At 71.0% G+C, this 57,671-nt stretch carries 49 protein-coding genes and 1 riboswitch (1 of these 50 running past the window's edge); of the genes, 22 read left to right on the top strand and 27 right to left on the bottom strand.

What is annotated here, in order from left to right; all coding sequences use genetic code 11:
- From Pka01_RS18040 to Pka01_RS17995, 10 genes are all read right to left on the bottom strand, one after another.
- A protein-coding gene (locus Pka01_RS18040) for a hypothetical protein (protein WP_203883935.1) crosses the window boundary here: on the bottom strand, positions 1–353 show its 5' portion. The gene continues 193 nt to the left of window position 1, outside the view; 353 of the gene's 546 nt are visible here — the first part of the coding sequence; it begins with the start codon at positions 351–353; its stop codon lies off the left edge, out of view.
- Positions 354–485: 132 nt separating this feature from the next.
- The gene (gcvP, locus tag Pka01_RS18035; RefSeq protein ID WP_203883934.1) at positions 486–3,311 is read right to left on the bottom strand and encodes an aminomethyl-transferring glycine dehydrogenase; all 2,826 of its coding nucleotides are present in this window, start codon (positions 3,309–3,311) and stop codon (positions 486–488) included.
- Positions 3,312–3,487: 176 nt separating this feature from the next.
- Positions 3,488–3,578: riboswitch (glycine riboswitch) on the bottom strand.
- A 73-nt stretch (positions 3,579–3,651) separates the two neighbouring features.
- Positions 3,652–4,269 (bottom strand): MerR family transcriptional regulator, encoded by a 618-nt coding sequence (locus Pka01_RS18030; protein ID WP_203883933.1) that lies wholly within the window; start codon positions 4,267–4,269, stop codon positions 3,652–3,654.
- A 143-nt stretch (positions 4,270–4,412) separates the two neighbouring features.
- Positions 4,413–4,883 (bottom strand): bifunctional nuclease family protein, encoded by a 471-nt coding sequence (locus tag Pka01_RS18025; protein WP_203883932.1) that lies wholly within the window; start codon positions 4,881–4,883, stop codon positions 4,413–4,415.
- A 76-nt stretch (positions 4,884–4,959) separates the two neighbouring features.
- On the bottom strand, positions 4,960–5,616 hold the full coding sequence (gene ftsR, locus Pka01_RS18020; protein WP_203883931.1) for a transcriptional regulator FtsR: 657 nt from the start codon (positions 5,614–5,616) through the stop codon (positions 4,960–4,962).
- Between the two features lie 19 nt (positions 5,617–5,635).
- Positions 5,636–6,139: an FHA domain-containing protein gene (locus Pka01_RS18015; RefSeq protein ID WP_203883930.1), complete on the bottom strand. Its 504-nt coding sequence runs from the start codon at positions 6,137–6,139 to the stop codon at positions 5,636–5,638.
- A 548-nt stretch (positions 6,140–6,687) separates the two neighbouring features.
- On the bottom strand, positions 6,688–9,192 hold the full coding sequence (locus Pka01_RS18010; RefSeq protein WP_203883929.1) for a mannose-1-phosphate guanyltransferase: 2,505 nt from the start codon (positions 9,190–9,192) through the stop codon (positions 6,688–6,690).
- Positions 9,193–9,194: 2 nt separating this feature from the next.
- Positions 9,195–9,761, bottom strand: a complete 567-nt coding sequence (clsA, locus tag Pka01_RS18005) for a cardiolipin synthase ClsA (protein WP_239115087.1) — start codon at positions 9,759–9,761, stop codon at positions 9,195–9,197.
- Between the two features lie 10 nt (positions 9,762–9,771).
- A complete protein-coding gene (locus Pka01_RS18000; RefSeq protein ID WP_373318162.1) occupies positions 9,772–10,461 on the bottom strand; it encodes a response regulator in 690 nt (229 codons plus the stop codon).
- Entirely contained in the window at positions 10,458–12,119 is a 1,662-nt protein-coding gene (locus Pka01_RS17995; RefSeq protein WP_203883927.1) for a sensor histidine kinase, read from the bottom strand. Before Pka01_RS17995 ends, Pka01_RS18000 begins: the two co-directional genes overlap by 4 nt.
- Positions 12,120–12,316: 197 nt before the next feature.
- On the opposite strand from Pka01_RS17995, the gene Pka01_RS17990 reads away from it, so the two are divergent.
- The 3 genes from Pka01_RS17990 to Pka01_RS17980 all read left to right on the top strand — a co-directional run bounded on the left by Pka01_RS17990 (position 12,317) and on the right by Pka01_RS17980 (position 14,665).
- Entirely contained in the window at positions 12,317–12,907 is a 591-nt protein-coding gene (locus Pka01_RS17990) for a class I SAM-dependent methyltransferase (RefSeq protein ID WP_203883926.1), read from the top strand.
- Between the two features lie 76 nt (positions 12,908–12,983).
- Positions 12,984–14,165 (top strand): acyl-CoA dehydrogenase family protein, encoded by a 1,182-nt coding sequence (locus Pka01_RS17985; protein ID WP_203883925.1) that lies wholly within the window; start codon positions 12,984–12,986, stop codon positions 14,163–14,165.
- 77 nt (positions 14,166–14,242) lie between these two features.
- Complete coding sequence (locus Pka01_RS17980) at positions 14,243–14,665, top strand: SRPBCC family protein (RefSeq protein ID WP_203883924.1); 423 nt, start codon at positions 14,243–14,245, stop codon at positions 14,663–14,665.
- Positions 14,666–14,688: 23 nt separating this feature from the next.
- On the opposite strand, the gene Pka01_RS17975 is transcribed toward Pka01_RS17980, so the two are convergent.
- Together Pka01_RS17975 and Pka01_RS17970 are read right to left on the bottom strand one after the other, a co-directional pair.
- A complete protein-coding gene (locus Pka01_RS17975; RefSeq protein ID WP_203883923.1) occupies positions 14,689–15,471 on the bottom strand; it encodes an enoyl-CoA hydratase/isomerase family protein in 783 nt (260 codons plus the stop codon).
- 40 nt (positions 15,472–15,511) lie between these two features.
- On the bottom strand, positions 15,512–16,195 hold the full coding sequence (locus Pka01_RS17970; protein WP_203883922.1) for a gamma-glutamyl-gamma-aminobutyrate hydrolase family protein: 684 nt from the start codon (positions 16,193–16,195) through the stop codon (positions 15,512–15,514).
- A 312-nt stretch (positions 16,196–16,507) separates the two neighbouring features.
- Here Pka01_RS17970 and Pka01_RS17965 point away from each other — a divergent pair, with 312 nt between their 5' ends.
- From Pka01_RS17965 to Pka01_RS17955, 3 genes are all read left to right on the top strand, one after another.
- Entirely contained in the window at positions 16,508–17,623 is a 1,116-nt protein-coding gene (locus tag Pka01_RS17965) for a globin domain-containing protein (protein WP_203883921.1), read from the top strand.
- Between the two features lie 68 nt (positions 17,624–17,691).
- Positions 17,692–18,795 carry a WD40/YVTN/BNR-like repeat-containing protein gene (locus Pka01_RS17960; protein ID WP_239115086.1) on the top strand — a complete coding sequence of 368 codons (1,104 nt, stop codon included), beginning with the start codon at positions 17,692–17,694 and terminating at the stop codon, positions 18,793–18,795.
- A gap of 1 nt (position 18,796) precedes the next feature.
- Positions 18,797–19,105 carry a ubiquitin family protein gene (locus Pka01_RS17955; RefSeq protein WP_203883919.1) on the top strand — a complete coding sequence of 103 codons (309 nt, stop codon included), beginning with the start codon at positions 18,797–18,799 and terminating at the stop codon, positions 19,103–19,105.
- Positions 19,106–19,114: 9 nt separating this feature from the next.
- Here Pka01_RS17955 and thyX read toward each other — a convergent pair whose 3' ends face one another.
- The 5 genes from thyX to Pka01_RS17930 all read right to left on the bottom strand — a co-directional run bounded on the left by thyX (position 19,115) and on the right by Pka01_RS17930 (position 25,196).
- A complete protein-coding gene (gene thyX, locus Pka01_RS17950; protein ID WP_203883918.1) occupies positions 19,115–19,897 on the bottom strand; it encodes an FAD-dependent thymidylate synthase in 783 nt (260 codons plus the stop codon).
- A gap of 128 nt (positions 19,898–20,025) precedes the next feature.
- Positions 20,026–20,814: an ABC transporter permease gene (locus Pka01_RS17945; RefSeq protein WP_203883917.1), complete on the bottom strand. Its 789-nt coding sequence runs from the start codon at positions 20,812–20,814 to the stop codon at positions 20,026–20,028.
- A complete protein-coding gene (locus Pka01_RS17940; RefSeq protein ID WP_203883916.1) occupies positions 20,811–21,701 on the bottom strand; it encodes an ABC transporter ATP-binding protein in 891 nt (296 codons plus the stop codon). The genes Pka01_RS17945 and Pka01_RS17940 overlap by 4 nt, the downstream gene beginning before the upstream one ends.
- A gap of 121 nt (positions 21,702–21,822) precedes the next feature.
- Positions 21,823–22,992, bottom strand: coding sequence for an amidohydrolase family protein (locus tag Pka01_RS17935; RefSeq protein WP_239115085.1), 1,170 nt, complete (start codon positions 22,990–22,992; stop codon positions 21,823–21,825).
- 77 nt (positions 22,993–23,069) lie between these two features.
- Positions 23,070–25,196, bottom strand: a complete 2,127-nt coding sequence (locus Pka01_RS17930) for an anthranilate synthase component I (protein ID WP_203883915.1) — start codon at positions 25,194–25,196, stop codon at positions 23,070–23,072.
- 274 nt (positions 25,197–25,470) lie between these two features.
- Here Pka01_RS17930 and Pka01_RS17925 point away from each other — a divergent pair, with 274 nt between their 5' ends.
- The 7 genes from Pka01_RS17925 to Pka01_RS17895 all read left to right on the top strand — a co-directional run bounded on the left by Pka01_RS17925 (position 25,471) and on the right by Pka01_RS17895 (position 34,392).
- Positions 25,471–27,117: a CocE/NonD family hydrolase gene (locus Pka01_RS17925; RefSeq protein ID WP_308442249.1), complete on the top strand. Its 1,647-nt coding sequence runs from the start codon at positions 25,471–25,473 to the stop codon at positions 27,115–27,117.
- A 671-nt stretch (positions 27,118–27,788) separates the two neighbouring features.
- Positions 27,789–27,992 (top strand): DUF3311 domain-containing protein, encoded by a 204-nt coding sequence (locus Pka01_RS17920; protein ID WP_203883914.1) that lies wholly within the window; start codon positions 27,789–27,791, stop codon positions 27,990–27,992.
- On the top strand, positions 27,989–29,575 hold the full coding sequence (gene mctP / locus Pka01_RS17915) for a monocarboxylate uptake permease MctP (RefSeq protein WP_275414474.1): 1,587 nt from the start codon (positions 27,989–27,991) through the stop codon (positions 29,573–29,575). The genes Pka01_RS17920 and mctP overlap by 4 nt, the downstream gene beginning before the upstream one ends.
- An 88-nt stretch (positions 29,576–29,663) precedes the next feature.
- Positions 29,664–30,383 (top strand): ABC transporter ATP-binding protein, encoded by a 720-nt coding sequence (locus tag Pka01_RS17910; RefSeq protein WP_203883913.1) that lies wholly within the window; start codon positions 29,664–29,666, stop codon positions 30,381–30,383.
- A gap of 43 nt (positions 30,384–30,426) precedes the next feature.
- A complete protein-coding gene (locus tag Pka01_RS17905; RefSeq protein ID WP_203883912.1) occupies positions 30,427–31,248 on the top strand; it encodes an ABC transporter permease in 822 nt (273 codons plus the stop codon).
- Between the two features lie 115 nt (positions 31,249–31,363).
- Positions 31,364–32,674, top strand: a complete 1,311-nt coding sequence (locus Pka01_RS17900; RefSeq protein ID WP_203883911.1) for an NAD(P)/FAD-dependent oxidoreductase — start codon at positions 31,364–31,366, stop codon at positions 32,672–32,674.
- Positions 32,675–32,763: 89 nt separating this feature from the next.
- Entirely contained in the window at positions 32,764–34,392 is a 1,629-nt protein-coding gene (locus Pka01_RS17895) for a serine/threonine-protein kinase (RefSeq protein ID WP_203883910.1), read from the top strand.
- 79 nt (positions 34,393–34,471) lie between these two features.
- Here Pka01_RS17895 and Pka01_RS17890 read toward each other — a convergent pair whose 3' ends face one another.
- From Pka01_RS17890 to Pka01_RS17870, 5 genes are all read right to left on the bottom strand, one after another.
- Positions 34,472–35,935 (bottom strand): WS/DGAT/MGAT family O-acyltransferase, encoded by a 1,464-nt coding sequence (locus Pka01_RS17890; protein WP_203883909.1) that lies wholly within the window; start codon positions 35,933–35,935, stop codon positions 34,472–34,474.
- A gap of 128 nt (positions 35,936–36,063) precedes the next feature.
- On the bottom strand, positions 36,064–38,523 hold the full coding sequence (locus tag Pka01_RS17885) for a CehA/McbA family metallohydrolase (RefSeq protein ID WP_203883908.1): 2,460 nt from the start codon (positions 38,521–38,523) through the stop codon (positions 36,064–36,066).
- Positions 38,524–38,703: 180 nt separating this feature from the next.
- Positions 38,704–39,129, bottom strand: a complete 426-nt coding sequence (locus Pka01_RS17880; RefSeq protein WP_203883907.1) for a DUF3592 domain-containing protein — start codon at positions 39,127–39,129, stop codon at positions 38,704–38,706.
- A gap of 79 nt (positions 39,130–39,208) precedes the next feature.
- Positions 39,209–39,622 (bottom strand): PH domain-containing protein, encoded by a 414-nt coding sequence (locus tag Pka01_RS17875; protein WP_203883906.1) that lies wholly within the window; start codon positions 39,620–39,622, stop codon positions 39,209–39,211.
- Positions 39,623–39,699: 77 nt separating this feature from the next.
- A complete protein-coding gene (locus Pka01_RS17870; RefSeq protein ID WP_203883905.1) occupies positions 39,700–40,191 on the bottom strand; it encodes a metallophosphoesterase family protein in 492 nt (163 codons plus the stop codon).
- A 167-nt stretch (positions 40,192–40,358) separates the two neighbouring features.
- Here Pka01_RS17870 and Pka01_RS17865 point away from each other — a divergent pair, with 167 nt between their 5' ends.
- Positions 40,359–40,496: a hypothetical protein gene (locus Pka01_RS17865; protein ID WP_203883904.1), complete on the top strand. Its 138-nt coding sequence runs from the start codon at positions 40,359–40,361 to the stop codon at positions 40,494–40,496.
- Positions 40,497–40,569: 73 nt separating this feature from the next.
- Here Pka01_RS17865 and Pka01_RS17860 read toward each other — a convergent pair whose 3' ends face one another.
- Together Pka01_RS17860 and Pka01_RS17855 are read right to left on the bottom strand one after the other, a co-directional pair.
- Positions 40,570–40,896, bottom strand: a complete 327-nt coding sequence (locus Pka01_RS17860) for a hypothetical protein (RefSeq protein WP_203883903.1) — start codon at positions 40,894–40,896, stop codon at positions 40,570–40,572.
- 78 nt (positions 40,897–40,974) lie between these two features.
- The gene (locus tag Pka01_RS17855; RefSeq protein ID WP_203883902.1) at positions 40,975–41,970 is read right to left on the bottom strand and encodes a Ppx/GppA family phosphatase; all 996 of its coding nucleotides are present in this window, start codon (positions 41,968–41,970) and stop codon (positions 40,975–40,977) included.
- Between the two features lie 229 nt (positions 41,971–42,199).
- Here Pka01_RS17855 and Pka01_RS17850 point away from each other — a divergent pair, with 229 nt between their 5' ends.
- Together Pka01_RS17850 and Pka01_RS17845 are read left to right on the top strand one after the other, a co-directional pair.
- Positions 42,200–42,631: a hypothetical protein gene (locus tag Pka01_RS17850; protein WP_203883901.1), complete on the top strand. Its 432-nt coding sequence runs from the start codon at positions 42,200–42,202 to the stop codon at positions 42,629–42,631.
- A 335-nt stretch (positions 42,632–42,966) separates the two neighbouring features.
- Complete coding sequence (locus Pka01_RS17845; RefSeq protein ID WP_239115084.1) at positions 42,967–44,916, top strand: glycosyl hydrolase family 18 protein; 1,950 nt, start codon at positions 42,967–42,969, stop codon at positions 44,914–44,916.
- 66 nt (positions 44,917–44,982) lie between these two features.
- Here the strand turns inward: Pka01_RS17845 and Pka01_RS17840 are convergent, their stop codons facing one another.
- Positions 44,983–46,899, bottom strand: a complete 1,917-nt coding sequence (locus Pka01_RS17840) for an APC family permease (RefSeq protein WP_203883899.1) — start codon at positions 46,897–46,899, stop codon at positions 44,983–44,985.
- Positions 46,900–47,082: 183 nt separating this feature from the next.
- Here Pka01_RS17840 and Pka01_RS17835 point away from each other — a divergent pair, with 183 nt between their 5' ends.
- The 4 genes from Pka01_RS17835 to Pka01_RS17820 all read left to right on the top strand — a co-directional run bounded on the left by Pka01_RS17835 (position 47,083) and on the right by Pka01_RS17820 (position 54,183).
- Positions 47,083–49,515, top strand: a complete 2,433-nt coding sequence (locus Pka01_RS17835; RefSeq protein WP_203883898.1) for a Tex family protein — start codon at positions 47,083–47,085, stop codon at positions 49,513–49,515.
- 259 nt (positions 49,516–49,774) lie between these two features.
- A complete protein-coding gene (locus tag Pka01_RS17830) occupies positions 49,775–51,805 on the top strand; it encodes a glycosyltransferase family 2 protein (RefSeq protein WP_203883897.1) in 2,031 nt (676 codons plus the stop codon).
- 191 nt (positions 51,806–51,996) lie between these two features.
- A complete protein-coding gene (locus tag Pka01_RS17825; protein ID WP_239115089.1) occupies positions 51,997–52,887 on the top strand; it encodes an alpha/beta fold hydrolase in 891 nt (296 codons plus the stop codon).
- A gap of 189 nt (positions 52,888–53,076) precedes the next feature.
- Entirely contained in the window at positions 53,077–54,183 is a 1,107-nt protein-coding gene (locus tag Pka01_RS17820) for an MBL fold metallo-hydrolase (protein WP_203883895.1), read from the top strand.
- Between the two features lie 66 nt (positions 54,184–54,249).
- Here Pka01_RS17820 and Pka01_RS17815 read toward each other — a convergent pair whose 3' ends face one another.
- Positions 54,250–55,197, bottom strand: a complete 948-nt coding sequence (locus Pka01_RS17815; protein WP_203883894.1) for an endonuclease/exonuclease/phosphatase family protein — start codon at positions 55,195–55,197, stop codon at positions 54,250–54,252.
- A gap of 240 nt (positions 55,198–55,437) precedes the next feature.
- On the opposite strand from Pka01_RS17815, the gene Pka01_RS17810 reads away from it, so the two are divergent.
- Together Pka01_RS17810 and Pka01_RS17805 are read left to right on the top strand one after the other, a co-directional pair.
- Positions 55,438–56,466, top strand: coding sequence for an ROK family protein (locus tag Pka01_RS17810; protein ID WP_203883893.1), 1,029 nt, complete (start codon positions 55,438–55,440; stop codon positions 56,464–56,466).
- Between the two features lie 115 nt (positions 56,467–56,581).
- A complete protein-coding gene (locus Pka01_RS17805; protein WP_239115083.1) occupies positions 56,582–56,929 on the top strand; it encodes an avidin-fold protein in 348 nt (115 codons plus the stop codon).
- 7 nt (positions 56,930–56,936) lie between these two features.
- On the opposite strand, the gene Pka01_RS17800 is transcribed toward Pka01_RS17805, so the two are convergent.
- Positions 56,937–57,572, bottom strand: a complete 636-nt coding sequence (locus tag Pka01_RS17800) for an Lrp/AsnC family transcriptional regulator (protein WP_203883892.1) — start codon at positions 57,570–57,572, stop codon at positions 56,937–56,939.
- Positions 57,573–57,671: the final 99 nt, after the last annotated feature.

Here is a 57,671-nt window from a genome sequence, read left to right as displayed (position 1 = left end):
TCGGCCTCGCCGTCCTCCCAGCGGCCCTCCTCCACCGCTCCGGCGAACTGCCCGCAGGCCATCTCCAGGTGCGCGATGCCGAGCAGCACCCGCAGGCGCGCCACATCGGTCACGGCGGTGACGGACAGCGCCTCCAGCAGGACGTCGGCCGCCTGCTCCGGCTCCCCGTCCGCCAGCAGGTCGGCCGCCATGCGCTCGGCGACGACCGACAGCCCCCGCGCCGCGTCGGCCTGATCGGGCCCGTCGGCGTCCGAGGCGAGCTCCGCGAAGATCGCCGCCGCGGCGTCGAGATCGCCGGTCTCGGCTAACCGCCGGGCCTGGTCGATCGGCCGTCCGGGGTCGATGGCCGTCATGAGGGGGGCCTCACAGGGATGAGGAGGGGCGGGGAACGATCAGCAAGATCTTAACGACCTGTGCCCCGGCGCGGGAGCGACATGCGCAACTGGTCCGCCACCCTGCCGTGACCCCGCCCCTCCTTCCGCGGGTCAGTCCTCGTACGCCTCGAGCGGCGGGCACGAGCAGACCAGGTTGCGGTCGCCGTACGCCTGGTCGATCCGGCGGACCGGGGACCAGTACTTGTTGTCGCGCAGCGAGGGCAGCGGGTAGGCCGCCTCGGCCCGCGAGTACGGGTGCGACCACTCGCCGGACAGCAGCGAGTCCGCCGTGTGCGGCGCGTTCCGCAGCGGGTTGTCCACCCGGTCGTACTCGCCCGAGGCCACCCGGGCGATCTCCGCGCGGATGGCGATCATGGCCTCGACGAAACGGTCGAGTTCGGCGAGGTCCTCGCTCTCCGTCGGCTCGATCATCAGGGTGCCCGCCACGGGGAAGGACATCGTCGGCGCGTGGAAGCCGTAGTCGATCAGGCGCTTGGCCACGTCGTCCACGGTGACCCCGGTCTCCTTGGTGATCTGCCGCAGGTCGACGATGCACTCGTGCGCCACCAGGCCGTCGCGGCCGGTGTAGAGGACCGGGTAGTGCGGCGCGAGCCGCCTGGCCAGGTAGTTGGCCGACAGGATCGCCTGCTCCGTGGCCTGCCTGAGCCCGTCGCCGCCCATCATCCGCACGTACGCCCAGGAGATCGGCAGGATGCCCGCCGAGCCGTACGGCGCGGCCGAGACGTGCGCGGGCAGGTGGTCGGCGAGGTGGGCCTTGACGGCCACGGGGCCGACGCCGGGGCCTCCGCCGCCGTGCGGGATGCAGAAGGTCTTGTGCAGGTTGAGGTGGGACACGTCCGAGCCGAACTCGCCGAGCTTGGCCAGGCCGACCAGTGCGTTGAGGTTGGCGCCGTCGACGTAGACCTGCCCGCCGGCCGCGTGGACCCGCTCGCAGATCTCGATGATGGTCTCCTCGTACACCCCGTGGGTCGAGGGGTACGTCACCATGATCGCGGCCAGCGCGTCCCGGTGCTTGTCGATCTTGGCGGCGAGGTCGTCCAGGTCGACGTTGCCGTCGTCGTCGCACGCCACCACGACGACCCGCATGCCGGCCATGACGGCGCTGGCGGCGTTGGTGCCGTGGGCGGACGACGGGATGAGGCAGACGGTCCTGCCGAGGTCCCCGCGTGAGCGGTGGTAGGACCGGATCGCGAGCAGCCCGGCGAACTCCCCCTGCGATCCCGCGTTCGGCTGGATCGACACCCGGGCGTAGCCGGTGATCTCCGCCAGCCAGCCCTCGAGGTTCCCGATCAGCTCCAGGTATCCCCCGGCCTGCGCGTCCGGCACGAAGGGGTGGATGCCGGCGAACTCCGGCCAGGTGATCGGCTCCATCTCGGTGGTCGCGTTGAGCTTCATCGTGCAGGAGCCCAGCGGGATCATCGAACGGTCGAGCGCGATGTCCTTGTCCTGGAGCCTGCGCAGGTAGCGCAGCATCGCGGTCTCCGACCGGTAGGAGTGGAAGACCGGGTGGGTCATGAAGTCGGAGGTCCTGACCAGGTCGCCCGGCAGGGCGTCTGCCGTGGCCCGGTCGAGGTCGTCCACCACGACGCCGTCGCAGCCGAAGGCCTTCCACACGACGGCCAGGTGGGCCGTGGTCGTCTTCTCGTCGCACGCGACGGCGACGTGGTCGCCGTCCACCCGGCGGAGGTTGATCCCTCCGGAGGCCGCGGCCGTGACGATCTCGTCCGCCCGGCCGGGCACCTTCGCCAGCACGGTGTCGAAGAACTCGTCGTGCACCACCTCGACGCCGTTGTCCCGCAGACCGGCGGCGAGGATGGCCGCGTGCCTGTGGGCGCGCTGCGCGATCCGCCGCAGCCCGTCGGGACCGTGGTAGACGGCGTACATCGAGGCCATGACGGCGAGCAGGACCTGGGCGGTGCAGATGTTGCTCGTCGCCTTCTCGCGGCGGATGTGCTGCTCACGGGTCTGCAGGGCCAGCCGGTAGGCGGGCCGCCCGTCGGCGTCCACGGACACCCCCACGAGGCGGCCGGGCATCTGGCGCTGCAGCCCCTCGCGGACGGACATGTAGGCGGCGTGCGGGCCGCCGAAGCCGAACGGCACGCCGAACCGCTGGGTTGAGCCCACGGCGATGTCGGCACCGAGCTCGCCCGGGGAGGCAAGCAGCGTCAGGGCCAGCAGGTCGGCGGCCGCCACCACCTGGGCCCCCTGCGCGTGGGCCCGCTCGGCCAGCTCACGGAACCCGGCGACGCGGCCGTTCGCACCCGGGTACTGCACGAGCACCCCGAAACACTCGGGCAGGTCGCCCGTGAGGTCCGACTCGACGAGCGTGATCCCGAGGGGCTCGGCGCGGGTCGCGAGCACGGCCTTGGTCTGGGGCAGCGCCTCGGCGTCGACCACGAACACGTCGGCCTTGACCTTGCTCGCCCGGCGGGCCAGCGTCATGGCCTCCGCCGCGGCCGTCGCCTCGTCGAGCAGGGAGGCGCCCGCGACGTCGAGGCCGGTCAGGTCGGTCACCACGGTCTGGAAGTTGAGCAGCGCCTCGAGCCGCCCCTGCGAGATCTCCGGCTGGTACGGGGTGTACGCGGTGTACCAGCCCGGGTTCTCCAGCACGTTGCGCAGGACGACGCCCGGGGTGATCGTGTCGTGGTAGCCCAGGCCGATCATCGAGGTGAGCACCTGGTTCTTGCCGGCGAGGGCGCGCAGTTCGGCGAGGGCCTCCTGCTCGTTCACCGCCTCGGGCAGGGCCGTCGCGGTCGTCGTCCGGATGGCCCCGGGGACGGCCATCGCCACCAGGTCGGCCACGGACTCGTATCCGACGGCCTGCAACATCCGCGCCTGTTCGGCGTCGGACGGGCCGATGTGACGGGTCGCGAAGGGCGGGGCGGAAAGGTCGCGGAGCGGTGACCGATCGGTCATGACAGGGGCCTCCTGGGCGGGTCGAGACCAGCGCGCGCCGTGTCTGGCACGGCCCGTCGTCTTGCGGTCTCCCCCTCTGTCATCGGACCTGAGAGCTTCACCGGGCAGAAGATCGTGCCCGGCTTTCCCCTTCGGTGAGGCTCCACCTGGCGGGTGCGCCTGCTTTTCAGAGTCGCCTCGTCCGTGCGGTACCGGTTGCCTGAGAGATTCCGGGGAGGTTGCTCCTTCGGCGCCCCTGGTCAGAGGGGACTCTCCCGCACGAGGTCATCGGCCAGACCAACTCTACCGGGTGCCGGGATGGGCGGTGACGCCCCTGTGGCCCGGACCGGCGGACCGGGTGTCAGCCGGTCTTGCGGGCCTTCCTGCGGCGGGCCAGTTCATCCGCCGGATGATCGCCCTCCGCATCGGAGGCGCTTTCCGCGCGCTCACCCGGCAGTTCGGCGAGCGATCCCTCCACCTCGCGCCAGACCCGGCCCAGCGCGATGCCGAAGACGCCCTGACCGCCCTGGAGCAGGTCGATCACCTCGTCGGCCGACGTGCACTCGTAGACGCTGACACCGTCGCTCATGAGCGTGATCTGGGCCAGGTCGCGCACCCCGCGGTCACGCAGGTGCTGCACGGCGGTGCGGATCTGCTGGAGGGAGACGCCGGTGTCGAGGAGCCGCTTGACCACCTTCAGGACGAGGATGTCCCGGAAGCTGTACAGGCGCTGGGATCCCGAGCCCTGGGCGGCTCTTATCGTGGGCAGCACCAGTTCGGTGCGTGCCCAGTAGTCCAACTGACGGTAGGTGATGCCGGCCGCCGCGCAGGCCGTGGGACCGCGGTAACCGACGTCCTCGGGCAGAGCCGCCGGCTGCTCGTCGAACAGCAGACCCTGCTCACCGGCACGCTCGCGTGCCGCCTGCCGAACCGGATCATGTTGCCCGGCCGACTTACCCTCGCCGCTGCTGACCGCCACTGCGGACCTCCGGCTTTCTCTCATCCCACGGTCTGATCTGGGGGTTCGTGAATTACAACCGTGGTTTCCCTTGCACCGTAGGACCGGGGCCATCCTCAGTCAACGACCCCGTCCGGCGCGTCGTGAAGCGCAATATCCCGAAATCAACCCGCACGGCCGAAGTCTTCCGGGGTGATGTTGTCCAGGAACTGGCGGAACTTCTCCACCTCGTCCTCTTGGTCGTCCGGCATGCTGACGCCCGCCTCCTGGACCACGTCCTCGCTCGCGTAGATCGTCGCGCCCGTGCGCAGGGCCAGCGCGATCGAGTCCGACGGCCGGGCGCTCACCTCCACGCCGTTGGAGAACACCAGGTCGGCGAAGAAGATCCCGTCACGGAGAGCGACGATGTTGACGGTGCGCAGACGCACCCCCAGCGCGTCCAGCACGTCTCTGAACAGGTCGTGAGTCAGCGGCCGGGGCGGCGGTTCCTCCGCCTGCGCCAGCGCGATGGCGGTCGCCTCGGTCATGCCAATCCAGATCGGCAGGTACCGATCACCGCTCGCCTCCTTGAGGAGGACGATCGGCTGGTTGGAGGGCATCTCGACGCGTACCCCCACGACCTCCATCTGCAACACGGGCGACTCCGTCTCAAAGCGTCGCGGTATATCACCAGGCATTCAACGTAACACCGCGACGGAGCGAATGAGCCGGTCACCGTCCCAGAACGCCGCGAACACTGCCACGAAGTAATGCACTGTGCAATTTCTGGAGAAGTCCGGAGATCTCCCGGCCCGTCTCGCCCGCCTGGTCGAGCGCCCCCGGTGCCCGGCGCCGCAGCAACGGCGCCACGGCCTGCTCCACGAGGCCGGCCTCCCGCTCCACGGCCGCCTTCACGGCCCGCAGATGCCGGGGATGCAGGCCGAAACGCGCCAGCTCGGCGACGTTCCGCGCCACGTCCAGGGCCTCCGCGTCGTAGCGGCGCGCGACCGGCACGACCAGCCCGAAGCTCTCCATCTCGGCGAGCGTGTCCTCGTCGATGCCGGCGGCCTCGAGCAGTTCCTCCCTGCTCAACCGTACGGCCGGCACCTGGGAGGACACGTCGCGGGGGCGGGTCGCCTGCTCGTCCAGGTGATCCTTGATCACGCGCAGCGGGAGATAATGATCACGCTGCGCGGTCAGGATGTAACGAAGGCGCTCCACGTCGTTGTGCGTGAACTTGCGGTAGCCCGAGGGGCTCCGCTGGGGCTCGATGAGCCCCTCGCCTTCCAAGAACCGGATCTTGGAGATCGTGACGTCGGGGAATTCGCCCTGCAACTGGGCGAGCACCTCCCCGATGCTCATGAACGCCCTGACGGCCTGCGCGCTCATGACTCCACCTCCTCACCGATCACGGTCCTCCAGGGCCACGTGTGAGGAACACCAGCCGGAACTTCCCGATCTGCACCTCGTCGCCTCCGGCGAGCGGGAACTCCTCGATCCGCTCACGGTTGACATAGGTGCCGTTCAGGCTCCCGACATCACGTACGGTGAACTGCCCGCCACGCCGATAGAACTCCACGTGCCTCCTGGACACGGTCACATCGTCCAGGAAGATGTCGCTTTCCGGGTGGCGACCCGCCGTAGTGAGGTCACTGTCGAGCAGAAAACGACTGCCGGCGTTCGGCCCGCGCATCACGACCAGCAGCGCGGTCCCCGGTGGCAGCTGCTCGAGAGCCGCCCGGTCCGGCAGCAGCGTCTGCCCGAGCTCCGCCTCGATCGCGTCAAGCGAGATCGTCGAGGTGGTGTCGGGTGCGACGGGCGCCGGAGCGCTCAGCGGCGAACCGCATCGTGAACAGAAACGGGCATCCTCGGGGTTGGCATGACCGCACTGCGTGCAGTAGACGCTGGGCATCGATCGGCTCGGCCTCTCTCACGACTTGCTCAGACTGCGAATGCCGCAACTTACGCTGATCAGGGACAAAGGTCAAGAAGCGTCGCTGGGCGTGGACTGCCCAACGCTACAGCCCCCAGCCGTCCATGGTCCATCCCGCCACACGTGCCTATGGCCGTGCCTCCGGCACGGCGGGCTGTGTTTGATTGCGCTCGCTCCGCTCGCGCGGGCTCGGGGCGCCGAGAGGCCGGGTCTTCCCTCGTCACGTCCTCGCTCGTTCCTCGCTGCGGGCGTTCCTCAGTCCAGATCCCGGCCGCGCCCCTCGCGTTCCACGCCGCCCATCTGCAAAGGCAATGGCGCTTACCTGGCCGTTCTCGGCCGTCAGGGGCATGTGAGGGGCGCGGCGGTGCCTGGACTGAGGAGTGAGCGGGGAGCGAGGAACGAGCGACCCCGAACGACGAGGGAAGGCTCCGCCTCAGGGGCGCCCCGAACCCGCCGCGCCGGAGGCGCGGCAAGGGAACACAGCGCACGCGCGAGCGGAGCGAGCGCCATGAACACTGTGATCAATCTCATTGGGATCCGGCGGCCTGTTCGACGACTCGGGCCCACCTTTCGAGGATGGTCTGGGCGCTGTCGACGTCATGGCCCTCGGCCCACAGGTGGGTGACGGCGTCGGACGGGTCGGGCAGGACGAGTGCCCAGGTGCCGTCGTCCTCGACGACCCGGACCCCGTCGGTGGTGTCGATCCGGTGGCCCTCGGCCGCCTCGACGACCGACCGCATCACCGCCCCCTTGTGCGCCCATGGGGTGGGCACGGTCCGTTTGAGCAGTTTCGCCTCCGGGATGCGGGCGTCGATCTGGCTGAGGGACAGCCGGGTCCGCGCGACCAGGCCGAGCAGCCGGAGGAACACCGCGAGGCCGTCCACCGTGGGGGCGAACTCGGGCACGATGAAGCCGCCGCGCCCGTCGCAGGCGAAGATCATGTCGGGATGCCGCGCGGCCGTCGCGAGCGTGTCCACGCTCGTGGCCGTCCACTCGACCTGGACTCCGTGGAACCGGCACACCATCTCGGCGACGCGGGTCGTCGTGACCGGGAGCGCGACCCTGCCTCCCCTGCTCTCGGCCGCGACCAGGTCGAGCACCACGAGGAGGGCCCGCTCCTCGCTGATGAGCTGGCCCATCTCGTCGACGAGGGACACCCGTTCGCCCACCGGGTCGAACCGCACGCCGAAGGCGGCCCGGGAGGAGGCCACGAGCTCGGCGAGCCGCTGGAGGTCGCGGCGGCGCTCGGCGAGGCTCTCCGTGGGCGAGACGTCGTCGAGGCGGTTGTTGACGGTCAGCACGTCGACGCCGGCGCGGCCGAGGAGGCTGGGCAGCACGAGTGACGACGTGCCTCCGGCGCAGTCGACCACGACCTTCATCTCGGCGTCCTTCACGCCGCTCATGTCGATGCAGCTCAGGAGTTCCCGCGCGTAGGTGTCCACGGCCCTCGCGGGGAAGGTCAGCTCGGCGATCTCGCCGGGGAAGGCCCGGCGGTACTCCTGCCGCGAGAACACCCGCTCCAGCTTCCGCTGGGCCGCCTGGGACAGATCGGCCCCGGACTCGTCCATGAACACGATGTCGACGCTCTGAGGGTCGCCTGCGGTGGTCCGGAGGGCGATGCCTCCCCGCACGTTCTCCCTGGAGGTGTTGAACCGGGTCACGGGGAGCGCGGCGGCCTCCAGGTCGACGACGTTGATGGCGCTGGAGTTCAGTGCGCTGATGACGGCACGCTTGAGCGCCCTGGCGGCCCGGGAGGCGTCGCGGGAGGTGACGACCGTGTCGCCCTTCCGCAGCGTCGTGGCGTACGCGCTGGCCAGCCGTACGCACAGCTCGGGGGTGATCTCCACGTTGACGAGGCCGGAGACGCCGCGCGGCCCGAACAGGCTGCGCTGGCCGCGCGACTCCCAGATGACGCTGGTGTTGACGACCGCGCCGGCCTCGATGGTCTTGAACGGATAGATCTTCACGCCGGAGGAGACGTAGGCCTCGGCCTCGATGACGCATTCGTCGCCGACGACGGCGTTCTCCTCGATCCTGGCGCCGGTCATGACGTCGGTGTTCTTGCCGATCACGCATCCGCGCAGATGGGCCGCGGGGCCGACGTAGACGTTGTCGCTGACCACCGCCCGGTGCAGGAAGGCGCCTTCCTTGACGACCGCGTTGCTGCCCAGCACGGTGTACTCGCGCAGCTCGGCCCCGGCCTCGACCTTGGCGTAGTCGCCGATGTAGAGCGGCCCCTTCAGCACGGCGTCCGGGTCGACGGAGGCGCCTTCTGCCGCCCAGACGCCCGGCGCGAGCTCGAACGCGTCGAAGTCGACCTTGACCTTGCCCTCGAGGACGTCGGCCTGGGCCTTCAGGTAGCTCTCGTGGGTGCCGACGTCCTCCCAGTAGCCGTCCGCGACGTACCCGAAGAGCCGTTCGCCGCCGTCGAGCAGCCGGGGGAAGACGTCGGACGACCAGTCGACGGACTGTCCCGGCTCGATTCCGTCGAGGACGGACGGCTCCATGATGTAGATGCCGGTGTTGACGGTGTCGGAGAACACCTGCCCCCAGGTGGGCTTCTCCAGGAACCGCTGGATCCGCCCGTTCTCGTCGACGATGATGATCCCGAACTCGAGCGGGTTCGGGACGCGTTTGAGGCCGATGGTGACCAGTGCCCGGTTCTCCCGGTGGAAGCGGAGCATGTCCGTCAGGTCGATGTCGGTCAGCGCGTCGCCGGAGATGACGAGGAAGCGGTCCTCGCGGAGCTTGTCCGCCGCGTTCTTGACGCTGCCGGCCGTGCCGAGCGGAACCTCCTCGGTGGCGTAGTGGAGGCTCATGCCGAGCTCGTCGCCGTCGCCGAAGTAGTTGCGGATCAGGGCGGCAAGGAACTGGACCGTGACGACGGTCTCGGTGTACCCGTGGCGCTTCAGCAGCCGGAGCACGTGCTCCATGATCGGCCGGTTGATGATCGGCAGCAGGGGCTTGGGCTGGTTGGCGGTCATCGGCCGCAGCCGTGTCCCCTCCCCGCCCGCCATGACGACGGCCTTCACGGTCACCCCTTCGTTAGGTGGCGCACCTGTACGACATACAACACCCCCGCCCACCAATACAGACCAGTTCCCCAGATGGCGAAGGCCCATCCGAAGATCGTGGAGATCTCCGCGTACCAGCCGTCGTGGGAGGCGAGGAAGAGCAGCGGGAAGGCGTACATCAGGGCCGCCGTCGCCGCCTTTCCGAGGAAGTGGACCGGCAGGGCCGGGCCGTACCCGTGGCGGCGCAGGACCGGGGGCATCCACAACAACATGACGTCGCGCAGCGGCACGACCAGCGCCAGCCACAGCGGGATGGCGTCGCGGAGCACCAGCCCCACCAGGGTGGCCAGGATGTAGAGCCGGTCGGCCAGCGGGTCGATCAGGCGGCCCAGCCTGCTGGTCTGCCCCCAGGCCCGGGCGATCTTGCCGTCGAGCCAGTCCGAGAACCCGGCGAGCGCGAGCAGGAGGATGGCCCAGCCGTCCTCATGGGGTCCCAGAACGAGCCAGAGGAAGACCGGGACGCCGAGCAGACGGAGCATGCTCAGCAGGTTGGGAACCGTGAATATCCGGTCTTCCGAGGCGTTCACGCCCCAGACCCTACATGGCGCTTTCCCGGCCGCCGCGAGGCGGTTCCAAGGCGTTGAACTCCGCGTCGACCAAGCCGAATCGGTGGGCCACGACCGCGGCCTGCGTCCGGTTGCGCAACTCGAGCTTCTCCATGATCGCCGCGACGTGGCTCTTGACGGTCGTCACCCCCACGTGGAGGCGGTCGCCGATCTCGGCGTTGGACAGGCCCATGCCGACCAGGGTGAGGACCTGCAGTTCGCGTTCGGTGAGGCTGTCGGGGACGCGGGCCGTCTGCCGTTCGGCCGCCAGGGCCCGGTCGACCAGGCGCCGCAGGACCGACGGGGCGAGCAGCGGCTCCCCGAGGGCGGCCCGGCGCACGGCCTCGACCATCCGGTCCGGGGGGTCGTCCTTCACCAGGAAGCCGAGCGCCCCGGCGCGCAGGGCGGAGTAGACGTTCACGTCGTCGGAGAACGTGGTCAGCACCACGATCCTGGCGGCGGGGTCGGCGGCCAGGATGCGCCGGGTGGCCTCGAGCCCGTCCACTCGCGGCATCCGCAGGTCCATGAGCAGCACGTCGGGCCGGTGACGGTCGGCCAGGCGCACCGCCTCGGCCCCGTCGGCGGCCTCGCCACAGACCTCCATGTCCCCCGCGGCCTCCAGCATCATCCGCACGCCCGCCCGGACCAGCGCCTGGTCGTCGGCGACCACGACGCGGATCACGGCGCGCTCCGCGAGGTCCACCGGCATTCCGAACCGGCCTCCGGCCCGTCCGCGGGTTCGGGCAGTGGCAGCGACGCGGCCAGGCGCCAGCCGCCGTCCTCCACGGGCCCGGCGGTGAGCCTGCCGCCGAGCGCGCGGGCCCGTTCCCGCATGCCCGCGATCCCCTGCCCGGTGGACGGCAGCGTCTCGCCCGGCCCCGCCGTCCCCGGCCCGTTGCGGACCACCACGGTCATCGCTCCGTTCTCCATCCCGACGGTGATCTCGGCCGTCGCCTCGGGTCCCGCGTGCTTCAGCACGTTCGTCAGTCCCTCCTGGATGATCCTGGCCGCGGACGCCCGGACGACCAGCGGCGCCGCCACGGCCTCGGCGGTGATGTCCAGTTCCACCCGAAGCCCGGCGGCCGCCATCCGGGCGACGGCGTCGCGCATGATGTCGTCCGGGTCGGCCAGCGTCAGGCCGAGGCTGACGTCACCGGGCCCGGCTCGCGCGAGTTCGTCGCGTTCCGGGTCGCGGAGGACGGTGAGCAGCCCGCGGAGGTCCTCAAGGACGCGGTGGCCGGTCTCCCTGATGTCGGCCAGCGCCTCGGCCGCCGGGCCGGTCGCCCCGGCGTACTGGGCCGCGCTCGCCCGCAGCACCATCGCGCCGACGTGGTGCGCCACGATGTCGTGGACGTCGCGGGCGATCCGTTCCCGTTCGGCGAGGCGGTCGGCGCGCAGGCGTTCCGCGCTCAGTTCCCTCGCCTGGCGTCCCTCGGCCTGGCGGGCCCGGACGTACCGGCCGATCGCGACGGGGGCGGTCACGATGGCCATGAGGGTGACCACACGGACGAACGTGATGTCGGCCGGCTCGTCGACGATCACGATGGCGGTGACGGCGCAGGTGAGCAGATATCCGGCGCCCACCCACGACCAGCTCGCCCGGGTGGCGAACACGCCCAGCGCGACCAGGGCGAGCAGTTGCAGGCTGCTCCCCGTCCGCGGGGCGTACTGGTCGGCGACGACCAGGATCACGCTCTCGAGCAGCAGCACCGCGCCGGGGTGCTTGCGGACCACGCCGAGGGCGAAGCCCGCCACCACGACCACGAGGCCGACCACCCACACCGGCGGCTTCCCGCTGTCCCAGAACGGCCAGGTGCCGAGGACGGCGAACGCCACCCCGCCGCCGGCGAGCAGCAGATCGAGCAGGGGCGCCGGATCCTCCTTGCCCTGGCCCTTCTCGCTGCGCAGATATCGGCCGACCAGCACCGGGAAGGCGATGATGCCGACCGAGTAGAACCACGAGTTCTGGGTGAAGGCGATCCCCGGGTCGGCCAGGTTGACGGCCGTCGCCGCACCGGCGAGGACCGCCACCGGAGCCGTCCAGTGCCACCCCCGCTCCCGGGCCACCACGCCGACGGCGATGGGGAGCAGGATCTGCAGCGTGTCCGTGGTGGACGCGCCGAGCTGGTCGCAGACGACGAGGAAGCCGGCGAAGTAGATCGCGACCAGGCCCGGCCACCGGCGCACCAGTCCCAGCGGAAGGCCGGCGAGCAGGCCGAACAGGGCCCTGATCCACCAGGGCGCCGCCGGCCCACTCCAGTGGCCCCAGCTGACGAGCACGTCGAGGACGACCCCGCACACCGCGAGGAAGACGTCCAGCACCACGCCGCGCCACCGCATACCGGAACGGTATCCGCAGTCAGGGCCGGGGCTGCTTCCTCCCAGGGGACGAGACCGTCTCCTCCTTCTGGCCGCACGGCCCCGGCCAGGTGGCCGTGGGCACGGGTCCGTCCGGCCGCGGCCGCGGGTCCTTGTGGCCGCGGGCCGGGGCCGGTCGGCGGACGCCGCGGCCGGGTACGCGGCCCTAGCTTCGGGGCATGGCGAACGAGTCAGCGATCTTCTTCAATCAGTTCCTCCGGGCGCCCGCCGTCACCGGCGCGATCGCCCCCAGTTCCCGGCGGCTGTCCTCGGCGGTCTGCGTCCCCGTGCCGGAACGCGGCGACCCCGTCGTGGTGGAGCTCGGGCCGGGCACCGGTCCTTTCACCGGCGAGATCCAGCGCCGCCTGGGCGGTCGCGGACGGCATCTCGCCGTCGAGATCAACCCGCAGCTCGCCGGGGTCCTCGCCGCCGCCCACCCCGGTGCGGAGATCGTGGTGGACACCGCCGCGCGGCTTCCCGAGCTGCTCGCCGAGCGGGGCCTGCCCGAGGCCGACGTGATCGTGAGCGGGCTGCCGTGGGCGGCGTTCTCCTACGGCCGACAGTCCGAGGTCCTGCGAGCTGTCGTCCGCGCCCTCGCGCCGGGCGGGGCGTTCACCACGTTCTCCTACGTGCACGCCCGGGCGCTTCCCCCCGCGCTTCGTTTCCGCAGAAGGCTGTCGGAGTCGTTCGAGGAGGTGGTGCCGGGCCGCACCGTGTGGCGCAATCTCCCGCCCGCCTTCGTCTACCACGCGCGGCGCCCGCGCCGCTGACCGCGCGCCGGTGGAGGGGCTGATACGGAGATCGCTTCGTTCTACTATTGCGCGCGACCAGGAAATGGAGACGGTTATGGACTTCTCACTGCCGGAGAGCGCGCAAGCCGTACAACGGGGTGTCGCGGATATCTGCTCCCGTTACGACATGGCTTACTGGGAGCGCTGCGAATCGGAGAAGCGGTGGCCTGAAGAAGTCTGGCAGGACCTCGCCAAGGGCGGCTGGCTCGGCCTGGCCGTACCCGAGGAGTACGGCGGCTCCGGGCAGGGCCTGCTCGAGCTCGCGGTGGCCACCGAGACCTTGTCGGCGTCGGGCTCCGCGGGCGGTTCCGCGTTCACCTACGTCCTGACGCCGGGGTTCGGCGCGATGACCCTCAGCCGGCACGGCAGCGCGGAGCAGAAGGCCGCGTTGCTCCCCGGACTGGCGACCGGCGAGATCGAGACCTGCTTCGCGCTCACCGAGCCCGACGCCGGGTCCAACTCGCTGGCGATCTCCACCTTCGCCCGGCAGGACGGCTCCGACTTCGTCGTCAACGGGCAGAAGATCTGGATCACCGGCGTGCAGCGCGCCACCTGGATGTTGCTCGTCGCGCGGACCATCCCGGCCGCCGAGGCCAGGCCCCGGACCAACGGCATGACGGTCTTCCTGGTCAACGTGCCCGAGGCGGTCGCCGCCGGGCAGCTGTCCTACCGGCCGATCCCGAAGATGGGCGCCAACACGACGCCGTCGAACATGGTGTTCATCGACGATCTGCGCGTCCCCGCGTCGAACGTGCTCGGCGAACTCCACGGCGGCGCCGTGGTGCTGTGGGACGTGCTCAACCCGGAACGCATCCTGCTGGGCGCAAGCGCGCTCGGCGGGGCCGAGGTCGCGCTGCGGACCGGGGTGAACTACGCGAAGGAGCGCGAGGTCTTCGGCCGGCCGATCGGGGCGAACCAGGCCATCGCGTTCCCGCTGGCGCAGGTCAAGGCGAAGATCGAGCTGGCCAGGCTCATGCTGTACAAGGCGGCCTGGTCCTTCGACAACGGGCTGCCCTGCGGCACCGAGGCCAACATCGCGAAGCTGACCGCGTCGCAGGCGGCGTGGGAGGCGGCCGACGCGGCCTTCCAGACCCACGGGGGCATGGCCTATTCGCTCGAGTACCCCGTGGCCCGCCTGCTCACGGACGCGCGGATCGGCAAGATCGCCCCGGTGACCGAGGAACTGCTGCTGAACTACCTCGCCACCCAGGTTCTGGGACTGCCCCGGAGCTTCTGATCGCCGGATCGCCCTTTGCGCACGCGGCTTCCTGGGAAGGTAAAGGCGTACGTCAGGCAGCGGTGAAGGGACATCGGATGGACAAGCCGTACGCGAGCACGGTGATCAAGGCGGACGCCGACGAGGTCTGGGCCTTCCTCCGGGACTTCGGCAACCTGGAGCAGTGGCTTCCCGGCATCACGACCTGCGAGATCGAGGACGGCGGGGCGCTCGCCCCCGGGGCGGTCCGCCGGATCGACGGCGCCGGAGGGGTGTTCCGCGAACGCCTGCTGTCGCTCGACGACGCCGGGCGGTCGCTGACGTACGAGATCATCGAGTGCCCGTTGCCGGTCAGGGACTACCGGGCCACCTGCCGGGTGGCCCCGGTGACCGACACCGGCGAGGCGTTCGTGGAGTGGCACGCGTCGTTCGAGGCCGACGACCCGGGCCGGGTGGCCAAGATCTTCGCACGCGGAGTCTTCGCCCCCGGCCTCGACTCCCTGCGCAAACGGTTCGGCTGACCGGCCGCCGAGCGCGGGCCCCCTCAGGAGAAGCGTGGAGGCCGCTTGTCCCGTACGGCCCGGACCCCTTCGGCGACGTCGGGACCGGTGAAGCCGAGGAACTCCATGGCCAGTGACGCGTCGAACGACGGGCCCGCGAGCCTGAGCCAGTTGTTCAGCGCGTACTTGGTCAGCCGGATGGCCTCGGCGGAGCCGTTCGCCAGCCGGACGGCGACCTCCAGCGCCCTCTCGTGGACCCGGTCGTCGTCCACGCACAGGCTGACCAGGCCCATGGCCTCCGCCTGCTCCCCCGTCACCGGCTCGCACAGCAACAGGTGGTACTTGGCCTTCGCCAGGCCGCACAGCAGTGGCCAGACGATGGCCGCGTGGTCGCCCGCCGCCACCCCGAGGCGGGTGTGGCCGTCGATCACGCGTGCCGTACGGCCGGCCACCGAGACGTCGGCCAGCAGCGCCACCGCGAGCCCCGCGCCGACGGCGGGTCCCTGGATGGCCGACACCACGGGCTTGGGGCAGTTGATCACGTTGTAGACGATGTCGCGGGCCTCGGCGAAGACGCGCATGCGGACGTCGTGGTCGCGCGTCATCTCCTCGATCATCGACAGGTCGCCGCCCGCCGAGAACGCCTCGCCCTCGCCCCGGATGAGGACGGCGCGGACCGCGTCGTCGGCGCCGGCGTCGCGCCACACCTCGGCGAGCTCGCGATGTCCCGTGCGGTCGACCGCGTTCAGCCTGCCGGGCTCGCTGATGACGATCCGCAGCACGCCGTCGGCCGGCCAGTCGATCTTCAGCTTCTCGTAGTCCCTCACGCCTGGGCACAGTAACCGCGCCGCGCCGCCGAGGGAACGGTCACGGCCGTGCGGCCTCCATGAGGGATTCGATGAGCCGGTTGTCGGTGCCGCGCTCGGGGTGCCACTGGACCCCGACGGCGAACCGGTGGCCGGGAATCTCGATCGCCTCCACGATCTGGTCGTCGGCCCACGCGACCGCCTGGAACCCGGACCCGAGCCGCCTGATGCCCTGGCGGTGCGCGCCCGCGACCTCGGCGTGGTCGCCGATCGCCTTGCCGACCTTGCTGGAGACGCTCACGACGATCTCATGCTTGGCCGTCTCGTGGCGCGTGTGGGCGACGACGTCGGGCAGCCAGGGGATCAGCGACCCGCCCTGGGAGACGTTGAGAACGTGCATGCCGCGGGAGATCGCGAGCACGGGAAGGTCCGCCTCCACCGCCGCCCGGGCGAGGGCCAGTTCGAAGCGGTCCCGTTGGACCTGCGGCTCCTCCACCCGCGGCTCGGGCTCCTCGCCGTACAGGGAGGGGGAGATCTCCACGCCGCCGGCGAGGATCAGCCCGTCGAGCCCGCGCACGTAGTCGTCCACGGAGGCGGGGCCGACCGGGGGCAGCAGCAGCGGCGCACCACCCGCCTTGTCCACCGCCGCGGCGTAGGCCTGGGGCGAGACCGCGGCCTCCCTCACCCAGACGCTCCATCGCGCGGCCTCGAGGTAAGTGGTGATACCGACGATCGGACGCGCCATTGCAGTCTCCCGGGTGCCTTGCAATTCGGTACACCCAATAATGGCGCAGCGGGAATTCACTTTGTCCCACTTACCTCACTATTACCGCAGGTAACGGCAAGCGTCCCTGATTACAGTCCATTACGGCTCAATCACAGTGGGTGGGTTTTCGCACCACCTTGTGAAGAATCGGTTGTGGCGTCCGACTGCGAGTGCGAGACTTCCGAATGAGCGCTGTTGGGCCGGGGCCTGCGGCGTTCATCACCCGGAGCCGTCAGGGAGGTGGATCGACAAGACCGGAGCTCGTCCGGTCCCAAGGGTGGGACACAGTAGATGACGCTTAATCCGCGCCTCGTCAAAGAGAGCTTCTCCGTCATCGAACCCGTCGCGGGTAAGGCCGCGGCGTTTTTCTACGGGCGCCTGTTCGCGGAGAACCCACGACTGCGGGCGATGTTCCCGCCCGCGATGGACATGCAGCGTGACCGCCTCTTCAGCGCGCTCACGCGGATCGTGTGGTTGCTCGACAGCCCCGACGGCCTCGCGGCCTACCTCGGCCAGCTCGGGCGCGACCACCGCAAGTACGGGGTCGTCGACGAGCACTACGCCGCCGTGGGCGCCGCCCTCGTGGCCACGATCAAGCACTTCGCCGCCGACATGTGGAACGAGGAGATCGAGGCCGCCTGGGTCGAGGCGTACGGTCTGGCCTCCTCCGCGATGATCGAGGCGGCGGCCGCCGACGCCGGAGTCGCTCCCCCCTGGTGGCTGGGCGAGGTCGTCGACCACGAGCTGCGAACCCGCGACATCGCCGTCCTCACCGTACGGCCGACGCAGCCGCTGGAGTTCACGCCCGGCCAGTACCTCACCGTGCAGACCGCCCGGTGGCCGCGTGTCTGGCGGACGTTCTCGATCGCCAACGCCCCGCGCGCCGACAACACCATCCGCCTGCACGTGCGCGCCGTACCTGGCGGATGGGTCAGCGGAACGCTTGTCCAGCACACCCGGATCGGCGACCAGATCCTGCTCGGGCCGCCCGTGGGCACGATGGCGCCCGTCGACTCGGACCGGGACGTGCTGCTCGTCGCGGGCGGCACGGGGCTGGCCCCGCTGAAGGCCATCCTCGAGCACGTCATCGCGTCCGGCCGCAGGCCCAACATCCACCTGATCTTCGGCGCCCGGAGCTCGTCCGAGCTCTACGACATGCACGACCTCATCCGGATGGAGTCGAGTTTCCCGTGGTTACGTGTGCTGCCCGTGGTGTCCGACGAGCACGCCTACGACGGGATGCGCGGGCGGCTGCCCGACGTCATCGACCGCTTCCACTCGTGGGCCGAGCACGAGGTGTACGTCTGCGGCCCGGGGTCGATGGTGAACGAGACGGTCCGGCGGCTGCAGTCGTCGGGCGTGCCCCTGTGCCGGATCCACCGCGACACCATCCAGGGCGAACCCTGACGGCCTGCCGCATCTCCCTGACCGCTCGCCTGACTCCTGGCACGATGGGCGCTACCCGGAAAGAGGTCGTGGACGAAGCGCACCTGGAGGTGTCCGTGGAAGCACTGCTCGCGATCGGCACGCGCAAGGGACTGTTCATCGCACGGTCGTCCGGCGGCGGGCCCTTCGAGGTCGACCCCGTCCGCTTCTCCACGATCGGCGTCCACTCCGTCGCGATCGACACGCGGGGCCCGGCCCCGCGGCTGCTCGCCGGCATCGAGTACGGCCATTTCGGCCCGTCCGTGATGTGGTCGGACGACCTCGGTGAGACGTGGCAGGAGGCGGCCGCTCCGCCGGTGGCGTTCCCGGAACGGACGGGAGCCTCCCTCGCCCGCGTGTGGCAGCTCCAGCCCTCGCCGACGGAGCCCGGCGTGGTGTGGGCGGGCGCGGAGCCCGCCTCGTTGTGGCGGTCCGAGGACCGCGGCGAGACCTACTCCCTCGTCGAGGGCCTGTGGGATCATCCCACCCGGTCCCAGTGGCAGCCGGGCGGCGGCGGCCTGTGCCTGCACACCGTCATCCCGCACGCGACCGATCCGCGCCGCATCGCGGTGGCCGCATCGGCCGTCGGGTTCTTCCGCAGCGACGACGGCGGGGCCTCGTGGGAGCCGGCCAACCGGAACATCCGGGCGCCCTTCCTGCCGGAAGGCTCGCAGTATCCCGAGTTCGGCCAGTGCGTGCACAAGGTGGCGCACCATCCGGCCCGGCCCGAGCGGCTCTACCTCCAGCACCACTTCGGCGTCTACCGCTCCGACGACTTCGGGGGATCCTGGTCGGACATCGGTTCGGAGCTGCCCTCGGACTTCGGCTTCCCCATCGCCGTCCACCCCGCCGACCCCGACACGGTCTACGTGTTCCCGCTGCACGCCGACATGGACCGCACGCCGGTCGGGCACCGCTACAACGTCTTCCGCAGCGACGACGGCGGGGCGGGCTGGAAGAGCCTCGGCGCCGGGCTGCCGGACGGTCCGGTGCACGCCGCGGTGCTCCGCGACGCTCTGGTCGCCACCGACGCGGGCGTCTTCTTCGGCACCCGCGACGGCGAGGTGTACGGCTCCGCGGACGCCGGGCTGAGCTGGACGCTGATCGCCGGCCACCTCCCCGACGTCCTCACGGTCCGGGCGGCGGTGCTCTGAGGTGAGCAGGCCCGTCACGCTGGTCACCTTCGTAGTGCCGCACACGCTCCGGCACTGGATCGGCGACCGGTCGGAGGTCAGGGTGTTCGCGGTGGCGCCGCCGGACGAGGACAGCCCCACGCTGGGGGCCGCCCTCGACACGCTGCGCCGTACGCATCCCGCGCTGGAGGAGCGGCTGCGCGACGAGGACGGTCACATCCGGCGGCACATCAGCATGTTCGTGTGCGGGGAGAACGCACGGCGGCTCGGCGGGCTGGCGTGCGCGCTGCCGCCCGGCGCCGAGGTCTACGTCCTCCCCGCGCTCGGCTGACCGCGGCGGTCAGACCTTTCGCCAGCCGGGGATCCAGGCGCCGTCCTCGACGACGTAGTCGCCGAACAGCGCGGGCGCCTCCTGCTTCATGAGCTCGCCGATCCGCTGGAACACCAGGCGGATCTCCTCTTCAGCGCCGACGGCCGTGCGGGACTCGATCGTGTGCCTGAGCGTGCGGACGTTGGCCGTCCAGACCAGGCCGGTCGCGACGCCCTCGGGGGCGAAGCGGCGCATGAACGAGGTGTGGTGCTTCTTGTCGGCGAACTTCACGCCTTCCTCGTCGAGCCCGAAGTGGCCGGCCATCCAGTTCTGGAACTCCTCCAGCTGGTCGAGCACGGCCGTGGCGCGCTTCATCAGCTCGGCGTCCTGCCTGGCCCACTCGGGGAACCAGAACGGCAGATCCGACAGGCGGACGAACCGCAGGGACTCCTGCGAGATGGCCACGCCGGGGCGGTGCCGTACGAGCTCGTGGGTGAAGACCCGGCTGACGTTGTGCAGGACGAAGCTGAAGCTGACGTGCTCGAGCACCGACCCGTGCGCGCTGGCGAGGATGTTCTGGAGGTACTGGGTCTGGTCCGTCCGGATGCGGGTCACGTTCGGGTTCAGTCCCGGCTCGAACGAGCGGTAGCACAGCCGCCCGGCGAGCTCCGCGAGGTTCTGCGCGTCGAACTCGCCGCGCTCCAGCCGGTCCAGCCAGCTCTCCCCGCCGATCTCCCGCAGGTAGCGGGCGAGCTCGTCGTAGTCCAGCTCCGGCCGGGCGACGATGAAGATCTCGGGTTCCACACTGCGCATGATGACCGTCCCCGTCCGCTGTTGTCCTTGGCGGGTAGGCCGTCCGTCGGCTTACCCGGCCCAACACCCTACCGATGGACGGCCGATCGCCGTCCATCGGCGGACCTCGTGCGGTTCCGGCAGGGTGCTCAGGTGATGTCGCGGCGGACCGTCGTGGCGGAGGCGACGACGGCGAACAGCAGTCCGTATGCGATGAGGACGAGGGCGCCGCCCCAGGCGGGCAGCCACTCCGGCCTGCCGAGCCCGGTGTCCACGTCGATGCTCATCAGCGCCTGTGCGGCGCCACCCGGCAGCCACTTGCCCACCGGGTGCAGCACGGGGATCGCGGTGAAGATGCTCTCGATCACGTACGCCCACACGACCGCGCCGACGATGCCGGCGATCTGGTTGCGGACCAGCGCCCCGAGCCCGATGCCGAACAGCCCGTAGAGGGAGGTGCTCACCAGGATGCCGAGGCTCACCTGGGGGATGCGCGACTCCGACAACGAGAGCTCTCCCCCGGACAGCAGCGTGGCGGGGATCACGACGGCGGCGACCAGCACGAGCGCCACCAGGGCGAACAGCAGCCCGGCGAGCGCACCGGTGATCAGTTTGGCGCCGATCACCCGCCCGCGGCGCGGCGTGGTGAGGAAGGTCCCCGTGACCGTCTGGTACCGGTACTCGGAGGTGATCATGACGACGCCGAGGATCATCACGAAGATGGACCCTCCGGCACCGGCCGACCAGGCGGTCTGCACCCATTCCGCCGTTTCCCGCCCGGGAATGGCCGCCCCGCCGCTCGCCTCGTTGGTGACGCCGGCGAAGGCGGTGATGAACGTCAGGTTGACCCCGATCAGGACGAGCATGACGAGCAGCATGATCCACCACAGGCGCGTGGTGAACAGCTTGCGCACCTCGGCCTTGACGAGCCCGGTCATCGCTCCCCCGTCAGCTCGAGAAAGACCTTCTGCAGGTCGGACCGTTCCTGGGTCACCTCGGTCAGCACCACGCGCTGGTCGAGCGCGATCTGGCCCACGGCGGACGCGTCCAACCCCCGGACGCGGAGCAGGCCGTCCTCCACCCGTTCGACCTTGGCTCCGGCGGCCTCCAGCGCGGGGCCGAGCGTTGCCGTGTCCGAGGCGCGGACCCGGACGGCCGAGTCGCCGTTGGTGGTGAGCTCCGCGAGGCTGCCCTGCCGTACGAGCCGCCCCCTGGCGATGATCACGACGTTGTCGACGGTCTGCTCGACCTCGGCCAGCACGTGGCTCGAGACCAGCACCGCGGCGCCCTGGTCGTGGGCCAGGTGCCGGAGGAACCCCCGCAGCCACTCGATCCCCGCGGGGTCGAGGCCGTTTGCGGGCTCGTCGAGGATGAAGATCTTGGGCCGGCCCAGCAGGGCGGACGACAACGCCAGGCGCTGCCGCATGCCGAGCGAGAAGCCGCCGACCCGCTTGTCGCCGACGTCGGCGAGGCCGACCATGGCGAGGGACTCGCCGGCCCGCTCGTCGGGCAGGCCGGCGGCGGCGCAGAGGATGCGCAGGTGGTCGAGGGCCGTGCGGCCCGGATGGAAGCTGGTGGCTTCGAGCACGGCCCCGACCTCGGTGACGGGCTGGGGCAGCGTGACATAGCGCCTGCCGTCGACGAGCGCCTCTCCCGAGTCGGGAGTGACCAGGCCGAGCAGGCAACGCAGCGTTGTGGTCTTGCCGGCGCCGTTAGGACCGAGATAGCCGGTGACGGAACCCGCCTCCACCGTGAAGGAGACCCCGTCGACCGCCTTCACCGAACCGAACGACTTCGCAAGGTCGCGGATCTCAATGGCAGTCATCCCGGCGATTATCGTGCGGCCGTCGGGGCGTTTCCTCCTTCTTGATGATGATCCGCCGGGCCGTCACATCGCCAGGCCGGAGGATCGAACCGCGGCCGCGGCGCCCCTCACCAGGCGGGGCCTAGAGGCGGTACACCCGTCTGGCGTTGCCCGACCCGATCATGTGAGCGACCCTGGCCGCGTCGGCCACGCTCCACTCCCCCTCTTCGATGCGCTCGGCGAGCACCCGCGCGAGCCCCCGGCGGTGGTAGACCGCCCCGAGGAGGCACAACTCCGCGAGCCCGTAGCAGTCGGAGCTGAACATCTGCTTGTGGAAGGGGACGAGTTCGAGCATCTCCCTGAGCACCGCGGCCGACCCTCCGGCCGTGTACGTGAGCGCGAGGCCGACGTCGGCGTAGACGTGCGGGAAGACCGCCGCCAGATAGGCCGCCTGCCGGTGGAAGGGGTAGCAGTGCAGCAGCACCACGGGCATCCCGGCCGGCGCGACCGCCCGGATGAACCCCGTCAGCAGCGAGGGGTCCGCGGCGTGCAGATCGAGGTCGGTGTCGCCGAAGCCGCAGTGGAACTGCAGCGGCAGGCTCCGCTCCCGCGCGACGTCGACCGCCGCCCAGAGCAGGTGCCGTACCAGGACGGGGTCGGTGAGCCGCTCCTTGGGGTCGGACAGCCGCCGGCCCGCGGCGGCGATCACCGCGCCCCGGGAAGGCCGGGACGGGTCGAAGCCGAGCCCGCAGCGGTAGGCCGCGATCGACTTCAGCCCCACCGCGCGGGCCGCCCTGGCCGCGAGCTCCTCGCGCAGCGCCTTCACGTAGCCCACGGCGGACAGCCCGGCCACGGCGACCTCCTGCTCGACCTGTTCCAGCCGGACCACCTCGTCGGCGGCGGCGCCGCCCGTGCGGCCCATCTCGGCCGCGGTGAGCAGCTCGGGCCGGTCGAGCCCGGTGTCCACCAGGAAGGCCGCGACGCCGGCCCTGCGAAGCAGCCGGCGGTTCACCTCGGCCGCGCCGAGCTCCGCCCTGCGGGACAGGTAGACCGCGGGTGACACGTGCGGTTCGAGGTCGAGCACGGGGGCGCACCAGCGCCTGATCCCGAGCCCTGCGGGAGTGTCGAAGTGCGTGGTGCCGGGCGGCGCGGGCGTGCCGGCCTCCGTGATCAGGATCTCGAACTCCGACCGGGACAGGTCGTCGCGCCGCACGCCGTGACAGTGGTGGTCGACCATCGGGGCGGCGAGCGCCGCGCGGACCGGGTCGGGCAGGGGCACGGGCAGCGCGTCGTCCACTCTGATCTCCGGCACGGGAGTGGACTTTACGGCTCCTCTCCCGTGCCGGCGCGGCTTTCCCGACCCTCTTTACCTGCTTTACCCGGACGGCCTCAGCGGGCCAGCCGCAGGACGTTGGCGATGATCCGGGCTCCGGCGCCGCCCTGGGTGGTGAGGATCGACTCGGGGTGGAACTGCACCCCGAACCGCCGGTTCTCCACGTCCTCGATCGCCATCGCCGCGCCGTCCTCGGTGGAGGCGGTGACCGTGAAACCGCGGACGCCGGGCTCCTTGGCGTGCACCGAGTGGTAGCGGGCGGCGACGAACTCCTCCGGCAGCCCGTCGAGCAGCGCGCCGCCCCCCGCGCGGCGGACGTGGCCGCGCTTGCCGTGCTCGGGGTACGGCAGCAGCTCCAGCGTGCCGCCCGCCTGCTCGACCATCGCCTGCAGGCCCAGGCAGACGCCGAAGACCGGCAGGCCCCTGGCGTACACCGCGTCGAGGAGGGCGGCGGCGCCGAAGTCGGACGGCCAGCCGGGGCCGGGCGAGAGCACGACCAGCGTGGGGGTGATCTCCTCGATCATCTCGGGCGGGAAGCCGTGCCTCATGGTCACGACGGTGGCCCCCTGCTGCCTGAAGTAGTCGGCGAGGGTGTTGACGAACGAGTCCTCGTAGTCGACCAGAAGGACCTTGTGGCCTTCGCCCGGCAACTCGGCGCTTCGGTCCGGGACCGTCTCGGCCCGCTCGCGGCCGACGGCGGCGAGCGCGGCGAGCAGGGCGCTGGCCTTGAGCTCGGTCTCCCGCTCCTCGGCCGCGGGGTCGGAGTCGTACAGCAGCGTCGCCCCCGCCCTGACGGCGGCGACCCCGTCGCGGATCTGGGCGGTCCGCAGGGTCAGGCCGGTGTTCATGGAGCCGTCGAAGCCGATGAAGCCGACGGCTCCGCCGTACCAGCGGCGGGTGGTCTCCTCGTGGTCCTCGATGAACTGCATCGCCCACGTCTTCGGGGCCCCGGTGACGGTGACGGCCCACATGTGCGTGAGGAAGGCGTCGAGCGCGTCGAACTCGGGGCGCAGACGGCCCTCGATGTGGTCGACGGTGTGGATCAGGCGCGAGTACATCTCGATCTGGCGGCGGCCGATGACCTTCACGCTGCCGGGGACGCAGACGCGCGACTTGTCGTTGCGGTCCACGTCGGTGCACATGGTCAGCTCGGACTCCTCCTTCACGCTGGACAGGAGGGTCCTGATGGCCTCGGCGTCCTCGACCGGGTCGGCTCCCCTGGCGATCGTGCCGGAGATCGGGCACGTCTCGACCCGGTCGCCGGTCACCCGGACGTACATCTCCGGGGACGCGCCGACCAGGTGCTCGCCGTCGCCGAGGTTGAGCAGGAACTCGTACGGCGCCGGGTTGCTCGTGCGCAGGGACCGGTAGAAGGCGGAGGGGTCGGCGCAGGAGGAGTGGAAGACCTGGCCGGGAACCACCTCGAACAGGTCGCCGCGCTTGAACTTCTCCTTCGCCGTGCCGACGATCTTCGCGTAATTGCCCTTTTCCGGATTTTTGGGGATTTCTACGGGTGTGACCAGCGGGAAGCCGTCACCCGAGCGGTCCATCCCCCTGGTGGAGACGCCGTCGACGGTGAAGTCGTAGGCGTACTCCATGCTGGTCTCGCGGACCCGGTCGATCACCACGAGCCGGTCGGGCAGGTGGAGCACGAGGTCACGCTGGTCGGCCGGGCGGTCGAGGCGGTAGCGGATCGGCTCGAACTGGAAGGCCAGGTCGTAGCCGAACGCGCCGTAGAGCCCCAGGTGCGGGTCGTCGCCCCGGAAGGCCGCGACCACCTCGCGGATCGCGGTGAAGACCGTCGGCCGCCGGCTGCGGAACTCCTCGGGCAGCAGGTCCTCCGACTCGGGCACGTGGACCTCCACGTGCCCGGCGTCCGGCTGCGACACCGGCTTGCCCGCGGCGAGCAGGCAGGAGGCGATCACCGGCAGCACGACGCGGCCGCGGTCGTTGAGGGCCCGGGCCGAGATCCGCCGGCCCCTCGCCACGATCTCCACGCACGGGTCGACGTAGCCGAAGGCCCAGCGGCTGTAGCGGCCCGGATAGTCCATGCCGGAGGAGAACGCCCCGCCGCGGCGCTCCCCCAGGGCGGTCACGATCTCCTCGAGGGCCTCCTCGGGCACCTCGCGCACGCCACGCTCGACCGCGACTCCGCCCGCGGTGGTATATCGGCTGGTCTCCACTGCCTCGCCCCTTTAAGTCGTATGCCCCGGGGGCGGACACACAAGAAAGGCCGCCTCTCGGGGCGGCCAGTCGATCTGCTCATAACGAACTCGCGCCGCCTGCTAGCGGCGCCACCACTGAAGTGATGCGGAAGTTCGCATGTCGCCAGGGTAGCGGCGCGCATCGCGATCAGGCAACGTGCCAATACGATCATGAAAATGGACAAACAGGACGATATGCCCCAAGAAGACACAGAGTATTGATATTCTGTTACCAAGAGGTTAAGGAGGCGGCGTGGCTTACCTGCCAGTTCCCCGGCTACCCGTCCCACGGTTGCCGGTTCCCCTCCCACCCGGCGTGGCCCGGCGGGTGCGGGTGCGGCGCGACATTCCCGTCCCGATGCCGGACGGCGTGGCGCTGCTGGCCGACCACTACATCCCCGTCGGCGCCCACCAGCCGCCGACCATCCTGATCCGCACGCCGTACGGCAGGGCCGGCGTGTTCGGCTGGCTGTACGGCTGGACGTTCGCGCGGCACGGCTTCCAGGTGATCATCCAGAGCTGCCGCGGCGGCTTCGGCTCGGGCGGCCTGCTCGACCCCCTGGGCGACGAGCGCGAGGACGGGCTCGCCACGGTCCGCTGGATGCGCGGCCAGCCCTGGTACGGGGGCGGCTTCGCCATGCACGGCCCCTCCTACCTGGGCTACAACCAGTGGGCCATCGCCTCGGAGACTCCCGATCTCCTGGCCATGGCGACCCAGGTGACGGCCTCGAACTTCCGGGACGCGGCCTACGTCGGCGGGGCGTTCGCGCTGGAGTCGTCGCTGATCTGGACCACCCTGACCTCGCAGCTGGAAGGCCGCCTCGGCGGGATGGCGGCGCTGACCGCCCCGTGGCGGACGCGGCGCGCCGTCCTGTCCGGACGCCCGCTGTCGGAGCTCGACCTCGCGTCCGCCGGGCGGCCGATGCCGTTCTTCCAGGAACTGCTGGCCAACCACGCCGACCCGGCCTCGGCGTACTGGAAGAAGAGGGACTTCTCCGCCACCGTCGGCGAGGTGACCGCCGAGGTCACGATGACCGGCGGCTGGTACGACGTGTTCCTCCCGTGGCAGCTCAAGGACTACGCGGCGATGCGGGCGGCCGGGCGGCAGCCGTACCTCACGATCGGGCCCTGGTACCACGCCGACATCCGGCACGGCAGGGTCTCGAACACCGACGCCCTCGCCTGGTTCCGCGCGCACCTCATGGGCGACTTCTCCGGGCTGCGGGCCCTGCCCGTCCGGCTGTACGTAACCGGCGCGAACGAATGGCGGGACTTCCCCGACTGGCCGGTGGCGGGCACACACCCGGCCCGCTGGCATCTCCAGCCCGGTTTCGGGCTGTCGCGGGACAACCCGGCGGACTCCCCGCCGGACGAATACCGCTACGACCCGGCCAACCCGACCCCGGTGGTCGGGGGTCCGGTGCTCATCGGCAACTCCGAGCCGCGCGACAACCGGCGGCTGGAGTCCCGCAAGGACGTGCTCGTCTACACGTCGTACGTGCTGGCCGAGGACACCGACGTGATCGGGCCGGTGACGGCCGAGCTGTACGTGCGGTCGAGCCGGGAGCACACCGACATGGTGGTGCGGATCTGCGACGTCCACCCCGACGGGTCGTCGATGAACGTGTGCGAGGGGGTCCGGCGGCTGACGCCCTCGGTGCCCGCCGACGCGGACGGCGTGCGCAGGGTCGAGGTCGACCTGTGGCCGATCGGCCACCGGTTCCGGCGCGGCCACCGGATCCGGGTGCATGTGGCGAGCGGGGCGTACCCGCGGATCGCCCGCAACCCGGGGACCGGCGACCCCCTGCCCTTCGGCGCCACCATGTACCCCTCCGACCAGGAGATCCTGCACACCCCCACCCACCCCAGCGCGGTGATCCTCCCCCACCTCCCCCGCTGACCCTTTTGGGCAAACCCTTTGGCGTGATCATGCACGCATTCGGCCGCAAGGCCTCTGAGCTGCGCCAACGCACGCCGCGATCATGCACGGATTCGCATACGTACGGTCCGACCTGCGGATACTCTTGTTGTGATCATGCATAGGACTCCCTGCAGAGGCCTGACACATGCCAGGCCACCGCCGGTCGGGGGTCCAGCCCGGAAGCGCGCTCGCATCTGGCGCGGCGCGCCGCGCATGATCACGCTTGGCGTCCGGGCAGCCCGGAGGCCCTGAAGCCGAATCCGTGCATGATCGCGCCGGACGAAAGCCCAGGTCAGAGCGGTCACCTTCGAACCCGTGCATGATCACGGGACAAGGGTGCGCAGGTCACGGGGGCGATCGGCGAGCCTGCGCATGATCACAACCAAGGAAGACGCAGGTCGGGGCGAGAACTCACGAACCCGTGCATGATCACGCGGGGGATTCGGGGAGGTGGCAGGGGTGACCGCCGAACATGTGCATGATCACGCCAAAGGGTGGGAGCGCGCCAAAGGGTGGGAGCGCGCCGAAGGGTGGGAGTGCGCCGGGGAGGGTCGCTCGTCGCGGCAACACGACCGTTTGCCGATCAGCGATCCCTCCCGTTCACTCGGGACTTTACGCTGCGGATCAGTTCGTGTCCGAAGGAGCGTGCGATGACCACCCCCCGCACCGATCGCAGTCCATGGAACTGGTTGCTCCTGCTGCCGATCGCCATCCCCCTGATACCGGCTCTGTTCAACGCGGTCGAACCGCGACTGTTCGGCATCCCGCTGTTCTACTGGCTGCAACTTGCATTCGTCCTCGTCAGCGTCGCCGTGACCCTGATCGTCTATAACATGACGAGGAGGGCACGGTGACCACCGAGATCGTCATCTTCGCCGTCCTGTTCCTGATCGTCAGCGCGATGGGCTTCGTCGCCTCCCGCTGGCGGCGGCCCGACGACATCGCCAGCCTCCATGAATGGGGGCTCGGTGGCCGCAACTTCGGCTCGTGGATCACGTGGTTCCTCGTCGGAGGCGACCTCTACACGGCCTACACGTTCGTGGCGGTGCCCGCCCTCCTGTTCGGCGCGGGCGCGACGGGTTTCTTCGCCGTGCCGTACACGGTGATCGTCTATCCCCTGGTCATGATCGTGCTGATCCGCCTCTGGTCGGTGTCGCACGTGCACGGGCTGGTCACACCGGCCGACTTCGTGCGGGCGAGGTTCGGCTCGCCGACGCTGGCGCTGCTCGTCGCCATCACCGGCATCGTGGCGACCATGCCGTACATCGCCCTGCAGCTGGTCGGCATCGAGGCGGTGCTCAAGACGATGGGGGTGACCGGCGACCTTCCGCTCATCATCGCCTTCGCGATCCTCGCCGCCTACACCTACCAGTCCGGGCTGCGCGCCCCCGCGCTGATCGCCTTCGTCAAGGACACGCTCATCTACATCGTGATCCTGGTGGCGGTCATCTACATCCCGACGCAGCTGGGCGGCTGGGCGTCGATCTTCGACGCGGCCCAGGCCAAGTTCGACGCCACGCCCGCGGCCACCGACGGCGTCCTGCTCAACGCCAACAACCAGCTCCAGTACGTCACTCTGGCGCTGGGCTCGGCGCTCGCGCTGTTCCTCTACCCCCACAGCGTCACGGGCGTGCTGGCCTCCAAGAACCGTGACGTGATCAAGCGCAACATGTCCGCGCTGCCCGCCTACAGCGTGCTGCTCGGCCTGATCGCGCTGCTCGGCTACATGGCCATCGCGGCCGGGGTGAAGCCGATCGGCACCGATGTGAACACGGTCGTGCCGCAGCTGTTCGACCGGATGTTCCCCGACTGGTTCGCCGGCGTGGCGTTCGCCGCGGTCGGCATCGGGGCGCTCGTGCCCGCCGCGATCATGTCGATCGCCGCCGCCAACCTGTTCACCCGGAACATCTACCGGGAGTACATCAAGCGGGACGCCACGGACGCGCAGGAGGCCGCGGCCAGCAAGATCGCCTCGCTGGTCGTGAAGGTCGGCGCCGTGCTGTTCATCCTGCTCATCGATCCGCAGTTCTCGATCGACCTGCAGCTGATCGGCGGGGTCATCATCCTGCAGACGCTTCCGTCCGTCGCCCTCGGGCTGTTCACCCGGTGGTTCCACCGGGCCGGCCTGATCGCCGGATGGATCGCGGGCATGGGCGCGGGCATGCTGATGCTGTACAACATCGCCAACCCGGCGACCGACCACGCCCACTTCGGCGGGTCGGCGTTCGCCCTGTCCAAGCTGGGCCTGGACACCAAGATGACGATCTACGCCGGTTTCCTCGCGCTCGCCGTCAACCTGATCGTCGCGCTGCTCGGCACGCTCATCGCGCGCTCCGCCAAGCTCACCGACGGTCCCGACGCCACCCGCACCGACGACTACACGGCCGACCAGGGCGACCCGCGGGTCCACGACCTGGAGGTCACCAGCTCCACCTGATTCCGGCGGATCCCCCCGGCGTACGGCCGGCCCGTACGCCGGGGAAAATCCGTTGCGGGCCGTCCGCGCGCCCGCGCACCCTGGACGGGTGGCGATTCTCCAGGCGGACCTGCTCGCCAAGCGTTTCGGCCCGGTGACGGCGGTCGAGGAGGTCAGTCTCACGGTCGCCGAGGGCGAGATCGCCGGTCTGCTCGGGCCGAACGGCGCGGGGAAGTCCACGACCCTGCACATGCTGCTCGGGCTCGTCACGCCCGACTCGGGCCGGATCAGGATCTTCGGTCTCGACCTGGAACGGCACCGCACCGAGGTCCTCAACCAGGTCAACTTCTCCGCGAGCTACCTCGGCCTGCCGGGCGTGCTCCAGGTGCGCGAGGTCCTCGACGCGTTCGCCCGCCTGTACGGCCTGCGCCGCCCGGCGGGGAGGGTAGCGGAGGTCGTCGAACTGCTGGAGCTCGGCCCGCTGCTCCGGCGCAAGGTCATCGATCTGTCGTCGGGCCAGCAGACCCGGGTCCAGCTGGCCAAGGCGCTGCTCAACAGGCCGAGGTTGCTGATCCTCGACGAGCCCACCGCCGCGCTCGACCCGGACGCGGGCGACCGCATCCGGAGCCTGCTCGTCGGCGTGGCGCGGGAGTGGGGCGGCGCCATGCTGATCACCTCGCACAACATGCGCGAGGTCGAGCGGATGTGCGACCGCATCCACTTCATGTCAGGCGGCCGGATCATCGCGACGGGCACGGCCGCGGAGCTCGCCGGCCTCTTCGGCGTGGCGGACCTCGAAGAGGTGTTCCTCAAGGTCGCCCGCCAGTGACCGGAGTCCGGATCCCACATCCGGTGGAGCGGAGGACAGCGAGATGACGACGACGGCATTCCCGCCGCTCAGCGCGGCGGCCAGGCGCCGCCGGATCGGCGGGGTCGTCCGCCGCGACCTTGCGGCGCTGCGCCGCAGCCCGGTCCGGATCTTCGAGATCGTCTTCTGGCCCACGGTCGAGCTCGTGGTGTGGGGATTCGTGACGGTGTACCTCCGGGCCGGCGACGTCCCGTTCATCGTGTCCACGCTGCTCGGCGCCGTGCTGCTGTGGCAGATCCTCCACCGGGCGTCCAACGAGGTCTCCATGGGGTTCCTCGAGGACATCTGGTCGCGCAATCTGCTGAACATGCACGTCACGCCACTGACGGCGGCGGAGTACCTGAGCGGGCTCGTGGTGTTCTCCCTCACCAAGGTGGTCTTCAGCGTCGCCGTCATGGGCACGCTGGCGTACGTCCTCTACGGGTTCGGGATCCTCACGGTCGGGGTGGCGCTCGTGCCGTTCATGGCGGTGCTGCTGGTCCTCGGCTGGGCTCTGGCCATCGCCGCGATCTCCTGTGTGCTGCGCTTCGGCGAGGGCGCCCAGGTGATCGCGTGGAGCCTGGTCTTCGTGTTCCAGCCGATCGCCGGGGTCTTCTATCCGGTGTCCGTGCTGCCGTCAGGGCTCCAGGTGGTCGCCTCGTTCGTCCCGGCGACCCACGTCTTCCAGGGGATGCGGGACGTGCTCGCCGGGTCGCCGATCCCGTGGGACCGGATGGCCGCGGCGGCCGCGCTCGACGTCGTGTACGTCGCCCTGGCCCTCGCGCTCTACACGGTGACCCTCCGGCACGCCCGCGCGAAGGGGCGTCTGTCCCGTTTCGGCGAGTGACTGTCACATTCCGGTCCGCCGAATCGTCTTCTCTATGTCTTTGGATGGTCGATCTGTCATAAAAAGGGCAGGCAGCCAAGGGCAGCCGATTCCGCGAACCCGGGAGAGCATGAGCATGGCCGAACGGCAGACAGTGGTGATCGTCGGAGGTGGTTTCGCGGGCTTCACCGCGGCCAGGAGCCTCGCCCGGATCACCCGGGGAACGGCGGACATCATCCTGATCAACCCGACCGACTACTTCCTCTACCTCCCGCTGCTGCCGGAGGTGGCCGCGGGGATCCTCGACCCGCGCAAGGTCGCGATCCCGCTGTCCGGCAACTGCCCCGGCGTACGGCACCTGCTCGCGACGGTCGACTCCGTCGACGTCCAGAACCGGCGGCTGACCTGCACGGACCCGGAGGGCAACTCCCGGGAACTCGGGTACGACCGGCTGGTCCTCGCGGTGGGCAGCGTCAACAAGCTGCTCCCCGTCCCGGGGGTGGCCGACCACGCTCACGGGTTCCGCAGCGTCGGCGAGGCGCTCTACCTGCGCGACCACCTGATCCGGCAGATCGAGCTGGCCGACGCCGCCGACGATCCGGAGGAGCGCACGGCGCGTTGCACGTTCGTCGTCGTCGGCGCGGGATACACCGGCACCGAGGTCGCCGCCCAGGGCCAGCTGCTGACCCGGGACGCGCGCAGGCGCCGGCCGGGCCTGAGCGACCAGCCGCTCCGCTGGATCCTCGCCGACCTCGCCCCGCGCATCCTGCCCGAGCTCGACGAGCACCTGTCCCGGACCGCCCACCGGACCCTGGTCAAGCGCGGGATGGAGATCCGCACCGGAACGAGCGTGTCCGAGGCGACCGCCGAGGGGGTCAAGCTCTCCGACGGGGAGTTCGTGCCGACCCGGTCGCTGATCTGGTGCGTGGGCGTGCGGCCCGATCCTTTCGTGGAGTCGCTGGGCCTGCCCACGGAGAAGGGCCGCCTGCTGACGGACGAGTACCTGAACGTGCCCGGCCATCCGGAGATCTTCGCCGTCGGGGACGCCGCGGCCGTCCCCGACCTCACCAGACCGGGCGAGTACACGACCATGACCGCCCAGCACGCCCAGCGCCAGGGCAAGCGCGTCGCACACAACGTGGCCGCCTCTCTGGGCAGGGGCAGTAAGCAGCCGTACAAGCACAGCGACCTCGGGTTCGTCGTCGACCTGGGCGGGGTCAAGGCGGCGGCCAATCCGCTGGGGGTGCCGCTGTCCGGCATCGTGGCCAAGGCCGTCACCCGGGGCTACCACCTGCTCGCGCTTCCCGGCGGCAGGGCCCGCATCGCCGGCAACTGGCTGCTGGACGCGGTGCTGCCCCGTCAGACGGTTCAGCTCGACCTGGTGCACGGTTCGGCCGTCCCGCTCGCCGGAACGACTCCCGAACGGCCCCAGGACCCCACCGCCTGACGCCTGTCCCCGCGTAAACGATCGACGGCGCGCCGACTCCGGTAGTGTGCGCGACGCGGACGTTCCCCCCAGGGCGAGAGGCGGCGGAAGTGGACGAGACGCGCGCGCCACTGGTGCCGGGGTACGAGGTCCTCGGCGTGCTCGGCCAGGGCGGGTTCGGCGTCGTCTACCGGGCCAGGCAGCTCGCCGTGGGGCGCGAGGTCGCCCTGAAGATCGACAACCGGGTGCTGGTGTCGGAGCGCGACCAGCGGCGTTTCATGCGCGAGGTCACGGCGGCGGGCGCGCTGTCGGGGCATCCCCACGTGGCCGGCATCCACGACGCGGGCATGCTCCCCGACGGCCGGCCGTACATGGTGCTGGAGCTGTGTCCCGGCGGATCGCTGGCCGACCAGCTGAGGCGCAACGGGCCGATGGGCGTCCACGAGGTCCGCGACATCGGCATCAAGATCGCCGACGCCCTGTCCGCCGCGCATGCCGCCGGAGTCCTGCACCGCGACGTCAAGCCGGCCAACATCCTGATCAACTCCTACGGGATGGTGGCGCTGTCGGACTTCGGGCTGGCCACCAGGCCCGGTGGCGACCCGGCGCGGAGCGAGCTGTCGGTGACGAGGGAGTCGCTCACCCCCGCGTACGCCCCTCCGGAGGCGTTCGAGCTGACCGAGCCCACCCCGGCCGGGGACGTGTACGCGCTCGCCGCCACCCTGTTCGCGCTGCTGCAGGGCAGGCCGCCACGCTTCCCCGAGGGCGGCGTCGTCAACCTCGCGGTGATCATGGTGTTGCATCGGCGGCCCCTCCCCGAGATCCCCGGCGTGCCCGCCCCCCTCACCGCCGTGCTGCGGCACGGCATGGCCAGCGATCCCGCGCAGCGCATCCAGACGGCCGCCGAGTTCCGCGACGCGCTGGCCTCCCTGGACGTCGACGGCTCGTCCATGTCTTCAGGGTCCTCCGGGTCCTCCGGGTCCTCCGGCGTACGGCAGGCGCCGGCGGCGGGCCCTGCCGCACCATTCCACGCCGTGACCGGATCGGGGGCCGGGCGGCCGTCCCCGGACCCGCACTCGACAGGTCCGGATCTGCTCTCCGAGGCTGGCAGGCCCCACACCGTTCCTTCCGGGCTGACGGCGGGCGGCTCGCGTCAGTCGACGATCTTCGCGGTCGTGGCCGCGGTGTTCGCCCTCCTGATCGCCGCGGGCGTCGGCGTCCTGATCTTCGACCGTCCTCCGCCGCCGCCCGACGCGGGCCGGCAGGGGCCGCCGCCGGGACAGCCGGGAGGCCCGCCACCGCCGAATTACGAAGTGCCCGTCACCACCGCCGGCTGCCCGGCCTCCGCCGTGCAGGGAGTGGTGGGGGCCGCGTGCGTCGTCAAGCCCGAGTGCTGGCACGGCCTCACGTCGACCGCCGGAGACGTGACCGCACGGGCGACGCCCTGTGACGGCCCGCACTCCTGGGAGACCTACGCCATCGCGCCCCTCCCCCTCGAGCTGACCACGAGCGACCAGGAGACGGTGGCCAGGCACCCCGCGGTCGCGAGCCTGTGCACCATGGACACCCTGCTCAAATCGCGGCATGGCGCCGCGGCGGAGCTGACACCCGACAGGTGGGAGGTCGACGTGCTGCCGCCGAGCGCGGCGCGGTTCGCGGCGGGTTCCCGGATCTTCCGTTGCGTCGGGCACGTCACCGGCAAGGAGACGACGGGCAGCGCGTTCGCCGTCCCGAGCTGACCGGGAGCACGCCGCCACGGGTCCGTCGCCACCGTGACGGCCGCACTGATTCGAGGCCCGCGTACGGCCCGGCGTTCGGCTATCGCTGCCGCGCGGCCAGCTCGGTGAGCTCGGCGAGGGCGTCCCTCAGATAGTCGATGAGGTCCCAGACGTCGGGGACCATCTCCCTGTCAACGACGATGCCGAAATCGATCCGCCCGTCGTAGGAGAACACCGTGATGTTGATCCCGCCGCTGACATCGGTGATCACCGACATCGGGTACTGCGCCAGCACCAGCCCGCCGCAGATGTAGAGCGGCGACTGGGGGCCCGGCACATTGGAGATGAGCAGGTTCATCGCGGGAGCCGTACGGGAGGCGAGGCGGAAGGCGGAACGGTTGGCGAGGGCGCTCAGCGCGGCCGGCATGGCCTGGCTGAACTCCAGCAGCCACGTGGCGGGCGCGGCCGCGAACCTGTCCTTGACGAGCTTCATGGACTGGTTGACCGACTTCAGGCGTTCCTCCGGGTCGGCCACGTCGGTCGGGATGGTCGTCATCGCCAGCATGACCTCGTTGGCCAGGGAGTCGTCTGGCCGCTGTCCCCGGGTCGAGATGGGAATGCCCGCGACCAGCGGCAGGCGGGGCAGTTCGTCGCGCTTGTCCAGCCATCGCCTCAGGGCCGTCGCGCACAACGCCATCACGACGTCGTTGACGGTGACGCCGAAGGCGTTCTTGACGTGCTTGACCTCCTCCAGCGGGAGCGCACCGAACGCGAACCTGCGGTGTTCGGAGACCCGTCCGGAGAACGGCGTGCGCGGCACCGACATCCGCGGCAGGTCCGGCAGGCCGGCGCTTCCGCGGATCAGGCGCGACAACAGCCCGGCCCCGGGGATCTGGGAGATGATCGGGACCTCGTCGAGCCTCGACACGGCCTCGCCGAAGAACCGCATCAGGGCCAGCGGGTTGTCCAGGATCCGCGCGACACCCCTGATGATCATCTCGAGGGGTTCGGGGGCGCGTTCCGCGGACTGCCAGACCGGCACGTCGGGCGGGCCGTCCGGCGGCGCGACCTCGCGCGGCTCCGGCGTGAAGTCCATGAGTGCGGCCAGCACCTCGGCGCCGGTCACACCGTCGACGGCCGAGTGGTGGACCTTGGTGTAGACGGCCACCCGTCCGTCCGCGAGTCCGTGGATCAGGTAGAGCTCCCAGAGCGGGCGCCGCCGGTCGAGCCGCCTGCTGTGCAGCCGGGCCGCCTGGGCGGCGAGCTGGTGGTCGCTGCCGGGCGGCGCCAGCGCGAGCTCGCGGACGTGGTAGTCGAAGTCGACCTCCTCGTCCTCGGCCCAGTAGGGGTGATCGAGCCCCAGCGGGACCTCGACCAGGCGGCGGCGCAGCGGCGGCGCGAGGTGGAGCCGGTCGCGCAGCAGCTCGATCAGATCCTCTCGGGTGATCACGCCCCCGGGCGCGGTGGACGGGTCGAGGATGCTGAGCCCCGCGATGTGCGCGAGGTTCGTGGCGGTCTCGAAGTTGAGAAACTGCGCGTCGAGGGCGCTGAGTTGCCGTCCCATGCCCTACTCCCTGCCCCGAAACGCCGGACTTGGACCAGCCCCCGCACCGCGGCCGTCTCCAGATTGTGAAATCGGAGGATCCGGCCCCGGTGCGGGCGGCGGTCGCCGTCCTGGCGGGTGACAGGTGGTCAGCCGCGCAGCAGGAAGATCTGCTGCGTGCCGTCCCGCTGGGTGCGGGTGGCCCGCCGGTCGCTGGTGAAGACCACGAAGCCGTCGGCCGCGGACGGGAAGGCACCGTTGCCGAGGGTGCTGAGCTGCGCCGGCGCCGTCCAGCCCGTGGCCCGGTCGAGCCGCGAGGTGAAGACCTTCCACCGCCAGTCGGCGGAACGGGTGTCGTACCAGACCGCGCGGACCGAGCCGTCCCGGCCCTGGCTCAGGCTGGGGCGCTGGCTCATCGCGTCGGGGTTCGCACCGACCGGCTCGGACGCCGACCAGGTCCTGCCGCCGTCGGAGGACCGGCTGGCGCGCAGTGACAGGTTCGCTCCCGAGCTCTGCAGCCTCTTGGTCTCCCACATGATCACGAACGTGCCGTCGCGGTCCACGGCGATGCCGGGGTGCCGGTCCGCGGCGTCAGTGGCGGCGCTGACCTGCACGGGCCCGGTCCAGCTCTTCCCCTTGGCGGGCCGGACGCTCGCCACGATCTGCCAGTTGTCCGGGTCGGTGCCGCCCCCGGCAGGCTGGCCCGCCGGCGGGGTGTGGCCGGTCCAGAGCGGATCGGGGTCGAACCGGTTGTCCTGCCAGGTCACGACGAGCCCGCCGTCCTTCCCCGCGGCGATCGCGGGGAACAGGGAGGCGGGGTGGCGCGGCGACCTCGCGTCCGTGGCGGGCGTCCCCGCCGAGACGGCCTTGCCGGCGGCCGACAGGTTGACCGGGGCGCGGTCGACTCCGATCACCTGCGCGTAGACGTCGAACGCGCCTCCGTCGTTGTCGGCCCACGCGACGACGGCGTGCCGCCCGTCCAGCACGGCGACCGCCGGGTGGATCGCCCGGCCCTGCGTGTCCGTGAGGCGTACGGCAGGTTCGAACGAGCGCCCGCCGTTGCGGCTGTGGCGCAGGAAGATCTGCGACCGGTACGGGCGCTCCTGCCCGCGCGAGTCCTGCCACACGACCCAGACGTCGTCGCCGGACGCCGCGACCTTCGGTGAGGACGCGGCGGGCGAGCCGGCCGACAGTTCGATCGTGTGCTCGGCGTGGCCGTGCGGCTCCACCCGGCGGTAGACGACGGAGGTCCGGTGGTCGCGGTGGACCTGGGCGACGACGTGCGCGACCGTTCCCTGCCCCGCGACGTCGGCGAAGCCCGCGAACCGGCCCGGCTCGCCGAGCACCAGGTCCGCGTGGTCGTCGCGGGTCTCCGCGGGCGGAAGAGCGATCTCGGGAGCCGGCGCGGCGGGCGCGTGCAGCGACACGAACACCGGCGAGGTCGCGGCGCGCAACTGGTCGGGGAGGGTCGGGTCGGCCTCGACCCCTGACGGGTCTCCCGGCGCGCGGACCTCGGCCCGGAACCAGTTGTGGGTGCCGTTGAGGATGCCGTTGAGTGCGAAGGGCACGAGGTACGTCTGGTCGGCCGACGTGGGGGTGAAGGTCGCCAGCGGACCGGCGGAGCGGCCGGGGGACGCGTAGACGTGGAGCGTGGTCCCGGCGCCGCCGCGGATGCGCACCCGCAGGCGGGCCTTCTTCGGCAGGCGGCGATCGCGGACGATCACCTCGTCTCCCCCGATGGCCTCGAACACGCCGTCGCCGTCGACGTCGGCCTCGATCGTGACGAACGCCCCCTGGGGAGTCGCGGAGACCGCGGTGCGGCCGGCGCGGAGCGCGTCGAGGATCGCACGTACGGAACGCTCGGCGGCGAACACCCAGGTGGTGGGCTGGCCGGGGCTCGCCTTCCCCCACACCTCGCGGAAGTGGCAGTCGCTCGCGGCGACCGCGCCGAATCGGAACCCCTTGTTCCAGCGGTTCTCCGCGTAGTCGATCTCCGCGTCGGGGTCGGAGGCGACGTTCCAGACCTCGACCGTGTTCACGCCCTGGGCGCTGGCGTTCTCGTTGGGCCCGGCCGCCGGCGTGTACTCGCCGTCGTCGGGGTGGGCCGTCCCCCAGGACGCGTCCTGGGCGTGCGCGTCCCAGATCGACTGCTGGACGTGGCGGAAGGCCGGGGACCCGGGCGGGTTCGCCCCGTCCACGATCGTGTCGACCGCTCCGAGGACGGTGGCGTGCGGGGAGCCGTTCGCCTCCTCACCGGGGAGGAGGAGCAGCTTCGACGAGCGCCACTGGGGGTCCCAGTGCTGGTCGTAGGTGCGGTGGTCGGTCAGCGGCAGGAAGTCGAGCCCCATCCGCTCGGCCTCGGCGATCTGGTCGCCGACGGGGAGGTTTCCCGGCAGCGCCTGCTTGGAGGTCTGACGGGGGAGGCTGCCGTCCGACGAGTGGTCGTCGTGCGCGTGGGTCTCCCCGGCCAGCCACTCGCCTCGCGGCGCCGCGTTCTTCGCGTGGTCCGTGGTGTGCCCGGCGGAGGCGGCCGCCTGCTCCACGGGCAGTCCGGCGGCGGCGACCGCCGTCCCGCCTGCCACGATGAACTGCCTTCTGTTCAGCTCCATTGCGTTCCCCTCAGGTGCCCGCGCCGAGGTGATCCCGGCGGTGAAGCCCGCAGAACGCTAGTCATCGCGATGTCGCCGGAGCTGAATCACACCAGACGGCCGTATGTCCGATTTCTTAATCCCTCGGACACTTCGCACCATCGGAGGCCCCGAGGGCATCGGCCGCCGGGGCGCCGGGGCTCACGCCGAGACGGCGTTGACGTAGACGGAGACGGCGCAGAAGACGAGGCCGACCGCGGCGAAGACCGCCCCGCCGACGACGCCCCGCCCCGCCGGGGTGTCGATCCGGATGCGGGTCGGCCGCTCCGGGTCGTACAGGATCGGGACGCGCTCCCCCGGCATGGCGGCGGGGCGTCCGGTGCCGATGTTCGCCTCCGTCTCGACGCGCTGGCCGTAGACGGTCGTGTACCGCACGGTCGGGTAGTAGACGCGGGAACGGTGTCCCCGGCGGCCGGTCCGGCGGGTCCGCAGCCTCACGACCTCACCGTCCGCCCGCTGGGCCCGGCGCAGGAACCGGTACGAGCCGATCCCCATGACGCCTCCGGCCACGAGCAGACCGGCTCCGGCGATTGCGAACATGAGCGAGAAGAAGAGGTTCTGGACCACGCCAGCACGGTAGGGGGAAGAGCTTGCCCCCGCCTTGCGATCGGGTTGCCGTGCGGTCACGCCCGCACGGGCCGGCCCGTCACGGGCGCAGGCGCATCAGCGTCTCGGCCACGTCGAACACCGACTCGCCCAGATCGAAGCGGCTGAACAGGTGGATCTGCTCCCCCGCGTCGATCTCGAGCAGCTCGGTGGTCAGCCCGTAGCGGCGGCGGCTGTCCACCCGGATCCTGTCGACGTCGTTCCAGGAGATCCGCTCCTTGCCGGCGAGCCCGGCGACGATCAGCCCGTCGTCGCCCACGGCCAGCCGTACGGGCGCGAAGAGGTCACGGAGCACCAGCACGGCGAACCCGACGGCGGCGATGCCCGCCAGAAGGAGTTGCCGGCGGTCGCCGATGAGCGCCAGCCCCACGCAGACGGCGACACCGGCGGCCTTCAGAGCAGTGACCTGCCAAGGCACTCGCCATTCGTGCCGCGGCTCCTCAACATCAGTCACCGTGAGAGCGTAACCCCTCAGGGACCCGTCCGCAGATCTTGCCTCACGCCGTGGTGCCCCTTCCTCCCTGGTGAGGGCTATGTCACCGGGAAGATCACCGCCTCGACGACACGGCCGTCCTCGATGCCGAGGACGCCCACGGTGCCCTGTGGCTGCCTGCGCCGATCGGTGGGCGAACCCGGGTTGAAGATCCGGATTCCGTCGCCCGTCAGGTCCATCGGGATGTGCGAGTGCCCGAAGACGACGAGGTCGGCGGCGGGAAACCGGCGGCGCATCCGGGCCGTCCTGCCCGCGGCCGGGCCGCTGTCGTGGATCATCCCCACGCGGAGGCCGTCGAGCTCGAACTCCAGGGTCTCTGGCGCGCCCCAAGCGGCCACGTCCGGCCCGTCGTTGTTGCCGAGCACCGCCCGGACGGGCGCGTACGCGGCGAGCTCGACCAGCACGTCCGCCGTGCAGACGTCTCCGGCGTGCAGGATCAGGTCGGCGCCGCGGAGGTGCTCAGCCACGGCGGACGGGCACGACTTCCAGTGTCGCGGCGCATGGGTGTCCGACAGGACGACGACCTTCATCGTCCCATCCTCTCCGAACCCGCCGCGGGCACGGGAAGTCGGCGTGCGATGGCGGGATAACACCGAATATTCAGGGGAATAGGAATCCACGTCCCCGCCGTGACACGTCGCCGACGTGAGGCGCGCACCACACGCCGGCCCCCACCCGGCGCCGCTCGGGAGGAACGATGACGAGGCAGATCGCCGACGGATTCCAGAACCCCCGGCTCATCGAGTTGGAAGCCCGTGTCCGCGGGCTGGAGACGCAGGTCGCCCACCTCACCGAGCTGGTCGAGGCCCTCTCCGGCGAGCGCGACCCCACCTGATCGCCTGCTTCCCTCACTCGGCCGGCCGCCGGGCTCCGGCGCGGCGCACCACCCGCGCCCGGCGCCGGGACCGTCACCGGCGCGGCCGGTCATCCGGGCTCCCCGGCGCGCGAGCCCCGTCGCGCTCCGCCGGGCGAAGCCCGTCGTGCCCGGGTGCGCGCATCCCGTCCGCGGACTCGGGTACGTCCATGCCGTCCGGGCGGACGGGCCCGGCCTCCACGCCGCCGCCCGCGGGCCGCCGTCCCACGGCGACCGGATCCCCCATGTACGGCTCCCGCCTGGTGGTGGCGGCCAGGGCGCCCAGCGCGACCAGCACCGCGGCCGAGATCGCCAGCAGCGCCAGCACGACGAGCACCGTCAGCGCCGCGAGGGAGATCATCGCTCCCAGCAGCTCCCCCATACGTCGCCCCCACGAGGTCGGCCTGGCGATCCCGCAGGGCGGCGCACGAGATCGCTTTACAGCGGCTGAGTGCCCTATTTAAGGGGATTCATACCTTTGCTCGCCGGACACCGCCAGACCGCGCCGATCGGAGGCCCCCGGCCGGCCGCCAGGAAGGACGTCGAGGCGGCGCAGGATCATCCCCTCACGCAGCGCCCACGGGCACAGCTCCAGCGTGGGCACGCCGAGCAGGTCCATCGCGGCGTCGGCGACGACCGCCCCCGCGAGGAGCTGCGGCGCCCTGCCGACGGACACCCCGGGCAGCTTGGACCGCTCTGCCGCGGGCATCGCGGCCAGCCGCGTAGTCCATTCCGACAGGGCGCCGTGCGAGAGCGTGCGCCTGACGTACGGGCCCTCGTTCGAGGAGGCCGCGCCCGCGATCCTGGCGAGCTGGCGGAAGGTCTTCGACGTGGCGACGGCGTGGTCGGCCCTGCCGTACCGGGTGACGGCTCCGACCTGGCGGGCGATCTCGGCCCGGGCATGGCGGCGCAGGAGGCGGACCTCCTCGGGGGCCGGCGGGTCCGAGGTGAAGAAGTCCCGGGTCAGCCGTCCCGCCCCGAGCGGGAGCGACACCGCCACGTCGGGCTCCTCGTCGATCCCGGAGGCGATCTCCAGCGAACCGCCGCCGATGTCGACGACGAGCAGGCGGCCGGACGACCATCCGAACCACCGGCGGACGGCCAGGAAGGTCAGGCGCGCCTCGTCGTCCCCGGAGAGCACCTGGATCCCGAGCGGCGTGCCGGACTCGATCCGGCTGAGGACGTCCTCACCGTTGACGGCCTCGCGGACCGCCGAGGTGGCGAAGGCCACCAGGTCCTCCACGCCCTTGTCCTCCGCGATGCGCAGGGCGTCCGCGACCGTCGCGCTCAGTCGTGCCGCGCCCTCCTCCGAGAGCCGGTTGCCGTCCACGAGGTGCTCGGCAAGCCGCAACTCCTCCTTGTGGGAGAAGGCGGGAATGGGGCGAGCGCCCTGGTGCGCGTCCATCACCAGCAGGTGCACCGTGTTGGAACCGACGTCCAGGACTCCGAGTCGCATGATCCGACGCTACCGCCCACGACAGGGCGGTTTCCGCACATCCCCTGCCATTACACCGTGCAGAGCAGCAGAATCGGCGACTCAGTGACGTACTTCACGATACTGACATAACCGAGAGTTACGACTTGCGACTTAATAATTACGTATCGTGGCCGACGCTCCCCTTGCGGGTCATTCCATGACAAGACGACACTCGAAAACGGGCCTTTCGCAATCTCGGCAGTGGGGCATGAGATCACGCGGTGACCCATCGACCAAGGGGGTGGTCCGGGTGCCGGAGGGGTTCAGCACCTACGAGACGTGGCCTTTCGAGTGCCTGCACTGCCTGCGCGTCTGGGAGGAGGAGTACCTCGTGCGCCGCCAGTCGGACGGGCACGGCAACGACGTCGTCATCTGGACGCGAGAGGGCACGCAGGTCCAGCCTCCCTGGTCGGGCATGGTCTGCCCGCACTGCGGATGCGGCAGCGTGACGACCTTTCCCACCGGCTACCTGGCGCACCACGCGGAGATCACCGCCGTGCGCACGACCGCCGTACCCACCACCGCGCTCGAGGGCGCAGGCCACCGGCACGCCACCCCGCTCCTGCCGTACGCCCTGCTGGCGATCTCGCTGCTCGTCTTCACCGGCGTCGAGATGTACGGCCAGGTGATCAGGCACTGATCACGCCTTCGAGGCCCCGGCGGGAGTCGACCCGCCGGGGCCTCGGCGTGTGGTCTTTTCTCTTTTCTCGCATATTGACGCTGGTGCGGACCGTGGGTAAGTTCACCTTAAATTAACAGGAAAGCTTACTAATAATTCCCCGCGAACAAGCAGGCAGGAACCGCGCCATGCCACGGTCGCCGCCCATCGTCGTTCCGATCCCCCGCGCCCAGACATTCCACGCGAGCGGCCCCGGCCGGCCTCGCGCACGCGTCCTCCGCACCCTCCCCTCGCATCCGCCCCCTGGACGTGGAGCACCTATGAAACGCAGGATCCTTCCGACACTGTTAGCGGCGATGGGGGCACTGCTCCTGCCGATCGCCGTCTCGGCGCCCAGCGCATACGGGGCCGTGGCCGTCCCGATCCGCGCGAACGCGGGCGGCCCGGCCCTCACCGACGGCTCGGGCAACGCATGGGCAGCCGACAAGGCCTACTCCAGCGGCAACTGGGGTTATGACACGATCTACGGGTCGGGCTCGACCCCCAGCGCGATCGCCGGCACGACCGACGACGCCCTGTACCAGAACTACACGCTCTTCAGCGGCTGGACCGGCTACAAGTTCGACGTGGCCAACGGCACCTACCAGGTGACGCTGAAGATGGTCGAGGACTGGGCCAACGGCCCCGGCCAGCGCAAGTTCGACGTGCGCGCCGAGAACACGACCGTGCTCACCGGCTTCGACGTCTTCGCCTCGTGCGGGGCGCTGACGGCCTGCGACAGGACCTTCACCGCCACAGTCAGCGACGGCCAGCTCAACGTGCAGTTCAACATGAACGGCGGGGCCAACTACGCGACCGTCTCGGCGATCTCGGTCACGGGCGGCAGCGGCGGGGCCGGCGACACGACCGCGCCCAGCGTCCCCGGCAACCTCCGGGTCACCGGCACCACCACCTCCAGCGTCTCCCTGGCGTGGAACGCCTCCACCGACAACGTCGGCGTCACCGCATACGACGTCTACCGCGGCGGCACCCTCGTCACCACCGTGACCGGCACCACCTACACCAACACCGGACTGTCGGCGGGCACCGCCTACAGCTACACCGTCCGCGCCAAGGACGCCGCCGGAAACACCTCAGCGGCGAGCACCGCCGTGACGGGCACCACCCAGACCGGCGGCGGAGGCGGGGGCGGCGGCAAGCTGCTCGGCTACTTCGCCCAGTGGGGCGTCTACCAGCGCCAGTACTTCGTGAAGAACATCGAGACCAGCGGCTCGGCGGCCAAGCTCACGCACATCAACTACGCCTTCGGCAACGTGACCAACGGCCAGTGCGCGATCGGCGACTCCTACGCCGACTACGACATGGCCTACACCACGGCGAACAGCGTGGACGGCAAGGCCGACACCTGGGACGCGGGCGTGCTGCGCGGCTCCTTCGGCCAGTTGCGCAAGCTGAAGGCCCTGCACCCGAACCTCAAGATCCTCTGGTCGTTCGGCGGCTGGACCTGGTCGGGCGGCTTCGCCCAGGCGGCGGCCAACCCCACGGCGTTCGCGAACTCCTGCTACAACCTGGTCGAGGACCCGCGCTGGGCCGACGTGTTCGACGGCATCGACATCGACTGGGAGTACCCGAACGCCTGCGGCCTCAGCTGCGACAGCAGCGGCCCGGCCGCGTTCAGGAACCTGATGCAGGCGCTGCGCAACCGGTTCGGGTCCAACTACCTGGTCACCGCCGCCATCACCGCTGACGGCAGCAACGGCGGCAAGATCGACGCGGCGGACTACGGCGGCGCGGCGCAGTACCTCGACTGGTACAACGTCATGACCTACGACTACTTCGGGGCCTTCGCGCCGACGGGCCCGACGGCTCCCCACTCGCCCCTGACCTCCTACACCGGAATCCCGGCGGCGGGCTTCAACTCCGACGCCGCCATCCAGAAGCTCAAGGCGCAGGGTGTGCCCGCGGGCAAACTGCTGCTCGGCATCGGCTTCTACGGCCGGGGCTGGACCGGCGTGAGCCAGGCCACGCCGGGCGGCAGCGCGACCGGCCCGGCTCCCGGCACGTACGAGGCGGGCATCGAGGACTACAAGGTCCTCAAGAACACCTGCCCGTCGACCGGCACCATCGCGGGCACGGCGTACGCCAAGTGCGGAAGCAACTGGTGGAGCTACGACACCCCGAGCACCATCGGCGGCAAGATGACCTACGCGAAGAACCAGGGTCTCGGCGGCTCCTTCTTCTGGGAGCTCAGTGGTGACACCTCGGGCGGAGAGCTCATCACGGCCATGAAGAACGGCCTGAGCTGACCGGGCGGCCGGGGAGGCGCCCGCCTCCCCGGCCGTCCGACCGGGCCGGCCGCTCGCCGGAGCGGATCAGCTCACGTGGACCTGGGGGCGGAGCCCGACGTCGGGCTCCGCCTTCCTGATGACCTCCCGGGTCAGCGGCGGCACGTCTCCCCCGCCGAAGACCAGGTAGCGCAGCAACGCGCCGACCGGGTTCCCCTCGGCCCAGTGGAAGTAGACGTGCGGCCGGTTCCCCGTCAGGTCCCTGAGGTGGAACAGGATGGCCGCGATCGTGTTGGCCACCGCGGGGCTCTCCACTTTCAGCACCTGGTAGCCGTGCCGCGTCTCTCCCTTGACGAGCAGGTCCGTCTCGAACTCCGACGCGTCGCCGAGGGTCACCTCCAGGAAGATCATCGGCTCGTCTTCCGGCAGGTGGTGGTACTCGCGGGTCTCGCGGTCCTTCTCGGCGTACTCGGCCGTGTCCCGGGCGTCGGGTTCGTTGGCGATCAGGCGGAGCTGCCCGGGGGCCTCGGCGACGATCCTGCGGGCGGCCTCGTCCAGCCTCACCTCGGTGACCCGCAACTCCGTCGACCGGGTGGCGCGGGACACCAGGGAGCTCACGACGATGGCCACGACGAAGCCGATCGCGATGCTCAGGCCGTCGGGCCGCTCCCTGATGTTCTCGACCGCGGCGTAGGCGACGACGAGGGAGATCACGCCGAAGCCCGCGCCGGCGGCCGTGCGGCCCGCACGGAAGGCGGTGAGCGTGACGGCCACCGCCGCAGAGAGGATCAGCACGAGCACCCCCGTGGCGTACGCGCCGCCCTGCGGCTCCACCTGCGCGCCGAACAGGATCGTGATGCCGAACGCGATGCCGGTGAACACCAGCACGAGGGGGCGGACGGCGCGGGCCCAGTCGGGGGCCATGCCGTACCTGGGCAGGTAGCGGGGCACGATGTTCAGCAGCCCGGTCATCGCGGACGCGCCCGCGAACCAGAGGATGGCGATCGTGCTGACGTCGTAGGCGGTGCCGAAGGCGTCGCCCAGGTTCTCGTGGGCCAGGTAGGCGAGCGCCCGGCCCGCGGCCTTGCCGCCCTCCTCGAACTCCTGCGCCGGGATCAGCATGGTCGTCGCGACGCTGCTGGCGAGCAGGAAGACGCTCATGATCAGCGCCGCGGTGGTGAGCAGCCGCCGCGCACCGGCGATCCTGGCGCGCAGGTCGCCCTCGATCTGCGGCATCACGGCCACGCCCGTCTCGAAGCCGGACAGGCCGAGCGCCAGCTTCGGCAGCACCAGCAGGGACATCGCGACCATCGCCACCGGGCTCGAGTGGTCGGCCGTGAGCGCGTTCTGCCAGCCCTGGAACAGCGACGGCTCAGAGACGACCTTCGCCAGGGCCACCCCGACGACCACCACGTTGAGTGCGAGGTAGACCGCGACCAGGACGACCGCGAGCCCGATCGCCTCGCTGAAGCCGCGCAGGAAGATGACGCCGAGCAGCGCGATCAGCACGAGCGTGATGCCGACCTCGTGGCCGCTGAGGAATCCCGGTACGAACGGGTTCTGCAGGATGTGCGCCGTGGCGTCCGACGCGGACAGGGTGATGGTGAAGATGAACGCGGTCGCCACGAACCCGAGCAGCACGAGCACGAAGAGCTTGCCCCACCAGCGCGGCAGCAGTCCCTCCAGCATCGCGATGGAGCCCATCCCGTTGGGGCTCTGCCCGGCGACGGCCCGGTAGGTGGGCAGGGCGCCGAACAGCGTGAGCAGCACCAGCAGGAGCGTGGCGATCGGCGACAACGCCCCGGCGGCGGCCGCCGCGATGCCGGGCTGGTATCCCAAGGTGGAGAAGTAGTCGACTCCGGTGAGGCACATGACCTGCCACCAGCTGTGCCGCTTCTCTGGATGCTCCTTGTGCGGGCCGTTGCCCCGGCGTTCGCGCTGGAGGCCCTCAAGAAGCCAGGCGCGGACGGCTCCGGGGCGCTCCCGCTGCGCGGATGTCGTCAATCCGGGTCACTCTCCTCGGCTGGGGGACACGATCGCGGCAGGGAGACCATACTGACCATTCGCGCGGCCTGCCGCGTTCTGCCGGGCCGTACGGCCTTGTCATGCGGCCTTCGCCCGCGACGGCGGGATCGCCTCCGCGATCCGGCAGAATGAGTGCCTCCCGGAAGAAGGCGGATCAGGATCGTGACGACCTCCATTCAGCAGCGGATCGCCGAGGAGCTCGGCGTGCGCGAGAGTCAGGTGACCGCGGCCGTCGACCTGCTCGACGGCGGGGCGACGGTCCCGTTCATCGCCCGCTACCGCAAGGAAGCGACCGGCATGCTCGACGACGCGCAGCTGCGCACCCTCGAGGAGCGGCTGCGCTACCTGCGTGAGCTGGAGGAGCGGCGCGCGGCCATCATCGAGTCGATCCGCTCGCAGGGCAAGCTCGACGACGCCCTCGAGGCGCAGATCATGGCGGCCGACTCGAAGGCGCGGCTGGAGGACATCTACCTGCCCTACAAGCCCAAGCGCCGGACCAAGGCGCAGATCGCCAGGGAGGCGGGGCTGGAGCCGCTCGCCGACGGCCTGCTCGCCGACCCCACGCTCGACCCGGCCGCCACGGCGGAGCCGTACGTCGGGGAGGGCGTCGCCGACGCGGCGGCCGCACTGGAGGGCGCCCGGGCCATCCTGGTGGAGCGGTTCGGCGAGGACGCCGACCTGATCGGCGGCCTGCGCGAGCGCATGTGGGGACGCGGCCGGATGGTCGCGCAGGTCAGGGAGGGCAAGGAGGAGGCCGGGGCCAAGTTCTCCGACTACTTCGACTTCTCCGAGCCGTTCACGAAACTGCCCTCGCACCGCATCCTCGCGATGTTCCGGGGCGAGAAGGAGGAGATCCTCACCCTGACGCTCGACCCCGAGGCGGAGGAGCCGAACGGCTACGAGCTGCGCGTCGCCGCCCGGTTCGGCATCTCCGACCAGGGCCGCCCGGCGGACAAGTGGCTCGCGGAGACCGTCCGCTGGGCCTGGCGGACGCGGATCCTGGTCCACCTCGGGATCGACCTCCGTACCCGGCTGTGGCAGGCCGCCGAGGAGGAGGCCGTGCGCGTCTTCGCCGCCAACCTGCGCGACCTGCTGCTCGCGGCCCCGGCGGGCACCCGCGCGACGATGGGTCTCGACCCGGGTCTGCGTACGGGTGTGAAGGTGGCCGTGGTCGACGCGACGGGCAAGGTCGTGGCCACCGAGACGATCTACCCGCACGAGCCGAAGCGGCAGTGGGACCAGTCGCTCGCCGTCCTCGGCCGGCTCGCCGCCGAGCACGGGGTCGACCTGATCGCGATCGGCAACGGCACGGCGTCGCGCGAGACCGACAAGCTCGCCGGGGAGCTGGTCAAGCTCATGCCGGGGCTCACCAAGGTCGTGGTCTCGGAGGCGGGCGCCTCGGTCTACTCGGCCTCGGCCTACGCCTCGCAGGAGCTGCCCGGCCTCGACGTGTCGCTGCGCGGCGCGGTCTCCATCGCGCGCCGTCTGCAGGACCCGCTGGCCGAGCTCGTGAAGATCGACCCGAAGTCCATCGGCGTCGGCCAGTACCAGCACGACCTGTCCGAGGTGAAGCTCTCCCGGTCGCTCGACGCCGTGGTCGAGGACTGTGTGAACGGCGTGGGCGTGGACCTGAACACCGCCTCGGTGCCGCTGCTCACCCGCGTCTCCGGAATCGGCTCCGGCCTGGCGGAGAACATCGTGTCGCACCGCGACGCCAACGGCCCGTTCCGCTCGCGGAGCGCGTTGAAGCAGGTTCCGCGGCTGGGCCCCAAGGCGTTCGAGCAGTGCGCGGGCTTCCTGCGCATCCCGGACGGCGACGACCCGCTCGACGCCTCCAGCGTGCACCCGGAGGCCTATCCCGTGGTCCGGCGCATGCAGGAGGCCACTCAGGGGGACCTGCGCTCGCTCATCGGCAACACGGCCGCGCTGCGCTCGATCAAGCCGGCCGACTTCGTCGACGACACCTTCGGCCTGCCCACGGTCACCGACATCCTGAAGGAGCTCGAGAAGCCGGGCCGCGACCCCCGGCCCGCGTTCAAGACGGCGACCTTCAAGGACGGCGTGGAGAAGATCTCCGACCTGGCCTCCGGCATGATCCTGGAGGGCGTCGTCACGAACGTCGCGGCCTTCGGCGCCTTCGTCGACATCGGCGTGCACCAGGACGGGCTGGTCCACGTGTCGGCGATGTCGAACACGTTCGTCAAGGACCCCCGTGACGTCGTCAAGCCCGGCGACGTGGTGCGGGTGAAGGTCCTCGACGTGGACATCCCGCGCAAGCGCATCTCGCTCACGCTCCGGCTCGAGGACGAGGCGACCGCGGGCCAGGGCGGACGGCCCTCTCGGGACGGGAGGCCCCAGCAGGACCGGGGCGCGGGCCGGGGCCGTCAGGGCAGGGACGGCGGCCAGAACGCCGGCCAGAGCACCGGGCAGAACCGGGGCTCCGGCAATCGCTCCGGAGGCGGCTCGGGCGGCGGCAGCGGCTCCGGCAACCGCTCCGGACGCGGCTCGGGCGGCGGCAGCGGCTCCGGCGGCGGCGCGATGGCCGAGGCCCTCCGGCGCGCGGGCCTCACCGACCCCGGGTCCTCCCGCCGCTGACGCCGGCACACTCCGGAGACACCGCATGCATCACGGCCGGGTTCCCCCAAGGAGCCCGGCCGCTCTGTTCCCTCCCGCCGGCGGCCGGCCCGGGTGCCGCTTCACGCTCCGAAGCCCTCGCCGGGGGCGGTTCGCCGTACCCCGGGCCCGGGCGTGGGACCGCGACGGTCCGCGCAGACGATCGCGGAGATCACCGGGCACCCGCTAGCGTGTCCCGCACGACTCTCCGGGCGATCTTGTGCCAGGGGCCCCCGACCAGATGATTGAGGCGACATACGACATGCCCATCAAGGTGAGCGTCGTCATCCCGGTCTACAACCCGGGTGAGTACATCGAGGACTGCATAGCCTCGCTCCTGCGTCAGAGCCTCCCGGACGACGAGTACGAGGCCATCTTCGTCGACGACGGCTCCACCGACGAGACCCCCGCGCGCCTCGACCGCCTCGCCGCCGAGCACCCGCACATGCACGTGATCCACCACCAGGAGGGGTCCGGCTGGTCGGGGAAACCGCGCAACACCGGCATCGCGGCGGCGAAGGGGGAGTTCATCCAGTTCGTCGACAACGACGACTGGCTGGGCGACGAGGCCCTGGAGCGGATGTACGACTACGGCGTCGAGCACGACGCCGACGTGATCGTCGGCAAGATGGCGGGCAAGGGACGCCCGGTTCCGCTGGAGCTCTTCCGTGAGAACCGTCCCCGCGCCACCGTGGAGAACGCCCCGCTGATCGACAGCCTCACTCCGCACAAGATGTTCCGCAAGGAGTTCCTGGACCGCTGCGACCTCCGGTACAAGGAGGGGCGCCGCCGGCTCGAGGACCACGTCTTCGTCACCGAGGCGTACCTGCGGGCCGGGAACATCGCGGTCCTCAGCGACTACCTGTGCTACTACCACATCAGGCGTGACGACGCCTCGAACGCGGGCTTCCAGCGGTTCGACCCGGTCGGGTACTTCACCAACCTCCGTGAGGCCCTCGACATCGTGGAGCGGTACACCGAGCCGGGCCCCCTGCGCGACCGGCTCTACCGCCGCTGGCTGCGCAACGAGATGGTCGAGCGGATGCGCGGGCAGCGCCTGCTCAAGCTTCCCGAGGACTACCGGCAGGAGCTCTTCCGCGAGATCCACAAGGTGGTCGTGGAGCGTTTCGGCCCGGGCGTCGCGGCGGGCCTGCAGCCCACCCAGCAGATCGCCGCCGCGTTGATCGCCGCCGACCGGCTGGGCGACCTGGAGGAGTTCGCGCGGTGGGAGGCCGGGATCAGGCCCTCCGGCACCCTGGAGCGCCTCGCGTGGAAGGACGGGAAACTGGAGATCGGTTTCAGCGCCGAGTACCTGTCCGGCGGCGAACCGATCACCTTCCGCGGCGACGGCGACAGGGACCTGATCGACCCGGCGCTGCCGGAGTCCACCATGGAGGCCGTCGCGCGACTGGGCGCCGACACCTCGGCGCCGCTGGGCCGGTCCAAGGTGGACCTGGTCGTACGGGAGCGCGAGACGGCCGCGGAATTCTTCCAGCCGATCGAGCTGACCCGTGTGAAGGTCCCCGCGGAGGGACGGGACGGAATGTCCCGGCAGGTGCTGCGCGCCACCGCACTCGTCGACCCGCAGGCCGCGGCCGGCGGCGCCGAGCTTCGGGCGGGCATCTGGGACGTGCTGATCCGCATCAGCTCCTGCGGCTGGACCAAGGAGACGCGCCTCGGCTCGGTCCGCGGCGAGGACGCGGAACGCGGGCGGACCGGCGCTCTCGTGGGCTCGCCGTGGCGGCTGGTGCTCCCGTACTGGACGACCCCGCACGGCAACCTCTCGCTGGACGTCGACCAGAAGACCAAGCGGTTCCCCATCGAGCTCACCGGCCTGACCGAGGCCGACGCGACGGTCCGGGCGGGCCAGGCCGGGCTCACCGTGCCCCTCCCTCTGCATCTCCAGGATGCGGGCGAGGCCACACTCAGGCTGGCCGCGCCCGCGTCGAAGCGGAAGGTGACTCTCGCCGCCCGACTGGACGCGCGTCAGGGCGCGGGCGCGGTGCTCACCGCCGAACTTCCGATGAGCGAACTGGCGGGCGCCCAGTGGCGCCTGGACCTGTCCCTGCCCTCCTCGGGCAAGCCGAAGTTCGCGAAGCTCCCGCTGGTCGTCGGGGTCTCCGAGGACGGCGGGGCCGCCGTGGTGCGGCACGAGGAGGCCTCCGTCGCCGACCCGGCAACGGCTCCCGCGCGACCCAGGCCCGCGGCATCCGGACAGCGGTCCGTGCTGAGCCGCGCCGCCGACAAGGTCCGCCGGGTCCTGAAGAGATAGCCGGACCACATCGGACGCACGCGGCCGGGCCTCCCACCGGGAGCCGGGCCGGGCTGCGGGGCCACTCGCTGAATTGCGGTTATGCGAAGTCAGTCCCAAATATGAGATATGTGGGATTGTGTAGATCACGCACTTCACCGAAGGCACGACCGCACACCGGCGGGCGTGGCAGCCGACGAGCCGGGGTGACGATGGCCGAGGATCCCGAACCGAGTCCCGCGTTCCGGAACCCGTTCACGACCATGAACGGAGCGGCCGAGTACCTCGCCGCCTACGACGCCGTCCTGGCCCAGTGGCCGGTCCCCGTCGAGTCCGCACGGCTCCGCTCTCCGTACGGCACTACCCACGTCAACGTGTGCGGGCCACGCGAAGGACCGCCCCTCGTCCTGCTGCACGGCGGCGGCGCGACGTCGACCGTGTGGTTCGGCCAGGTGGAGCTGCTGAGCCGTACCCGCCGCGTGTACGCGGTCGACACCATCGGCGAAGCGGGCCGCAGCGTCGCCGACGGCCGCCCCGTCACGACCCAGGCCGACCTGATGGACTGGCTGGACGGGCTCTTCAACGGGCTGGACCTGGACGCGGCGGACCTCTGCGGCCACTCCTACGGCGGGTGGCTCGCACTCGGCTACGCCCTGCACGCCCCGAAGCGGGTGCGCAGGCTCACGCTGCTCGACCCGACCGACTGCTTCGCCGGCCTGCGCCTGAGCTACCGCCTGCGTTCCGTCCCCCTGTTCGTCAGGCCGGACGCCGATCGGATGCGCGCCTTCATCCACTGGGAGACCGGCGGCGCGGCGGTCGATCCGGCCTGGCTGCGGCTGATGTGCCTGGGAGCGGAGTTCCCCCGTTCCAAAGTCGTCATGCCGCGCCGTCCCGCCTCTGAGCGGTTGCGCGCCTCGGACGTGCCGGCGCTGGTCCTGCTCGCCGGGCGGAGCAGGGCGCACGACGTCCGCGAGGTGGCGGCCGGCGCCCGCCGGCTTCTGCCCCATGTCGTCACCGAGGTCCTGCCCGGCGTCTCGCACCACGGCGTGCCGAGCGAGGACCCCGGTCCGCTCGGCCGCGCCCTGGAGGAGTTCCTCGGTTGAGTTCGGCTGAGCGGGCGCCGCCGCGCGGGGACGCGTGCGCGGACCACGGCCGGGATTGTCTAGGCTGATCTGCGGCGTGCTCGGCGCGCGCCTCCCGGCTCCCCGCCCACCCCGACTCACACCACCCCCCGATCCGTCCCGATTCGCGCCATCCCGGCGCCGCGCCACCCCCGGCAAGGAGAGTGTTCAATGGCAGGTCGACACGGCCGGAAGCTGGCCCTGATCACGGGAGCGGTCGCACTCGGCGCCGCCGGGTGGGCCCTGCGCGGCATTCCCGCCGCCCTCGGCTCGCGGCCTTCCGGAGAGCGGGCCCGCCGGGTGAAGCGGTCGCCCCAGTTCCGCGACGGCGCTTTCAGGAACGGCAACCCGAGCCCGATCCTGCCGCCCGGCACGGTCAGCCGGGTCGCCCGCGAGATGATCTTCGGGAAGCAGGCGCGCGCTCCCCGGTTGCCCGTGCCGCTCGTGACGCCGTCCCGCGCGCCCGGCGGCGACCTGGACGTCATCTGGTACGGCCACTCCTCGGCGATGGTGGAGATCGAGGGCAGGCGCGTCCTGTTCGACCCGGTGTGGAGCGACCGCTGCTCTCCCTCCCCGCTGGCCGGCCCCCGGCGGCTGCATCCCGTCCCCGTGCCCCTGGACGACCTGCCCGAGATCGACGCCGTCGTGATCTCCCATGACCACTACGACCATCTCGATCTGGAGACCGTCAGGGCGCTCACCCGGGCGGGATCCGCGCCGTTCCTCGTGCCGCTCGGGGTCGGCGCCCATCTCCAGCGGTGGAAGGTGCCCGCGTCGCGGATCATCGAGCTCGACTGGAACGAGGAGGCCGTCGTCGCGGGGCTGCGCTTCGTCGCGACCCCCGCGCAGCATTTCTCCGGCCGCGTGTTCACCCGTGACCGGACCCTCTGGGCGTCCTGGGTGGTCGCGGGCGAGCGCAGGCGGGTGTTCTACACGGGCGACTCCGGCTACTTCGCCGGGTACGCGGCCATCGGCGAGGAGCACGGCCCCTTCGACCTGTCCCTCGTCCAGATCGGCGCCTACAGCCCCGGCTGGCCGGACATCCACATGACGCCGGAGGAGGCGATCCTCACGCACCTCGACGTGCGCGCGGGGGTGCTGCTGCCTGTGCACTGGGGGACGTTCAACCTCTCCTACCACGCCTGGAGCGAGCCGATCGAGCGGCTGTGGCGGGAGGCGAAGGCGCGCGACGTCCGGCTCGCCGTGCCCAGGCCGGGCGAGCGGGTGAGCGTTGACGACCTGCCGCCCGTCGACGCCTGGTGGCAGACGATCGCGTGATCGCCCGGACCGCGCGACGGCTGAGAACGTGACGGCCCAGACCGTCATGTCCCAGACTTGCTCGGCTCAGATCGACAGCGTGGCGACGACCGGTGCGTGGTCGGAGTCGGCCGCGTCCCTTCGCGCCGCCGGCTCGTCCCCGACCGACGGCAGCCCGTGGTCGACCACGGACCTGACCGACTCGACCCGGTCCAGGACGGCCCGGCTGACCAGGATGTGGTCGATCAGCTCGCCCCGGCCGTGGTAGACGCGGGAGTGCCGCTCGGATTCGGGGATGAGCGGCGCGAGGTTCCACAGGCGGGTCGCGTCGCCCTTGTCCGGCCGCCGCTCCCCCACGGTGCCGATCTCCGAGCCGGGCGGGCCGAGCAGGATCTGGGTGGTCGCCGCCTCGGGTTCGTCGTTGAGGTCGCCGAGCACGATGACGCCGCGCGTGTGCCCCTGCCGGTCGAGCAGCCGGTCGGCCAGGGCCCGCACGGTGACGGCCTCGGCGCTGCGCCGGTACAGCGCGTACGCGCCGAACCTGGCCCGCTCCCCCTCGTCCCGCGGCTGGAACCGTTTGCCGGGGAAGGACAACAGCTTCGACTTGAGGTGGCAGACCACGATGTCGAGCGCCGTTCCGGGCCGCGGCTCCACCCGTACGGCCAGCACGCCCCTGCTGGTCTGGAAGGTGGTGGCCCCGTTGTCGTCCGCCTGGACGGGTGCGAGCGGGTGGGAGAAACCGGTGATCTGGTGCAGCACCTGGAGGGGGAATCTGCTGACGAAGCCGACGCGGATGCCCCGGGCGTCGGGATGCCGCGAGAGCGCGACGTGCCACTCGCCGTCCAGGAGGGAGACCAGGTCATCGAGGGCGGCCGGGTCGCCGACCTCTTCGACGCCGAGCACGTCGGGAGAGATCCTGGTGATCGTCGCGCTCAGCGCCTTGAGCTTGGCCTCGTAGGCCGCCGGGTCCCGGGGGCCGAACTCGCCGCCGGGACGGTAGAGGTTCTCGAGGTTCCACGTGCCTACTACAGCCATGGCCGCCACCCGGGGTAGTGGTCGAATCAGGGGATTCCGGAGACGGATTCACTATGTACCGGTCCAGCGTCCCTGGCGAGGACATCGCATCGCGAAACCCAAGACTGTTTCTGTAAAGCCACTCCACCGGGACACGTCAGCCTCATGAGGCGGGGGACGGAGGTGAAGCACGGGGTGTGCTGGGCGCACGATCTCTCGTAGTGTCGACTGTCACAAGCGCGGACAGAAGGAAATCCCCCAATGGCAGATGCAGGGTCCTGGGTCGTCGTCGGCCTGGACAACGGCGGCACCAGCAACAACGCGACGATCCTGGACGCCTCGGGGCGGTTCCTTGTCCACCGCATGGTCGAGACGCCCAGCCTGGTCCGCGAGGGTCCGGAGACCGCCGTCGAGCAGCTCGTCGTCGCCATGCAGAACGTGCTCGAGGTCACCGGCACGGCCGCCGAGCGGGTCCGCGCCGTCGGCCTGGACACTCCGGGGCCGGCGAGCGCGAACGGGGTGATCTCCTCGAAGGGCGCGACGAACTTCGTCGATCCCGGCTGGTACGGCTACGACTTCCGGGGCGCGCTCGAGGCCCGGCTGGGCCTGCCGGTCGTCTACAACAACGACGGGAACGCGGCCGCGCTCTACACGCACCACGTCCGTTTCGGCGACGACGCGTGGGACAACTCCTCGGTCTCCGCGATCGTCGGCACCGGGCTCGGCGGCGGCGTCATCGAGTCGGGGCAGGTGGTGAAGGGCGCCGCCGGCATGGCGGGCGAGCTCGGCCACGTCCACATCCCGCTGCACGGCCTGCTCGAGGACGGCCAGCCGCTGCCGGTCTGCAACTGCGGGTTCACCGGCGACGCCGAGAGCGTCGCCTCGCTGACCGGCATCGAGAAGAACCTCCTGCCCTACTGGCTGTCCCGGTTCCCCGACCACGACCTGGCGCGGATCGAGCCGATCGGCAAGGCCGCCAAGCTGCTGCGCGGCTACGCGGAGAACGGCGACGAGCTCGCGCTCAAGGTCTTCGAGCAGCAGGCGAAGGCGATCGGGCGGCTGTTCACCATCGCGGCCAACTTCACCGACCCGGACGCGTACTTCGTCGGAGGCGGCGTGGTCGAGGCCGCGCCGCATTTCCGCGAGTGGTTCCTCGAGAAGGTGCGCGAGCACACGCTTCTGCGCGAGGAGCAGCGGCGGGTCACGACCGTGGCGCTCGTGGAGGACCTGGACATGGCCGGCGCGCGCGGCGCCGCGCTGGCCGCGCTCAGCGAAACGGTCGGCCGCTGATCTCACGCCTGATCACCCGCTACACCTGGACGGATAACTACGCGTAAAGCGTGATTGTGAGCTAAACGTCCAGGTCTGGTTGCGGATGTCCGTGAGTCCGGCACGATGCGGAGTCGTGAACGACAAGGATCTCCTCAACGGCCGCCGATTCGCCATGGTCAGCTCCACGTCCAGCACGGTCGATCCCGACGCGCCGACCGAGTTCGCCTACGAGGAGGCCGACGGGGTCATCTGGGGCAGTTACGCCGGGGACACGGTGGAGCACGGCCGGTTCGTCGGCACCAGGGACGCCGACCGGATCGAGCTGTCGTACGTCCACCTGCTGACGACGGGCGAGCGGGCGAGCGGCCGGAGCAGCAGCCGCATCGAGGCCCTGCCCGACGGCCGCCTGCGGCTGGTCGAGGAGTTCCAGTTCGCCGGCGACGGCGAGACGCACGTCAGCGTCTGCACCGAGCTCCGGTGACGCGCCGCTACTCCTTGCCGAGCCCGGCCCTGCCCTCCGCCGCGCCCACGAAGCCGAGTTTGCCGAGCGGGACGGGATCCTGCGCGGGCGCCGGGGCCGGACGGCGGGGAGGGCGGCCCGGGCCGCGGTCGCTCGGCAGCACGTAGGGCCGCCGGATCACCTCGTCGAGGATGAAGACCGTCTCGGTCGCCTTGACCGCCGGGATGTTGGCCAGGCGTTCGGTGACCATGCTGTGCACCGCGGCGACGTCCGCCACCCTGATCTGGATCATGGCGTCGTGCTGCCCCGTGGTGATGGCGCAGTACTCCACCTCCGGCATCTTGGCCAGCTCGGCGCGGAACTGACGCCACATCTGCTGCCGGACGGTCACGAAGATCAGCGCGGTGATGCCCAGCCCGGCGCGCGTATGGTCGATCTCGGCCGTGAACCTCCTGATCGCGCCGTCGGCGCGCAGCGCCTCGAAGCGCGTGTACGCGTTGGCCCGCGAGATGCCGACCCGCTCGGCGAGCGCCGCCACGGAGATCCTCCCGTTCTCCCGGAGTACTTCGAGGATCTTCAGATGCGTGGCGTCCAGTTCCAGGCCGATGCCGATCCGTCCAGGCGGGCCGCCCTCAGTGCTCTGGTTGCTTGACGTTTCGGTCACCGTCTATTCCTCCGCGGGCGTTTCGTCTCGGCTTTGCCGTACGAGCTGGACTTTCTGCCGGACAATCCTGGACGATCGGCGACCAAACGTCTATACCGA

It is taken from the genome of Planotetraspora kaengkrachanensis, assembly GCF_016862895.1.
In the GTDB taxonomy this organism is placed as follows: Bacteria; Actinomycetota; Actinomycetes; order Streptosporangiales; family Streptosporangiaceae; genus Planotetraspora; species Planotetraspora kaengkrachanensis.
This window is presented reverse-complemented; position numbering and strand designations above follow the sequence as displayed.

What these genes read in the sequence shown, in the direction of transcription:
- Pka01_RS17940 (WP_203883916.1), bottom strand. Translation starts at nt 21,701, where the DNA reads ATGACTGCCATTGAGATCCGCGACCTTGCGAAGTCGTTCGGTTCGGTG.
- gcvP (WP_203883934.1), bottom strand. Translation starts at nt 3,311, where the DNA reads ATGACCGATCGGTCACCGCTCCGCGACCTTTCCGCCCCGCCCTTCGCG.
- Pka01_RS17890 (WP_203883909.1), bottom strand. Translation starts at nt 35,935, where the DNA reads ATGGGACGGCAACTCAGCGCCCTCGACGCGCAGTTTCTCAACTTCGAG.
- ftsR (WP_203883931.1), bottom strand. Translation starts at nt 5,616, where the DNA reads ATGAGCGCGCAGGCCGTCAGGGCGTTCATGAGCATCGGGGAGGTGCTC.
- Pka01_RS17885 (WP_203883908.1), bottom strand. Translation starts at nt 38,523, where the DNA reads ATGGAGCTGAACAGAAGGCAGTTCATCGTGGCAGGCGGGACGGCGGTC.
- Pka01_RS17945 (WP_203883917.1), bottom strand. Translation starts at nt 20,814, where the DNA reads ATGACCGGGCTCGTCAAGGCCGAGGTGCGCAAGCTGTTCACCACGCGC.
- Pka01_RS17810 (WP_203883893.1), top strand. Translation starts at nt 55,438, where the DNA reads ATGGCAGATGCAGGGTCCTGGGTCGTCGTCGGCCTGGACAACGGCGGC.
- Pka01_RS17965 (WP_203883921.1), top strand. Translation starts at nt 16,508, where the DNA reads ATGACGCTTAATCCGCGCCTCGTCAAAGAGAGCTTCTCCGTCATCGAA.
- thyX (WP_203883918.1), bottom strand. Translation starts at nt 19,897, where the DNA reads ATGCGCAGTGTGGAACCCGAGATCTTCATCGTCGCCCGGCCGGAGCTG.
- Pka01_RS17860 (WP_203883903.1), bottom strand. Translation starts at nt 40,896, where the DNA reads ATGGGGGAGCTGCTGGGAGCGATGATCTCCCTCGCGGCGCTGACGGTG.
- Pka01_RS17995 (WP_203883927.1), bottom strand. Translation starts at nt 12,119, where the DNA reads ATGCGGTGGCGCGGCGTGGTGCTGGACGTCTTCCTCGCGGTGTGCGGG.
- Pka01_RS17870 (WP_203883905.1), bottom strand. Translation starts at nt 40,191, where the DNA reads ATGAAGGTCGTCGTCCTGTCGGACACCCATGCGCCGCGACACTGGAAG.
- Pka01_RS17990 (WP_203883926.1), top strand. Translation starts at nt 12,317, where the DNA reads ATGGCGAACGAGTCAGCGATCTTCTTCAATCAGTTCCTCCGGGCGCCC.
- Pka01_RS17855 (WP_203883902.1), bottom strand. Translation starts at nt 41,970, where the DNA reads ATGCGACTCGGAGTCCTGGACGTCGGTTCCAACACGGTGCACCTGCTG.
- Pka01_RS17820 (WP_203883895.1), top strand. Translation starts at nt 53,077, where the DNA reads ATGGCAGGTCGACACGGCCGGAAGCTGGCCCTGATCACGGGAGCGGTC.
- Pka01_RS17815 (WP_203883894.1), bottom strand. Translation starts at nt 55,197, where the DNA reads ATGGCTGTAGTAGGCACGTGGAACCTCGAGAACCTCTACCGTCCCGGC.
- Pka01_RS17980 (WP_203883924.1), top strand. Translation starts at nt 14,243, where the DNA reads ATGGACAAGCCGTACGCGAGCACGGTGATCAAGGCGGACGCCGACGAG.
- Pka01_RS17900 (WP_203883911.1), top strand. Translation starts at nt 31,364, where the DNA reads ATGGCCGAACGGCAGACAGTGGTGATCGTCGGAGGTGGTTTCGCGGGC.
- Pka01_RS17905 (WP_203883912.1), top strand. Translation starts at nt 30,427, where the DNA reads ATGACGACGACGGCATTCCCGCCGCTCAGCGCGGCGGCCAGGCGCCGC.
- Pka01_RS17830 (WP_203883897.1), top strand. Translation starts at nt 49,775, where the DNA reads ATGATTGAGGCGACATACGACATGCCCATCAAGGTGAGCGTCGTCATC.
- Pka01_RS17825 (WP_239115089.1), top strand. Translation starts at nt 51,997, where the DNA reads ATGGCCGAGGATCCCGAACCGAGTCCCGCGTTCCGGAACCCGTTCACG.
- Pka01_RS18015 (WP_203883930.1), bottom strand. Translation starts at nt 6,139, where the DNA reads ATGCCCAGCGTCTACTGCACGCAGTGCGGTCATGCCAACCCCGAGGAT.
- Pka01_RS17985 (WP_203883925.1), top strand. Translation starts at nt 12,984, where the DNA reads ATGGACTTCTCACTGCCGGAGAGCGCGCAAGCCGTACAACGGGGTGTC.
- Pka01_RS17865 (WP_203883904.1), top strand. Translation starts at nt 40,359, where the DNA reads ATGACGAGGCAGATCGCCGACGGATTCCAGAACCCCCGGCTCATCGAG.
- Pka01_RS17850 (WP_203883901.1), top strand. Translation starts at nt 42,200, where the DNA reads ATGAGATCACGCGGTGACCCATCGACCAAGGGGGTGGTCCGGGTGCCG.
- Pka01_RS17970 (WP_203883922.1), bottom strand. Translation starts at nt 16,195, where the DNA reads ATGGCGCGTCCGATCGTCGGTATCACCACTTACCTCGAGGCCGCGCGA.
- Pka01_RS17845 (WP_239115084.1), top strand. Translation starts at nt 42,967, where the DNA reads ATGGGGGCACTGCTCCTGCCGATCGCCGTCTCGGCGCCCAGCGCATAC.
- Pka01_RS17920 (WP_203883914.1), top strand. Translation starts at nt 27,789, where the DNA reads ATGACCACCCCCCGCACCGATCGCAGTCCATGGAACTGGTTGCTCCTG.